Annotated in this window: 54 protein-coding genes and 1 pseudogene (1 of these 55 cut by a window edge); 13 read left to right on the top strand and 42 right to left on the bottom strand. The window is 64.8% G+C overall.

Going from position 1 to position 55929, the window contains the following annotated elements; genetic code table 11:
- Nucleotides 1-104: 104 nt before the first annotated feature.
- Nucleotides 105-659, bottom strand: a complete 555-nt coding sequence (locus ACCD07_RS18690) for a hypothetical protein (RefSeq protein ID WP_176652269.1) — start codon at nt 657-659, stop codon at nt 105-107.
- Between the two features lie 182 nt (nt 660-841).
- On the opposite strand from ACCD07_RS18690, the gene ACCD07_RS18685 reads away from it, so the two are divergent.
- The gene (locus tag ACCD07_RS18685) at nt 842-2197 is read left to right on the top strand and encodes a sigma 54-interacting transcriptional regulator (RefSeq protein WP_176652268.1); all 1356 of its coding nucleotides are present in this window, start codon (nt 842-844) and stop codon (nt 2195-2197) included.
- On the opposite strand, the gene ACCD07_RS18680 is transcribed toward ACCD07_RS18685, so the two are convergent.
- The 3 genes from ACCD07_RS18680 to purM all read right to left on the bottom strand — a co-directional run bounded on the left by ACCD07_RS18680 (nt 2194) and on the right by purM (nt 6189).
- On the bottom strand, nt 2194-2766 hold the full coding sequence (locus tag ACCD07_RS18680) for a hypothetical protein (protein WP_176652267.1): 573 nt from the start codon (nt 2764-2766) through the stop codon (nt 2194-2196). The genes ACCD07_RS18685 and ACCD07_RS18680 overlap by 4 nt on opposite strands.
- Nucleotides 2763-4916 carry a serine/threonine-protein kinase gene (locus ACCD07_RS18675; protein ID WP_176652266.1) on the bottom strand — a complete coding sequence of 718 codons (2154 nt, stop codon included), beginning with the start codon at nt 4914-4916 and terminating at the stop codon, nt 2763-2765. The genes ACCD07_RS18680 and ACCD07_RS18675 overlap by 4 nt, the downstream gene beginning before the upstream one ends.
- A gap of 229 nt (nt 4917-5145) precedes the next feature.
- Nucleotides 5146-6189 carry a phosphoribosylformylglycinamidine cyclo-ligase gene (gene purM, locus ACCD07_RS18670; protein ID WP_176652265.1) on the bottom strand — a complete coding sequence of 348 codons (1044 nt, stop codon included), beginning with the start codon at nt 6187-6189 and terminating at the stop codon, nt 5146-5148.
- A 172-nt stretch (nt 6190-6361) separates the two neighbouring features.
- Here purM and ACCD07_RS18665 point away from each other — a divergent pair, with 172 nt between their 5' ends.
- From ACCD07_RS18665 to panB, 6 genes are all read left to right on the top strand, one after another.
- Nucleotides 6362-7456 (top strand): AI-2E family transporter, encoded by a 1095-nt coding sequence (locus tag ACCD07_RS18665; protein ID WP_176652264.1) that lies wholly within the window; start codon nt 6362-6364, stop codon nt 7454-7456.
- 48 nt (nt 7457-7504) lie between these two features.
- A complete protein-coding gene (gene hda / locus ACCD07_RS18660; protein WP_176652263.1) occupies nt 7505-8191 on the top strand; it encodes a DnaA regulatory inactivator Hda in 687 nt (228 codons plus the stop codon).
- 6 nt (nt 8192-8197) lie between these two features.
- A complete protein-coding gene (locus ACCD07_RS18655; RefSeq protein WP_176652262.1) occupies nt 8198-8869 on the top strand; it encodes an HAD family hydrolase in 672 nt (223 codons plus the stop codon).
- Entirely contained in the window at nt 8862-10256 is a 1395-nt protein-coding gene (gene pcnB, locus ACCD07_RS18650; RefSeq protein WP_176652261.1) for a polynucleotide adenylyltransferase PcnB, read from the top strand. Before ACCD07_RS18655 ends, pcnB begins: the two co-directional genes overlap by 8 nt.
- A 27-nt stretch (nt 10257-10283) precedes the next feature.
- A complete protein-coding gene (gene folK, locus ACCD07_RS18645) occupies nt 10284-10799 on the top strand; it encodes a 2-amino-4-hydroxy-6-hydroxymethyldihydropteridine diphosphokinase (protein ID WP_176652260.1) in 516 nt (171 codons plus the stop codon).
- A gap of 95 nt (nt 10800-10894) precedes the next feature.
- On the top strand, nt 10895-11746 hold the full coding sequence (panB, locus tag ACCD07_RS18640) for a 3-methyl-2-oxobutanoate hydroxymethyltransferase (protein ID WP_413448212.1): 852 nt from the start codon (nt 10895-10897) through the stop codon (nt 11744-11746).
- Here panB and ACCD07_RS18635 read toward each other — a convergent pair.
- From ACCD07_RS18635 to hemH, 30 genes are all read right to left on the bottom strand, one after another.
- On the bottom strand, nt 11743-12234 hold the full coding sequence (locus ACCD07_RS18635) for a PIN domain-containing protein (RefSeq protein ID WP_413448211.1): 492 nt from the start codon (nt 12232-12234) through the stop codon (nt 11743-11745). The genes panB and ACCD07_RS18635 overlap by 4 nt on opposite strands.
- On the bottom strand, nt 12215-13282 hold the full coding sequence (locus tag ACCD07_RS18630) for a helix-turn-helix domain-containing protein (RefSeq protein WP_413448210.1): 1068 nt from the start codon (nt 13280-13282) through the stop codon (nt 12215-12217). Before ACCD07_RS18630 ends, ACCD07_RS18635 begins: the two co-directional genes overlap by 20 nt.
- 107 nt (nt 13283-13389) lie before the next feature.
- Complete coding sequence (locus tag ACCD07_RS18625) at nt 13390-14880, bottom strand: aldehyde dehydrogenase (protein WP_413448209.1); 1491 nt, start codon at nt 14878-14880, stop codon at nt 13390-13392.
- Between the two features lie 92 nt (nt 14881-14972).
- On the bottom strand, nt 14973-15812 hold the full coding sequence (locus ACCD07_RS18620) for an ABC transporter permease subunit (RefSeq protein ID WP_176652256.1): 840 nt from the start codon (nt 15810-15812) through the stop codon (nt 14973-14975).
- Entirely contained in the window at nt 15809-16705 is an 897-nt protein-coding gene (locus tag ACCD07_RS18615; RefSeq protein ID WP_176652255.1) for an ABC transporter permease, read from the bottom strand. The genes ACCD07_RS18620 and ACCD07_RS18615 overlap by 4 nt, the downstream gene beginning before the upstream one ends.
- A 7-nt stretch (nt 16706-16712) precedes the next feature.
- Complete coding sequence (locus ACCD07_RS18610) at nt 16713-17846, bottom strand: ABC transporter ATP-binding protein (RefSeq protein WP_353401249.1); 1134 nt, start codon at nt 17844-17846, stop codon at nt 16713-16715.
- Between the two features lie 108 nt (nt 17847-17954).
- Entirely contained in the window at nt 17955-19334 is a 1380-nt protein-coding gene (locus ACCD07_RS18605; protein WP_353401251.1) for an aspartate aminotransferase family protein, read from the bottom strand.
- Nucleotides 19335-19344: 10 nt separating this feature from the next.
- Nucleotides 19345-20715: a glutamine synthetase family protein gene (locus ACCD07_RS18600; RefSeq protein WP_176652252.1), complete on the bottom strand. Its 1371-nt coding sequence runs from the start codon at nt 20713-20715 to the stop codon at nt 19345-19347.
- A 122-nt stretch (nt 20716-20837) separates the two neighbouring features.
- Nucleotides 20838-21635 (bottom strand): gamma-glutamyl-gamma-aminobutyrate hydrolase family protein, encoded by a 798-nt coding sequence (locus ACCD07_RS18595; protein ID WP_413448208.1) that lies wholly within the window; start codon nt 21633-21635, stop codon nt 20838-20840.
- A gap of 126 nt (nt 21636-21761) precedes the next feature.
- Complete coding sequence (locus ACCD07_RS18590; protein ID WP_176652250.1) at nt 21762-24476, bottom strand: nitrate reductase; 2715 nt, start codon at nt 24474-24476, stop codon at nt 21762-21764.
- A 15-nt stretch (nt 24477-24491) separates the two neighbouring features.
- Nucleotides 24492-25706: an NAD(P)/FAD-dependent oxidoreductase gene (locus ACCD07_RS18585; RefSeq protein ID WP_176652249.1), complete on the bottom strand. Its 1215-nt coding sequence runs from the start codon at nt 25704-25706 to the stop codon at nt 24492-24494.
- On the bottom strand, nt 25703-26050 hold the full coding sequence (nirD, locus tag ACCD07_RS18580) for a nitrite reductase small subunit NirD (protein ID WP_176652248.1): 348 nt from the start codon (nt 26048-26050) through the stop codon (nt 25703-25705). The genes ACCD07_RS18585 and nirD overlap by 4 nt, the downstream gene beginning before the upstream one ends.
- 10 nt (nt 26051-26060) lie before the next feature.
- Nucleotides 26061-28592, bottom strand: coding sequence for a nitrite reductase large subunit NirB (nirB, locus tag ACCD07_RS18575; protein WP_176652247.1), 2532 nt, complete (start codon nt 28590-28592; stop codon nt 26061-26063).
- A gap of 13 nt (nt 28593-28605) precedes the next feature.
- The gene (locus tag ACCD07_RS18570; protein WP_176652246.1) at nt 28606-29910 is read right to left on the bottom strand and encodes an MFS transporter; all 1305 of its coding nucleotides are present in this window, start codon (nt 29908-29910) and stop codon (nt 28606-28608) included.
- A gap of 254 nt (nt 29911-30164) precedes the next feature.
- A complete protein-coding gene (gene cobA / locus ACCD07_RS18565; protein WP_176652245.1) occupies nt 30165-30941 on the bottom strand; it encodes a uroporphyrinogen-III C-methyltransferase in 777 nt (258 codons plus the stop codon).
- Between the two features lie 10 nt (nt 30942-30951).
- Nucleotides 30952-31623 (bottom strand): type IV pili methyl-accepting chemotaxis transducer N-terminal domain-containing protein, encoded by a 672-nt coding sequence (locus ACCD07_RS18560; protein WP_176652244.1) that lies wholly within the window; start codon nt 31621-31623, stop codon nt 30952-30954.
- A complete protein-coding gene (locus ACCD07_RS18555; RefSeq protein WP_413448207.1) occupies nt 31623-32429 on the bottom strand; it encodes an ABC transporter ATP-binding protein in 807 nt (268 codons plus the stop codon). The genes ACCD07_RS18560 and ACCD07_RS18555 overlap by 1 nt, the downstream gene beginning before the upstream one ends.
- 11 nt (nt 32430-32440) lie before the next feature.
- A complete protein-coding gene (ntrB, locus tag ACCD07_RS18550) occupies nt 32441-33349 on the bottom strand; it encodes a nitrate ABC transporter permease (protein WP_413448206.1) in 909 nt (302 codons plus the stop codon).
- Nucleotides 33350-33361: 12 nt separating this feature from the next.
- The gene (locus tag ACCD07_RS18545) at nt 33362-34534 is read right to left on the bottom strand and encodes a CmpA/NrtA family ABC transporter substrate-binding protein (RefSeq protein ID WP_176652241.1); all 1173 of its coding nucleotides are present in this window, start codon (nt 34532-34534) and stop codon (nt 33362-33364) included.
- A gap of 367 nt (nt 34535-34901) precedes the next feature.
- Entirely contained in the window at nt 34902-35525 is a 624-nt protein-coding gene (locus tag ACCD07_RS18540; protein WP_176652240.1) for an ANTAR domain-containing response regulator, read from the bottom strand.
- A 119-nt stretch (nt 35526-35644) separates the two neighbouring features.
- The gene (locus tag ACCD07_RS18535; protein ID WP_413448205.1) at nt 35645-36514 is read right to left on the bottom strand and encodes an ABC transporter permease; all 870 of its coding nucleotides are present in this window, start codon (nt 36512-36514) and stop codon (nt 35645-35647) included.
- Nucleotides 36511-37323, bottom strand: coding sequence for an ABC transporter ATP-binding protein (locus ACCD07_RS18530; protein ID WP_413448204.1), 813 nt, complete (start codon nt 37321-37323; stop codon nt 36511-36513). Before ACCD07_RS18530 ends, ACCD07_RS18535 begins: the two co-directional genes overlap by 4 nt.
- A 4-nt stretch (nt 37324-37327) precedes the next feature.
- A complete protein-coding gene (locus tag ACCD07_RS18525) occupies nt 37328-38341 on the bottom strand; it encodes an ABC transporter substrate-binding protein (RefSeq protein WP_353401272.1) in 1014 nt (337 codons plus the stop codon).
- Between the two features lie 14 nt (nt 38342-38355).
- A complete protein-coding gene (locus ACCD07_RS18520; protein ID WP_413448203.1) occupies nt 38356-39237 on the bottom strand; it encodes a TauD/TfdA dioxygenase family protein in 882 nt (293 codons plus the stop codon).
- Nucleotides 39238-39331: 94 nt separating this feature from the next.
- A complete protein-coding gene (gene can, locus ACCD07_RS18515; RefSeq protein ID WP_176652235.1) occupies nt 39332-40009 on the bottom strand; it encodes a carbonate dehydratase in 678 nt (225 codons plus the stop codon).
- 96 nt (nt 40010-40105) lie between these two features.
- On the bottom strand, nt 40106-41233 hold the full coding sequence (dnaJ, locus tag ACCD07_RS18510; RefSeq protein WP_176652234.1) for a molecular chaperone DnaJ: 1128 nt from the start codon (nt 41231-41233) through the stop codon (nt 40106-40108).
- Between the two features lie 125 nt (nt 41234-41358).
- Nucleotides 41359-43305, bottom strand: coding sequence for a molecular chaperone DnaK (dnaK, locus tag ACCD07_RS18505; RefSeq protein WP_176652233.1), 1947 nt, complete (start codon nt 43303-43305; stop codon nt 41359-41361).
- A 90-nt stretch (nt 43306-43395) separates the two neighbouring features.
- Nucleotides 43396-43938 (bottom strand): nucleotide exchange factor GrpE, encoded by a 543-nt coding sequence (grpE, locus tag ACCD07_RS18500; protein WP_176652232.1) that lies wholly within the window; start codon nt 43936-43938, stop codon nt 43396-43398.
- An 86-nt stretch (nt 43939-44024) separates the two neighbouring features.
- Nucleotides 44025-44171 (bottom strand): hypothetical protein, encoded by a 147-nt coding sequence (locus tag ACCD07_RS18495; RefSeq protein ID WP_176652231.1) that lies wholly within the window; start codon nt 44169-44171, stop codon nt 44025-44027.
- 168 nt (nt 44172-44339) lie between these two features.
- Nucleotides 44340-45449 (bottom strand): ferrochelatase, encoded by a 1110-nt coding sequence (gene hemH / locus ACCD07_RS18490; RefSeq protein WP_413448202.1) that lies wholly within the window; start codon nt 45447-45449, stop codon nt 44340-44342.
- A gap of 88 nt (nt 45450-45537) precedes the next feature.
- On the opposite strand from hemH, the gene ACCD07_RS18485 reads away from it, so the two are divergent.
- Both ACCD07_RS18485 and ACCD07_RS18480 read left to right on the top strand, forming a co-directional pair.
- A complete protein-coding gene (locus ACCD07_RS18485; protein ID WP_176652229.1) occupies nt 45538-45963 on the top strand; it encodes a winged helix-turn-helix transcriptional regulator in 426 nt (141 codons plus the stop codon).
- A gap of 111 nt (nt 45964-46074) precedes the next feature.
- Nucleotides 46075-46491: a DoxX family protein gene (locus ACCD07_RS18480; protein WP_176652228.1), complete on the top strand. Its 417-nt coding sequence runs from the start codon at nt 46075-46077 to the stop codon at nt 46489-46491.
- 8 nt (nt 46492-46499) lie between these two features.
- Here ACCD07_RS18480 and ACCD07_RS18475 read toward each other — a convergent pair.
- The 6 genes and pseudogenes from ACCD07_RS18475 to ACCD07_RS18450 form a co-directional block, all read right to left on the bottom strand.
- A pseudogene (locus ACCD07_RS18475) lies at nt 46500-46970 on the bottom strand (transcriptional regulator); the annotation flags it as partial.
- 204 nt (nt 46971-47174) lie between these two features.
- Complete coding sequence (locus ACCD07_RS18470) at nt 47175-47789, bottom strand: hypothetical protein (RefSeq protein WP_353401280.1); 615 nt, start codon at nt 47787-47789, stop codon at nt 47175-47177.
- 9 nt (nt 47790-47798) lie between these two features.
- Nucleotides 47799-48038 carry a DUF2188 domain-containing protein gene (locus tag ACCD07_RS18465; protein ID WP_413448201.1) on the bottom strand — a complete coding sequence of 80 codons (240 nt, stop codon included), beginning with the start codon at nt 48036-48038 and terminating at the stop codon, nt 47799-47801.
- Between the two features lie 54 nt (nt 48039-48092).
- Entirely contained in the window at nt 48093-49745 is a 1653-nt protein-coding gene (gene recN, locus ACCD07_RS18460) for a DNA repair protein RecN (protein WP_413448200.1), read from the bottom strand.
- 15 nt (nt 49746-49760) lie between these two features.
- A complete protein-coding gene (locus ACCD07_RS18455; protein ID WP_176652223.1) occupies nt 49761-50669 on the bottom strand; it encodes an NAD kinase in 909 nt (302 codons plus the stop codon).
- 147 nt (nt 50670-50816) lie between these two features.
- Nucleotides 50817-51863, bottom strand: a complete 1047-nt coding sequence (locus ACCD07_RS18450) for a DUF3667 domain-containing protein (RefSeq protein WP_176652222.1) — start codon at nt 51861-51863, stop codon at nt 50817-50819.
- A 131-nt stretch (nt 51864-51994) separates the two neighbouring features.
- Between ACCD07_RS18450 and ACCD07_RS18445 the strand changes: the two genes are divergently transcribed.
- Genes ACCD07_RS18445 through gloA form a run of 4 tightly spaced genes read left to right on the top strand, consistent with a single transcriptional unit; the run spans nt 51995 to nt 54508 of the window.
- Entirely contained in the window at nt 51995-52246 is a 252-nt protein-coding gene (locus ACCD07_RS18445) for a hypothetical protein (protein WP_176652221.1), read from the top strand.
- Nucleotides 52247-52259: 13 nt separating this feature from the next.
- Complete coding sequence (locus tag ACCD07_RS18440) at nt 52260-53597, top strand: PQQ-dependent sugar dehydrogenase (RefSeq protein ID WP_176652220.1); 1338 nt, start codon at nt 52260-52262, stop codon at nt 53595-53597.
- 12 nt (nt 53598-53609) lie between these two features.
- On the top strand, nt 53610-54041 hold the full coding sequence (locus ACCD07_RS18435; RefSeq protein WP_176652219.1) for an OsmC family protein: 432 nt from the start codon (nt 53610-53612) through the stop codon (nt 54039-54041).
- A 59-nt stretch (nt 54042-54100) separates the two neighbouring features.
- Nucleotides 54101-54508 carry a lactoylglutathione lyase gene (gene gloA, locus ACCD07_RS18430; RefSeq protein ID WP_413448199.1) on the top strand — a complete coding sequence of 136 codons (408 nt, stop codon included), beginning with the start codon at nt 54101-54103 and terminating at the stop codon, nt 54506-54508.
- On the opposite strand, the gene ACCD07_RS18425 is transcribed toward gloA, so the two are convergent.
- Nucleotides 54505-55413, bottom strand: coding sequence for an SDR family oxidoreductase (locus ACCD07_RS18425; protein ID WP_413448198.1), 909 nt, complete (start codon nt 55411-55413; stop codon nt 54505-54507). The two genes, gloA and ACCD07_RS18425, sit on opposite strands and share 4 nt — an antisense overlap.
- Nucleotides 55414-55437: 24 nt before the next feature.
- On the bottom strand, nt 55438-55929 hold the 3' portion of the coding sequence (locus ACCD07_RS18420; RefSeq protein ID WP_353401312.1) for an SDR family oxidoreductase. Its footprint extends 243 nt past the window's final position; 492 of the gene's 735 nt are visible here — the last part of the coding sequence; the start codon falls outside the window, past its right edge; its stop codon occupies nt 55438-55440.

The raw sequence follows: 55929 nt of genomic DNA, 5'->3' as shown, positions 1-55929 counted from the left end.
TTTTTTATCATTCCCCCCCCACCCCCCACATCTACCCCCTTCTCCGCCTGGGCCGGGGCTGTGGTTAATAACCCCCCGCCCCGGCCGCGCCGGTCCGCAGGCGCTCAGCTCAGCAGCAGCGTGTAGTAGCCGGCGCTGCGGCGGGTGGTGTCGTTGACCGCCGTGCAGGTCGCGTTCGGGTTGTCGGTCAGTTGCACGTCGGTGGTCACGCCGTTGACGATGGCCTGGAAACTGTAGGTGTCGCCCAGTTCGATGGTTTCCATGATGAACGGGTTCTGGCAGACGACGTTTTGCAGCGGCTTGCCGTCCTTGCTGATTTCAAAGTCGACGTCCTCGCGCCAGGTCGACTGGAATTGCAGCTCGCTGGACGAGGTGCTGCCGATTTCCTGCACGTCGAACACGTAGGTGCCCTGGGTCGAGTCCTGGATCACCTGCGCCAGGAAGCCGGTGGCGCCGGTCACCGTGGCCGGCGCCGAGTAGTAGGTATTGCCGTTGATGACGGTGCTGGCGATGACCTGGTAGGTGTCGGTGGTCGGGATGACCACGATTTGCTTGTGCTCCAGCGCGGGCAGGCTGGCAACCACCTGGCCGGCCTTTTTCACCAGGAATTGTGCGGGGAAGCCGGTCAGGTTGTTGAGCGTGATGGAAGAAGTAGCCATGAAAATCTCCTGTAAGGGTGGATGTGGGGTCGGCGCTGATAGGTGCATCCGACTGATGCCAATATATTCTCAGCATGTTTTTCAGCTAAGTATCTTTACCGTAACAATGACGTAACCGCCATTCGCCTATAATCGTCTTCCCACATCCCGCAAACGAGCCCGTGTCCGACAACGATCACACATTGACTACGCCCGTCTCGACGCTGCGGGCCCAAGATGGCCCATGGCTGGGGCTGACCATCCTGTGGCATCCGGAGCGCGAGCGGATCGGCCAGCAATGCCTGGCGCCGGACGGCAGCGCGCCGTTCGAGCTGCACCGCTACCTGCCGCTGTTCCGCCATCCGGGCCAGGAAGGCGCTGGCCTGGGCCATCGCTGCATCGCGCGCGCGCCGCTGCGGCTGCAACGCCATGCCGACCGCAGCGTCACGCTGGCCCTGCCGGACAGCCGCATGGCGGTCGGCGTCAACGGCGTGCTGCAGACCCGGCCCGTGCTGCAGCTGGACCAGGAGCAGATCACGCGCGGCGTGGTGCTCAGCCTGGGCGGCATGGTACTGCTGTGCCTGCACTGGATGCGCGGCCTGCCCCAGCGCAACCCTCTGCCCGGCATCCTGGGCGTCAGCGACGCCGCCGTCGCGCTGCGCGCGCAGATCCGCCAGGTGGCGCGTACCGAGTTGCCGGTACTGCTGCTCGGCGAGACCGGTACCGGCAAAGACCTGGCCGCGCGCGCCATCCACGCCGGCAGCGACCGCAAGACGCGACCGTTCGTGGCCGTCAACATGGCCGCGCTCAGCGAATCGCTGGCGGCGGCCGACCTGTTCGGCGCCGCCAAGGGCGCCTACACCGGCGCGCAACAGGCGCGCGGCGGCCTGTTCGCCGAAGCTGGCGACGGCACCTTGTTCCTCGACGAAATCGGCGACACGCCGGCGCCGGTGCAGCCGATGCTGCTGCGGGTGCTGGAAAACGGCGAGTACCGGCCGCTGGGCGCGCGCCAGACCCTGCTGTCGCAGGCGCGGCTGATCGCCGCCACCGACCGCGACCTCGGCGGCCAGGGATTCAACCAGGCGCTGCGGCGGCGCCTGGAGGCGTTTGTCATCGACCTGCCGCCGCTGCGGGCTCGGCGCGAGGATATTGGCGTGCTGCTGGCGGAGGCGCTGGCGCAGTGGTCGGCGCAATCGGGGCAGGCGGTCGACTTGCCGCCGGCCCTGGTCGGCCAGTTGTGCCTGGAAGACTGGCCGGGCAATATACGCCAGCTGGCCCATGTCGCCCGGCGCGCGGCGATGGCCGTCGCCGCCGGCGACACGCCGGTGCTGGCGGCCTTGTTGCCGCCGCCGGACGCGCCGCGCGAAGCCGGGCTGGCGTCGCCGGCGCGGCCGGCGCGCGCCAATCTGGCGGAGCTGACGGCGCCGCAGATCGCCGCCGCCATGGCGCGCAACGGCTGGCAGATCCAGGCCGCCGCCCGCGACTTGGGCATCTCGCGGCCCTCACTGTACAAGCTGTTGCAGCGCCATCCGGAAATCCGCCGGCCCGGCGCCGTCTAGTCGTGGCCGGGCAGGTCGTTGCCGCGTCCGGATCCGACCTCGCCTTCCGGATCGAAGGAAAACACGCGGATGTCGGGCATCAGCTCGGCGCCACGGAAAATCCGTACCGTCAGCACCAGCGACATCTTCCAGCGGCCGTAGGCATCGCCGACATTGAGCGTGTGCTTCCAGTGCTGCGTGATCAGGCGCAGCTGGTCCTGGTCCTCCACCTCCGAGCTGTAGTCCATGGCCAGGTGCTGCGTGGCGCCGGGGGCCTGCAGGAACGGCGACGGCGCCGCGTAGCGGGTGACCGGAGGCCGGCCGGTCTCGGTGCGCGCATACGCCACCTTGGGTATGGTGATCAGGCAGCAGTCGACGATCTGGAACGAGGTGAAGCTGTCGGTGCGGCCGCTGCCGATCACCGTCAGGTGGAACACTTCGCCGACGCCGAAATAGATTTCCGCCTCAAACAAGCCGGTCGGATGCACCGGCTGGGCGCCGTCGGTGGAGGTGTAGCGGTACACCAGCTGGTCGCTGATCTGGTCGGCGTCGAAGCCGACGGTGAGCATGACGTTCTTCGATGGTTTCATTGAGGTCTTTCCGGGTCAGGTTGGTGGTAGCGAAAATCTCGTCGCAGCGCCAATAAGTCGGGCTCCGTCTCGATCAGGGGTATCGGATAGCCGAGTGCGCCGGCGCGCCGCACGTGCGCCAACGCCGCGCCGCGGTCGCCGCCCAGCTCGTAGGCCACGGCGGCGCGGAAATGCACCTCGGCGCTGTCGGCGGCGGCGGCCAGCGCGCGGCCGGTCCACAGCCGGGCCGCTTCGTGCTGTTTGAGCTTGGCCAGGTACAGGCCCATGCGGGACTGATACACCACCACCTGCGGCAGGCGTTCCAGTAGCGGTTGCAGCAGACGCACCGCCTGGCGGTAGGCGTTCTCGGCAGCGTCCTGCTGACCCGGCAGCCAGCGCAGGGCGTCGGCCAGGTTGGCCCAGTACAGGTATTTGTTCGGACTGCCCTGGCCGGCCGAGATCGCGCGCTCGAAGTTGAGCCTGGCGCCGAGGTAGTCGCCGCGGGCGAACAGCGCGGTCCCCAGGTTGGTGTACAGGCGGCTGCTCGGCCGTACCTGCAAGCCCTGCTGCAACACCTGCAAGCCCTCTTCGGCGCGGTCCAGCCGCAGCAGCGCGGCCTGCAAATTGGCATAGGCGAAGACCGCGTCCGGTTCCAGTGCAATGCTGTGCCGAAACGCCCGTTCCGCGGCCGCATAGTCGCCGCGCTGGTAATCGAGACGCCCGTCCAGATCGTAGAAGATCCGCTCGGCCGGATAGAACGCCCGGCCCGCCGCGATCGCCTGGCGCGCCTCGCCGAAGCGGCGCGCGCTGATCAGCAGGTCGGCGCGTCCCCACAAGGCAAACAGATTGCGCGGATCGAGCGCCAGCGCGCGGGCGCCGGCAGCCAGCGCGGCGTCGTGCCGGCCCCGGTATTCGAGCGCCCAGGCCTGCGCCGCGTGCGCCAGCGCCAGCTGGTCGTCCAGCTTGAGCGCTTGCTGGGCGCCGGCCTCGGCGCGCTGCAGCCAGACCTCGTCGCGGCCGTCGCCGGCATAGCGCATGCTGTACGCCAGCGACAGGCCGGCGGCAGCCGCCGCATGCCGCGGTTCCCGGCGCAGCATGGCGTCGAACTGCGCGACCGCGGCGTCGATGCTGCCGTTGCGATCGGGCGCGCGCAACGCGGCCAGTCCGGCCTGCATCGCCGTGGCGGCGGAAAACGGTGCCGGCAACAGCGGCGGCGCATCGCCCCACCGCCACAGCACGATCCCCAGCAAGGCGGACGCCAACAGCGCCGCAGCCAGCGCGGCGTAACGCGGACGCCGGCGGACCGGCAGCGGTGCGGGCAGGGCGACCGGCTCGGCATCCACCAACAACCCGCGCAGCGCGGCGGCGACCGCCTGCATCGACGGCGGGCGCGCCCGTACGATGTGGGCGGTCATGGCACGCACCAGCGCGGCGGCCGCCGCCGGCACCTGCGGCGGGAACGGCCATTGTGCCGAGCTGGTCTGCAGTTGCGCGGCCGCCAGTGCCAGGCCGTGCAGATCGGCCAGCGGCCGGGCCCCGGTCAGCAGTTCATACAACACCACGCCCAGGGCGTAGATATCGCTGGACGGGGCGGCGCCGACGCCCTGCAGCCGCTCGGGCGCCAGGTAGGCAATGGTGCCGTTCAGCGCCGCCGGCAGGCCGCTGCCGGTCGCCAGCGGATCGATGTACCGGGCCAGGCCGAAGTCCAGCACGCGCACCCGGCCCGAGGCTTCCCGCATCAGGTTCGACGGCTTCAGGTCGCCATGCACCAGATTGGCGCAGTGCGCCTCCTGCATGGCCTCGGCCACCTCCAGCACGACGCGCAGCGCCTCCGCCGGCGCCAACGGGCCGTCCCACAGCAGCTGGCTCAGCGTACGGCCGTGGACCAGCTCCATGACGATGGCGGCGGCATCGGGTCGCTCGTCGAGCGCGTAAATCTTGACGAAGGCGGGGTGGTGCAACGACGCGGCGGCGCGTGCCTCGCCGAGCAGCAGCTCGCTGTGCTGCCATCCCGGGGCCGCCTTCAATTGTTTGAGCGCCACGCTGCGCTGCAGCCGGCTGTCCCACGCTTCGAATACCCGGCCGTAGCCGCCCTCGCCCAGCGCTCTGCGGACCTGGTACTGCGCTGGGGCAGCTAGTGTCTCGGTCGCTGGGGGGATGGTAGTTTCCATGTCGCGTCGCCTTGGGATGGAGCTGGCGAAACGCAATTCACCAAACGATCATTGCCAGCAGTCAGCGCTAGGATACCAGTGAGTATACGAAAAGCAATATTTTTCGAAAAGCAATTCCACTTCCGAATTGCAAGTCATCGGGCCGCCGCCGTGGTTGACCCATGCCGCGCCATGAAAAAAAGCGGACCACGCCGGGGCGTGGTCCGCTTTTTCAGCATGCAGAATGCGCTCAGACGACGATGGTCTGGTGCTCGTCGCCGACGCGGGCGCGGATCTTGCCGATGGTGTAGACGGTCTCGCCGGCCGCTTCCAGCTGGGCGATGGCCGCTGCCGCGTTTTCCTGCGACACGATCACGGTCATGCCGATGCCGCAGTTGAACACGCGGTGCATTTCAGCGTCGGCCACGCCGCCGTGCTGCTGCAGCCAGGTGAACAGCGGCGGCATGGTCCACGATTTGCCATCCAGCTCGGCCACCAGGCCAGGCTGCAGCACGCGGGGGATATTCTCGACCAGGCCGCCGCCGGTGATGTGCACCATGCCCTTGACCTCCATCGAGGCCATCAGCGCCAGCAGCGGCTTGACATAGATGCGGGTCGGCTGCATCAGCACGTCGGACAGCTTGCGGCCGTGGAAGTCGCCTTCCAGGTCCGGCTTGGCCACTTCGATGATCTTGCGCACCAGCGAGTAACCGTTCGAGTGCACGCCCGACGAAGCCAGGCCCAGGATCACGTCGCCCGGCACGATCTTGGTGCCGTCGATGATCTTCGATTTTTCCACCGCGCCGACCGCGAAACCGGCCAGGTCGTATTCACCGGCAGGATACATGGAAGGCATTTCCGCCGTTTCGCCGCCGATCAGCGCGCAGCCGGCCTGTTCGCAGCCCTGGGCGATGCCCTTGATCACGTCGGTCGCGGTGGCCACGTCCAGCTTGCCGCAGGCGAAGTAGTCGAGGAAGAACAGCGGCTCGGCGCCCTGCACCAGGATGTCATTGACGCTCATGGCGACCAGGTCGATGCCGACCGTGTCGTGGCGGTTCAGCTCGAACGCCAGTTTCAGCTTGGTACCCACGCCGTCGGTGCCGGAGACCAGGACCGGCTCCTTGTACTTCTTGCTGATCTCAAACATGGCGCCGAAACCGCCCAGGCCGCCCATCACGCCTTCGCGCATGGTGCGCTTGGCAAAGGGCTTGATCGCTTCGACTAAAGCGTCGCCCGCGTCGATATCGACGCCGGCGTCACGGTAGGACAGGGAAACATTAGAAGTTTGGCTCATGGTGTATTTCGCAGCGGAGGCGGTAAAATAGAAGGCGGAGACCTGTTTCGTAGCAAAAAACCACGAAAATGCGTAGAAATCGGCGCAAAATCGGTACGACAACCCGGTCAATCCGCTATTTTATCAAAATGCCCCGTCCAACAGCCGTTTTTAACCATCTAAATCACTTTCCATGCCATTTCCCCTCTCGCTAGAGCAAAAGCAAACGGTATTCTGGGTAGCGGTTTGGGCGGCATTCTTCCTCCTCCTGATCACTTTGGGTCCGGTGCTGACGCCCTTCCTGGCCGCCGCCATCATCGCCTATGCGCTCAATCCGGGGGTCGACTTCCTCGACCATCTGCACCTGCCGCTGGGCCGCGTGAAGATGCCGGTGCCGCGCGCGCTGGCCGTGGTCGTGGTCGTGGTGCTGTTTTTTGCCGCCATCGCCACCCTGGTGCTGATCGTGGTGCCGGTGCTGCAGAAGGAAATCCCGATGCTGCAGGCGCAGATCCCGGCCTTTTTGGCCAAGACCAACGACCTGCTGGGGCCCAAGCTGCTGGACATGGGCGTCAAGGTGCGCCTCGACAGCGCCGGCATCAAGAAGCTGGTGTCGCAGCAGATGGCCACCAGCGGCGACGAGATCTGGAGCGCCGTGCTCAATTCGGCCCGCGTCGGCGGCACCGCGGTGCTGGGCTGGATCGCCACGCTGGTGCTGATCCCCGTCGTGCTGTTCTACCTGCTGCTGGACTGGCACCCGATGCTGGCCCGTATCGGCGGCGCCGTGCCGCGCCGCTGGATAGTCGCCACCGAGGCGATGGCGCGCGAAGTCGACACCCTGCTGGCCCAGTACCTGCGCGGCCAGCTGCTGGTGATGTTCGTGCTGGCGGTCTACTACTCGGTGGCGCTGGCGATCGCCGGTTTCGACGTCGCGCTGCCGGTCGGCATCATCACCGGCCTGCTGGTGTTCATTCCCTACCTGGGCTTCGGCCTGGGCCTGGTGCTGGCGCTGATCTCGGCCGTGCTGCAGTTCTCCGACTGGAGCGGCGTCATCGCCGTGGCCATCATCTACGGCGCCGGCCAGGTCCTGGAAGGATTCTTCCTGACCCCGCGCCTGGTCGGCGAGCGCATCGGCCTCAATCCGCTGGCCGTGATCTTCGCCCTGCTGGCGTTCGGCCAGCTGTTCGGCTTTGTCGGCGTGCTGCTCGCATTGCCCGCGTCGGCGGTGCTGATGGTGGCATTTAAGCACTTGCGCCGCCACTACCTGAGCAGCAGCTTCTATAATGCGTGACGTGGAATACAGAATCGTTATGCAAAATACAAGACCAAGGCGAACGCCATGAAGCAGCTGGTGCTCGATTTAGGCGCGGACCAGGCGCACAGCCTCGCATCCTTCGAGGTCGGACAGAATGCCGAAGCGGCAGCGCTGATGGAGCAGTTCGCCGGTCGCACGTCGCGCGAGCACTTCGCCTACCTGTGGGGCGCCGGCGGCGTCGGCAAGACCCACCTGCTGAAAGCCCTGGCCAGCGCCGGCGGCGAGGCGGAACAGCTGCGCGCGCGCTACATCTCGCCGTTTTCGATCGAGTCCGAGTTCCTGTATTCGCCCGAGGTCGACCTGTATCTGCTCGACGACTGCGAAAAACTGTCGCCGGTGGCGCAGATCGACGCCTTCGCGCTGTTCAACGAAATCCGCGCCAACAACGCCTTCATGGTCTGCAGCGGCGCCGTCGCCCCGGCCGTGCTGCCGGTGCGCGAGGACCTGCGCACGCGCATGGGCTGGGGCCTGATCTACCAGATCCACGGCCTGACCGACGACGAAAAAGTGGCCGCCCTCTCCGCCGCCGCCACCGCCCGCGGCTTGACGCTGTCGCCGGGCGTGATACCCTACTTGCTGTCCCACTTCCAGCGCGACATGCGGTCGCTGTCGACGATGTTGGACTCGCTGGACCAATATTCCCTTGAAACCCAACGCCCGATCACCCTGCCGCTGCTGCGCGAGTGGTTGCAGGCGGAAGCCAAAGAATGATGAAGCATGAACCTGGCACTATTTGACCTCGACCACACGCTGCTGCCGATCGACTCCGACTACGAGTGGGGCCAGTTCCTGGTGCGCATCGGCGCCGTGGACGCCGCCGAATTCGCCCGCCGCAACGATGAATTCTTCGCCCAGTACCAGGCCGGCACGCTGGACCCGGTCGAATACCTCGAGTTCTCCCTCGGCACCTTGGCCGGCTTTCCGCGCGCCAGGCTCGAGGCGATGCAGGCGCAGTACATGGAGGAAGTCGTGCTGCCGGCGATCCGCCCGGCCGCCCGCGCGCTGCTGCAAAAGCACATCGACGCCGGCGACCTGGTGGCCATCGTCACCGCCACCAACCACTTCGTCACCGCGCCGATCGCCAAGGCCTTCGGCGTCGAGCACCTGATCGCGGCGATGCCGGAAACCGACGCCGAAGGCAACCTGACCGGCAAGCTGCTCGGCACCCCGACCCAGGGCGCCGGCAAGGTCACGCACACCAAGGCCTGGCTGGCGAAGATGGACAAGAAGCTGGAAGATTTCGGCACCGTCCACTTCTACAGCGATTCGCACAACGACCTGCCGCTGATGTCCATCGTCAGCCACCCGGTGGCGACCAACCCCAACGCCGCACTGAAAACGCATGCCACAGCCCAAGGCTGGCCATTAATTGACCTATTCAATGATTAAGAAACTGATCCGCAAAATCCTGGGCACCAAGAGCAAGGCGCGCGACACCAGCACGCCGGTGATACTCGGACCGGACGCCCACGGCATCGATCCCCGTCTGCTGTCGTCAAACGCGGTGCGCGTCACCAGCACCCTGCAGGAAGCCGGCTACGAAGCCTTCGTCGTCGGTGGCGCCGTGCGCGACCTGCTGCTGGGCGTGAAGCCGAAAGACTTCGACATCGCCACCAACGCCACGCCGGAGCAGGTGCGCAAATTATTCAGGCGCGCGTTCATCATCGGCAAGCGCTTCCAGATCGTGCACGTGATGTTCGGCCAGGACCTGCTGGAGGTGACCACCTTCCGCGGCACCACGCTGGACAACGCGCCCAAGGATGAACATGGCCGCGTCCTGCGCGACAACACCTTCGGCTCGCAGGCGGAAGACGCGGTGCGCCGCGACTTCACCATCAACGCCATGTACTACAACCCGGCCAACCAGCAGGTGCTGGACTACCACGGAGGCATCGAGGACATCCGCGCCAAGACGCTGCGCATCATCGGCCAGCCGGAAGCGCGCTACCGCGAAGACCCGGTACGCATGCTGCGCGTGGTGCGCTTCGCCGCCAAGCTCAAATTCTCCATCGAGCCGAACACCGGCGCGCCGATCCCGGTGATGGCGTCGCTGATCGACAACGTGCCGGCCGCGCGCGTGTTCGACGAAATGCTGAAACTGCTGATGAGCGGTCAGGCGCTGGCCTGTTTGCAGCAGCTGCGCAAGGAAGGCCTGCATCACGGCCTGCTGCCGCTGCTGGACGTGGTGCTGGAGCAGCCGCTGGGCGCCAAGTTCGTCACGCTGGCGCTGGATTCGACCGACGCCCGCATCCACGCCGGCAAGACCGTGTCGCCGGGCTTCCTGTTCGCGTCGCTGCTGTGGCACCAGGTGCTGGAGAAATGGACCGCCTACCGCGCGGCCGGCGAGCAGACCATCCCCGCGCTGCACCTGGCCGCCGACGACGTGCTCGATTCGCAAACCGAGAAGCTGGCCTTGCAGCGCAAGATCGGCTCCGACATGCGCGACATCTGGTCGATGCAGCCGCGCTTCGAGCGCCGCACCGGCAAGTCGCCGCACAAGCTGCTGGAACACCTGCGCTTCCGCGCCGGCTACGACTTCCTGCTGCTGCGCTGCGCCTCGGGCGAGATCGACGCCGAACTGGGTGAATGGTGGACCGCGTTCTATGAAGGCGACGAAGCCACCCGTGAAGACCTGATCGCCTCGGCCAACCAGCCAGCCGGCGGTGGCGGCGCCAAACGCAAGCGCGCTCCGCGCCGCGGAGGCCGCAGCAAGGGCGGCGCCGGCGGTGCCGAAGGCGGCGCCCCCGCCACCGGCGGCGGCGACGGCGCGGATTAAGCTGCGCGGACGCACTCACAGCGCATCATGAGCATCATCGGCAAAACAGGCGAAGACGGCTTCGCCTTCACCATCGCCTACATCGGCATCGGCGCCAATCTCGGCGACGCGCGCGGCAACGTGGCCGATGCGCTGGAGCGCCTGCAGCGCCTGCCCGGCTGCACGCTGATGGCCGCATCAAGCCTGTATCGCACCGCCCCCATCGATTCCAGCGGCGACGACTACATCAACGCCGTCGCCCGCATCGCCACCACGCTGGACGCCGAAGCGCTGCTGCAGGCGCTGCACGGCATCGAGCAGGCGCATGGCCGAGAGCGGCCCTACCGCAACGCCCCGCGCACCTTGGACCTGGACCTGCTGCTGTACGGCGACCGGCAGATCGCCAGCCCCACGCTGACCGTGCCGCACCCGCGCATGACCGAACGCGCCTTCGTGCTGGTGCCGCTGCTGGAGATCGCGCCGGCCATCCACATCCCCGGCAAGGGCGCGGCACAGCAATACGCCGCCGCAGTGGCCGGCCAGGGCATCGGCCCCATTATTTGACTCCCCTGCACGCGATAGCATTCAGGACTACACTATCGCGGTCTGACCTCATCTTTAAAGGATTTTCCATGTCTGGTTATTTGCAAGGAAACGAAATGGCCGCGGGCCAAAAGCCTGCCGTCGCCACCGCGCCCGCGCCGGCCAAAACGGTCGCCACCAAGGCGGTGACCATTCCGACGCTGAACACGCTGCGCGCCGCCGGCGAAAAGATCACCATGCTGACCTGCTACGACGCCAGCTTCGCCTCGCTGATGGACCGCTGCGGCGTGGAGATCCTGCTGATCGGCGATTCGCTGGGCATGGTCTGCAACGGCCACCAGTCGACGCTGCCGGTCACCGTGGCGGAGGTGGCCTACCACACGGCGGCGGTGGCGCGCGGCAGCAAGTCGGCGATGGTGCTGGCCGATATGCCGTTCGGCAGCTACGCCACGCCGCAAGCGGCGTTCGACAACGCCGTCAAGCTGATCCAGGCCGGCGCGCACATGGTCAAGCTCGAAGGCGGCGCCTGGCTGGCCGACACCGTGCGCTTCCTGACCGAACGCGCGGTCCCGGTCTGCGCCCACCTCGGCCTGACACCGCAATCGGTGCACCAGCTGGGCGGCTACAAGGTGCAGGGCAAGACCACCGAAAGCGCCGAGCTGCTGAAAGCCGACGCGCTGAAGCTGCAGGCGGCGGGCGCCTCGCTGCTGGTGCTCGAAGCGATACCGTCGAAGCTGGGCAAGGAAGTGACCGACCTGCTGGCGATACCGACCATCGGCATCGGCGCCGGCCCGGACTGCTCCGGCCAGGTGCTGGTGATGCACGACCTGCTGGGCGTCTTCCCGGGCCGCAAGGCGCGCTTCGTGAAAAACTTCATGGAAGGCCAGACCAGCATCGACGCCGCCGTCACCGCCTACGTCACCGCAGTCAAGGACGGCGGCTTCCCGGCGCTGGAGCACTGCTTCTAAGCGCCTCCATCGAGATCGGCCAACATTTGCCCGGCCTGATCCCAAGGTAGCCTGCGGCCGCTATCACGCATGCGTTGATATGCGGCCCGCGCTACCTGCGTGGAGATTTTCGCGCTGCGGACCATCTCCGTGACCAACCACAGCGTTCCACGCACCTCTACTGCTTCCGCTTCCGCAGCAGCCCGCAAATCCTTATCGCCGGTCAGCAATGGGCATTCCTGATGCGCAGCCAACGCCAACGCAAACAGATCGTTGCGCCCCGGCCGCCGATATCGTTGCGCCAATTGCCCGACCCTCGCTACCAGATCGCCATCCATCGTCATAGCCTCCAGCCCCATGTCCAGCAAGCCGGCATGCTGTTCCATCAGCTCATCGTGATAGAGCACATCGGGGACTGCAAAGCGGTATTTCATGTTGAACATCGGTGCCAGCAGGCCGCCGGTGTCCATATCGATCAGTATGTTGGCATCACTGATGAGAAGCAGCATTGCCGCCTTCCAGCGTCCGCATCTTACGGAAGGCGGTGAGCGGCATGCGCATCAACTCCGCGGCTTTGGATTCGCCGATGTAGTCCTCGGCAAGCGCGTGAAAAATCAGTTGCTCGAACACGTGCGGCTGCTCGACCGGGTAGGCATCGCCAGGCTCAGTCAGGTTCCACCCCTTGAGGCGGAACTGACGCACCGTTTCATCACGCCACGCCGGCGTGACTATGCCCAAGTCGCGGGCACGGTACAGCAAGCCTCCCATGCTGAGGCCAAACTCCTCCTTCAGCAATGCCAGCTCCTTGAGTTCGATGTAGCTGCGGCGCGCCCCCAATTCCTGCAAGGCCGACTGGCGCGGCACCAGGAATGCGCCGGCAAAGCGGTTGCAAGCCAGCTCCTCATCCATATCTTCCGCAAGCCGCCCAGTCAGCATCAAATGGCCCAATTCGTGCGCCATGGTAAAGCGCTGGCGGTCGCCCGGCCAATTGCTGCCCACGACTATCACCGGCATGCCGTTCACAGACGCAGCCAGCCCGTCAAACTTGGGATCGGCATGCGCGTCAATCATGAAGACGCGTATGCCGTGCGTTTCCAGCGCGTCGATCAATTCGGGAATCGGCGCATAACCCAAGGCCCAGGCATTGCGTACCTGCTCCGCCACATCTTCAATCTGTGACAGGTCGGATATTTTTTTCGGCAATCCGGCTACTGGCGCAAACGCCTTGAGCGGCGGCGCAGGGAACAGATTCTCCAGTTCGATGCGCCGTTCGATCTGGTCGATTACCTCATGCTCTATAGCCTCCAGCCGCTTCTTCGGCAGCGTCCCACGCTTGCGGTATTCAATGCCTTCCAGCGCGACCGTCTCGGGCCGGAAAAAATACTCGGTCCGCACCTGCAGTGCCTGCGCCAGCTTGATCAACGTCGCGGAATTCGGCGTTGCCGCCTCATCCTCATACTTTTTGATGGCGGCATGGGACAGGTCGACCTTGGCCGCCAGATCGCGTAGCGAAAGGCCGGCCGCCTTGCGCGCCCGGAAGAGCCGTTGTCCTATCATGATTTTCTCCAGCACCGTACGATTGCGGTTTACATTTAATAATATAATACATCAATTTGTAAACCATCGTTTAATCCGCATCAGGTACGGTGCGGGAGCGTTGCGTTTTAGCCGACCCTGATCCAGGTGGTCTTCAGCTCCGTGTATTTGTCGAACGCGTGCAGGGATTTGTCGCGGCCGTTGCCGGATTGTTTGTAGCCGCCGAACGGCACCGTGATGTCGTCGCCGTCGTACTGGTTGACGTGCACGGTACCGGCGCGCAGCGTGCGGGCGGTCTGGATGGCTTTGCTCAGGTTGGCGCTCCATACCGCTGCCTGCAGGCCGTACGGCGTGGCGTTGGCCTGCCTGACGGCGTCGCGCACGTCGGTAAAGCTCAGCACCGACAGCACCGGGCCGAAGATCTCTTCGCGCGCGATGCGCATGTCGCTGTTGACGCCGTCGAACAGGGTCGGCGCGACGTAGTAGCCGCCGCTGTCCTTGCGCACCTGCTCGCCGCCGGCCAGCAGTTTCGCGCCGTCCGCATTGCCCGCTTCGATATAGCCCATCACCGTCTTCAACTGCGTCTCGTCGACGATGGCGCCCATGATGGTGGCTTCGTCCAGCGGATCGCCGGGCGCGAAGCGCGGTATCATCGCCAGCGCTTTTTCGATGAAGCGCTCCTTGATCGACTCTTCCACGAACAGCCGCGATGGCGCGTTGCAGCTCTCGCCCTGGTTGAAATAGATCGATCCCACCGCCGCCGACACGGCCGCATCCAGGTCAGGGCAATCGGCGCACACGATGTTGGCCGACTTGCCGCCCAGCTCAGTCCAGGCCCGCTTCAGGTTGGACTGGCCCGCCATCTGCATGATCTGCTTGCCCACGCGCGTGGAGCCGGTGAAGCCGATGCAGTCCACGTCCATGTGCAGCGCCAGCGCGCTGCCGGCTTCCTGGCCGTAGCCCGGCACCACGTTGAACACGCCGGCCGGGATGCCCGCCTCCAGCGCCAGTTCGCCCAGCCGCAGCGCCGTCAGCGGCGACTTCTCGGACGGCTTGAGCACCACGCTATTGCCGGCGGCGAGCGCCGGTGCGATCTTCCACGCGGCCATGATCATCGGGTAATTCCACGGCACGATGGCGGCCACCACCCCGACCGGCTCACGCGTGATCAGCGCCAGGCTGTCGGCGGCGGTGGGGGCGATTTCGTCGTAGACCTTGTCGATCGCCTCGCCATACCAGCGGATGCAGTTGGCGGCGGCGGGCACGTCGACGCTCTGGCTGTACTTGATCGGCTTGCCCATGTCCAGCGTTTCGAGCAGCGCCAGCTCGACGGCGTTCTTCTGTATCAGGTCGGCGAAGCGCAGCATGGTGCGCTTGCGTTTGGCCGGCGCCATGCCGGCCCAGCGGCTGTCGTCGAAGGCGGTGCGGGCGGCGGCAACCGCGCGGTCGACGTCGTTGCCGTCGCAGCGCGCGACAGGGCCGAGCAGGCGGCCGTCTATCGGTGAATGGTTATCGAACTGCTGGCCGCTGCGGGCCCAGACCCGCTCGCCGTTGATGAAGGCGCGGCCGTCGATCTGCTGAACCAGCGCGCGTTGATGCCAAAGAGGATTGTCCGCCATGTCGACTCCAGATGAATGAACCGCAACACCCTGATTCTAATCCGGAATGACGTGCTCCGACGCACGTCATTCCCGCGCAGGCGGGAACGACGTCAGCCGGCCTTGAAGGCGGCGGACACCTGACGCTGGCGCAGGCGCTCGGCGCGCGCCAGGTACAGGCTCGATGCGATCACGCCGATCGACACCACCAGGATGGTCAGCGCCGCCACCGCGTTCACGCGCGGATCCAAGCCCAGGCGCGCGCGCGAGAAGATCACGATAGGCATCGTCGACGAACCGGGGCCGGACAGGAAGGCCGACAGCACCACGTCGTCCAGCGACAGCGTGAACGTCAGCAGCCAGGCCGAGGCCAGCGCCTGCGTGATGTTGGGCAGCGTCACCAGGAAGAACACCTGGTGCGGCCTGCATCCGAGGTCCATCGCCGCCTCTTCCAGCGACTTGCTCATCTCCTGCAGACGCGATTGCACCACCACCGCGGCGTAGGCCATCCCCAGCAGGGTATGGCCCAGCCAGATGGTGCCCATGCCGCGCTCGGGGAAGCCGAACATCTTCTGCACCGACACCATCATCAGCAGCAGCGACAGGCCGATGATCACCTCCGGCATCACCAGCGGCGCGCTGGCCATGCCGGCGAACAGCGTGCGGCCGGCGAAGCGGCGGTAGCGGTTCAGCACAAAGGCCGTGAAGGTGCCCAGTATCACCGACGAGCAGGCCGTCAGCACGGCGATCTTCAGCGACAGCCCGAAGCCGGAAATGATCTCGCCGTCGTTCATCAACTCGCTGTACCAGCGCGTCGAGAAGCCGCTCCACACCATGTCCTGGCGCGAGCTGTTAAACGAGAACACCACCAGCACCACGATGGGCAGGTAGAGGAACAGATAACCGAGCGACAGCCAGCCGCGCCCGAACCAGCGTTGTACGAAAGACGTCATGCCCGCCCTCCTTCGCGTTGCTCCGCCTGGTATTTGTTCAGGATCGCCATCGGCACCAGGATCAGCAGGATCACCACCACGGTGACGGACGACGCCATCGGCCAGTCGTTATTGGTGAAGAACTCGTCCCACAACACGTGGCCGATCATCAGCGTTTCCGGGCCGCCCAGCAGTTCCGGAATCACGTATTCGCCGACGGCGGGAATGAACACCAGCATGGTCCCGGCGATGATGCCGGACTTCGACAGCGGCACGGTGATGCGCCAGAACGCCTGCAGCGGCGTCGCGCCCAGGTCGGACGCCGCCTCCAGGAAGCGCATGTCCATCTTCACCAGGTTGGCGTACAGCGGCAATATCATGAACGGCAGATAGGCGTAGACCATGCCGATCACCAGCGAGAACGGCGTGTTCATCATGTGCAGCGGCTCGCTGATCCAGCCCAGCGACAGCAGCAGGTGGTTGACGATGCCCTGGTTGGCCAGGATGCCCTTCCACGCGTAGATGCGCAGCAGGAAGGAGGTCCAGAACGGCAGCATCACCATCATCAGCAGCACCGGCCGCACCGTGGCCCTGGCGCGCGCCATGAAGTAGGCGAACGGGTAGCCGATCAGCAGGCAAAGCACGGCCGTGATGGCCGCATACTTCAGCGAGCTGAGATAGGTCAGCGCATACAGGTCGTCGGTGACGATGAACAGGTAGTTGGCGACCTTGGCCTGCAGGTTGATGGTGCCGTTGGTGTAGCTGAGCAGCGTGCCGAGCGGATGGTCGGCGTCGATGTCGCTCAGGCTGATGCGCGCCACCAGCAGGAACGGCAGCAGGAAGGTGACCACCAGCCAGACAAACGGCACGCCGATCACGAAGCGGCGGCCGGAGTTTTTAAAGAACTTGCCCATGGCCGCCTCAGTTGGTCAGCACGACGACGTCGGCGCCGTCCCACCAGACGTAGACCTGCTGCTCGCGGCTCAGGCCCGCGTCGTGGCGGGCGGCGTTGGTGCGCGAGACTTTCAGCTCCATGCCGCTGGCCAGGCGCACCACATAGTGCGTCTCGTTGCCGAAGTAGGCGACGGAGGAGATCTTGCCCTGCACGCAGTTGTGGCCATGCTCGGCGGCGCTGGCGCGCTGTTCGACGGTCGGCGCCTCGACCTGCAGCACCATCTTCTCCGGCCGGATCGCCACCTGCACTTCCATGCCCTCGACGCCGGTGATGCCGTGCGGGACATAGCATTTGCCCTCGGCGCCCTCGACCACCACGTGGTCCGGCTCGTCGATGGTGACGCGGCCCGGGAACAGGTTGACGCTGCCGATAAAGTCGGCGACGAAGCGGCAGTTCGGCGTTTCGTAGATTTCGCCGGGCGCGCCCACCTGCAGGATGCGGCCCTGGCTCATGACGGCGATACGGGTCGCCATGCTCATCGCCTCGTCCTGGTCGTGCGTCACCATCACGCAGGTCACGCCAACCTGCTCGATGATGTTCACCAGTTCGATCTGCGTCTGTTCGCGCAGCTTCTTGTCCAGCGCGCCCAGCGGCTCGTCCAGCAGCAGCAATTGCGGACGCTTGGCCAGGCTGCGCGCCAGCGCCACGCGCTGCTGCTGGCCGCCGGACAGCTGGTGCGGCTTGCGCTTGCCGTAGGCGGTCAGCTGCACCAGCGCCAGCATCTGCTCGACGCGGCTGGCGATTTCGTCTTTCGGCAAGCCGTCGCGGCGCAGGCCGAAGGCGATGTTGTCCCACACCGTCAGGTGCGGGAACAGCGCGTACGACTGGAACATCATGTTGATCGGCCGCTCATACGGCGGCACCGCGATGATGTCCTTGCCGTCCAATTCGATATGGCCCGAGGTCGGCGTCTCGAAGCCGGCCAGCATGCGCAACAGCGTCGACTTGCCGCAGCCGGAGCTGCCCAGCAGCGCGAAGATTTCGCCTTTCTCGATCGCGACCGACACATCGTTTACGGCGCGCAGGCCGTCAAACTCCTTGACCAGATTACGTATCGACAGGAAGGGCTGGCCGGGGGCCGATGCGGCGGGTATCGTCATGGTGGCGAAAATATCAAGCTTAATAAAAATGTACAGCGAAAAAATAAAGCGGGCTGCACCCGCTTTTTCAAAACCGTGATTATAAATGCAGCGCTTTTCGGCTGACTACTAAATCCAGCCTCTTTGCTGCAAATCGGCCAAGGTTTTGTCCAGGCAGGAGCGGATCAGCGCCACCATCTCGTCGATTTGCGCCTCGGTCATGATCAGCGGCGGCGCGATGATCATGCGGTCGCCGACGGCGCGCATGATCATGCCGTTGTCGAACATGTGGGCGCGGCAGACCATGCCGACCGCCAGGTTCTCGTCGAAGCGCTCGCTGTCGTGGATGGTCACGCCCTTGCGCCTGACCAGATTGAGGCCGGCGACGAAGCCGCAGCTTTCTGCCACACCGACCAGCGGGTGGTCGCCCAAGGTCGCGAACCGGCGCTTCAGGTAGGGGCCGGTCTGCTCGGCCACGCGCCGCACCAGCCCTTCCTCTTCGATGATGCGGATATTCTCCAGCGCCGCCGCGCAGGCGACCGGATGGCCGGAGTAGGTGAAGCCGTGATTGAACTCGCCGCCCTCGCCGATCAAGACATCGGCCACGCGGTCGCCCACCAGCACGCCGCCCAGCGGCACGTAGCCGGAGGTGACGCCCTTGGCGAAGGTGATCAGGTCCGGCTTCATGCCGAACAGCTCGGAGGCGAACCAGCGGCCCAGCCGCCCGAAGCCGCAGATCACTTCATCGGCGATCAGCAGCACGCCGTACTTGTCGCAGATGCGCTGGATCTCCGGCCAGTAGCTGGCCGGCGGTATCACCACGCCGCCGGCGCCCTGTATCGGTTCGCCGATGAAGGCGGCGACCTTGTCGGCGCCTACTTCATGGATTTGCTCCTCCAGCCAGGACGCCGCCTTCAGGCCGAAGTCATGCTCGCTCATGCCGGCGCCGTCGTCCAGATAGTTGGGCTGGCCGATATGGACAATGCCCGGTATCGGCAGGCCGCCCTGCTCGTGCATGCCGCTCATGCCGCCCAGCGAAGCGCCGGCCATGGTGCTGCCATGGTAGGCGTTGTGGCGGCTGATGATGACGTGGCGCTGCGGCTGCCCCTTCAGATCCCAATAACGGCGCACCATGCGCACGTTGGTGTCGTTGGCTTCCGAACCGGAGTTGGTATAGAACACGTGGTTGAAGCCTGCCGGCGCGATCTCCACCAGCTTGGCGGCCAGTTGCACCGCCGGCACGTTGGTGGTGTTGAAGAAGCTGTTATAGAACGGCAGCGTCGTCATCTGCTTGTGCACCGCGTCCGCGATGCTGCTGCGGCCATAGCCGACGTTGACGCACCACAGGCCGGACATGCCGTCCAGGATCTTGTTGCCCTCCGAATCCCACAGGTAGATGCCTTCGCCGCGCACCATCACGCGCGCGCCCTTCTCGCCCAGCGCCTTGGTGTCGGTGAAGGGGTGCATGTAGTGCGCCGCATCGAGTTCGCGTACTTTGGCGGTGTCCATGGCGGCCTCCTTAAACGTGCAGCAGCAGGTGCTCGCGCTCCCACGGGCTGATGACGGTCATGAACTCCTGGTGCTCCAGGTCCTTGATCGCGGCGTAGACGTCGATGAAACGTTCACCCAGCACGGTGCGCAGCTTGTCCTCGGCGCGCAGCAGGGCCAGCGACTCCGGCAAGCCTTGCGGCAGCTGCACCGGCAGGTCGTAGGCGCTGCCGACGGTCATCGGCGTCGGTTCCAGCGCTTCCGTCATGCCCAGGTAGCCGCAGGCCAGCGTGACCGCCAGCGCCAGGTAGGGATTGGCGTCCGCGCCGATGATGCGGTTCTCGACCCGGCGGTCCTGCACGCCCGATTCGGGGATGCGGAAGCCCACGGTGCGGTTGTCCACGCCCCACTGGATGTTGATCGGCGCGGCCGTGTGGCGCACCAGCCGGCGGTAGGAATTGACGTACGGCGCGACGATCGCCATCGCCGACGGCATGTAGCGCTGCAGGCCGCCGATGTAGTGCTTGAAGATCGGCGCCGGCGAACCGTCGGCGTTGCTGAAGATATTCAGGCCGGTCTTGGCGTCCACCACGCTCTGGTGCACATGCATCGCCGATCCCGGCTCGCCCGCCATCGGCTTGGCCATGAAGGTGGCGTACATCGAATGCTTGAGCGCCGCCTCGCGCAAGGTGCGCTTGAAGAAGAACACCTTGTCGGCCAGGCCGAGCGGATCGCCGTGCAGGAAGTTGATCTCCATCTGGCCGGCGCCGATCTCGTGGATCAGCGTGTCGACGTCGAGGTTCATCAACTCGCAGTAGTCGTAGATGTCCTCGAACAGCGGATCGAACTCGTTGACCGCGTCGATGCTGTAGACCTGGCGGCTGGTCTCGGCGCGGCCGCTGCGGCCGATCGGCGCCTTCAGCGGCAGGTCGGGGTCGATGTTCTTGTCGGTCAGGTAGAACTCCAGCTCCGGCGCCACCACCGGGCTCCAGCCCTTGTCCGCATACAGCTTGAGCACGCGCCGCAGCACGGTGCGCGGCGCGAAGTCGACCATCGCGCCATCGGAGAAATAGCAATCGTGGATCACCTGCGCGGTCGGGTCGGTGGCCCACGGCACCATGGTGATGGTGGTCGGATCAGCCTTCAGGATCATGTCGCGGTCGATCGAGGAAATGGCGCGGTAGTAGGCCGCGTCGTCGGTCGGGTAGTTGCCGGTCACGGTCATGCCCAGCACCGCCTCGGGGATGCGCATGCCGCGCTCCTGTGTGAATTTTGTCCGGGGGAGAATTTTCCCGCGGGCGACGCCGGTCAGGTCGGGCACCAGGCATTCGATTTCGGTGACTCGTTTGTCGTTGAGCCACAAGTCCATATCGGTGTAAGTGAAGTTTTCGCGGATAGCCATGAATTACTCTCAAAAGTCTTGATCAAGCGCGGCCGACTGCGGGCCGCGCGCGTGGGGACGGGTTTTCGGAGAGCCCAGCTAAGGAACGCGGCGCGCCCAGCGCTCGTAGGTACGGGTGAATTTCATGCCGGCTCCCTGTGTTGTGGATGCTGGCTGGCCTGATAGGCACGACATGCGTCGCCGAACGCGCGGAACAGCTTCATGGCATCCGGATTGGCGGCGACATTCCATTCCGGATGCCACTGCACCCCCAGCGCGAATGCGCGCGCGGCGGTCACGGAAACGGCTTCGATCAAGCCGTCGTCGGCGACGGCTTCCACCGCCAGGCCATCGGCCAGCTTGTGGATGCCCTGGCCGTGCAGCGAATTGACCATGATGTGGGTGGGGCCTGGCCCCAGGCCCTGGCCTGGGTCCAGCAGATGCGCCAGCTTGCCGCCCGGCGTGACGGCCACGCGGTGCGCGGGACCGTACTGTTTTTCCAGCGGATCGCCCTTGTTCTCGCGGTGGTCCATCATGCCCGGCAGGTTCTGCACCGCCTGATGCAGCGTGCCGCCCAGCGCCACGTTCAGTTCCTGGAATCCCCGGCAGATGGCCAGCAGCGGTATGCCGCGCTTGAGCACCGCGCGTATCAGCGGCAAGGTGGTGGCGTCGCGCGCGTCATCCAGCGGCAGCGAGGGATCGAGCTGCGCCTGGCCGTAGTGCGCGGAATGAATGTTGGATGCGGAGCCGGTCAGCATGACGCCGTCGGCCACGGCCAGCAGCGCCTCGAGGTCGGCCTGCCCGGCCAGCGCGGGCAATACCAGAGGCATGCAACGCGCGCCGGCGACGACGGCGTTGAGGTACTTGTCCTGGACTGCGTGATTAGCGTGGTCGCCTATCTGCCTGGTACAAGCTGGGACTATGACGATTGGGCGGCGCATGTGGGTCTCTATCTCAGTGAAAGCAATTCCTGCGATCGATGTGATCAATTTATCACATTTTGCATTTACCATCACCGCGCACAGCGCTGTTTCGTACTTTTAGTAGCGTTTTGCCCGCTTTTAAGGCTATGCCACCTCTTCCGCGCGGGTTTCGGCCAGCAGTTTCTTCAGCTCGGGAACGCAGGACCCGCAATTGCCGCCCGCTTTCAGGCAGCTGGTGATCTGCGGCACCGTCTCCAGCTTCTGGATGCGGATCGTGTCGCAAATGGTGTTGCGGCCCACGCCGAAGCACGAGCACACGGTGGGACCGGCGTCGGCGCCCTTCTCCACCGGCATGCCCACCAGCAGGCCGACCCGGTCGATCTCGCTCAGCTCATCCTTGACGAACAGGCTCGCCAGCCATGCGCGCGACGGCATGTCCTGGCGCGGCGACAGGAAGATGCACTGGTCGATGCGGTCGTTCACCACGTGCACGGCGCGGTACACGCCGGCGGTGCGGTCTTCGTATTCGAGCCAGTCGGCGTCCAGATCCTGTACGCCCAGCAGTTCGCGCGCCCAGCCGCTGAAATCCTTGATGGTATTGCGGCCGGCCAGCTCATACCGCGCAAATTCGCGGCCCTGGATGCGGGTCCAGTGGGCCACGCTGTCGAGGTTCAATTCCGTGCGGCTCAGGATGAAGCCATTCCAGTTCACGCGGAACTGCTCGATACGCACCGGCGTATGCTTGAACTCAGGCTCGCCGGAAACCGGATCGACCACCGGGTTGACCAGCGCGCCGACGCGCGCGTCGGACGAGGTCTGGCCGGACCAGTGGATCGGAATGAACACGCTGCCGCGCGCGATGCCGCCGCCGTGCTGCACCCGCGCCACCATCGCGCCCCACTGCGAGGTCACGCGCGCCAGTTCGCCCTCGCGCACGCCATGCAACAGCGCATCCTGGGGATGGATGTCGACAAAGGATTCGGCGATGTGGTCGGCCAGCGTGGCGGACTTGCCGGTGCGCGTCATCGTGTGCCACTGGTCGCGCACGCGGCCGGTGTTGAGGGACAGCGGAAAATCTTCGCAGACGGCGTTGGCCGGCGCGCGCGTGGCGGTGGCGATGAAACGCGCCTTGCCGTCCGCATGGGCGTAGACGTTGTCCTTGAACAGGCGCGCCTCGATCTGCAGCTCCCCGGATGCGGCGCGGCGCACCGGCCACTGGGTCGGTTCCAGATCGTCGTATTCGCGCTGCTTGAGTCCTCCCAGGCCGGACATGTCGAACGCGCGCGGCACGTCGCCGACGGCGTTGCGGAAGCCGCTCAGGCGCGCATGCTCGTCGAAGACGTCCTGCGCACCGCCGAAATCGAAGCCGCCGAAGCCCATGCGCTGCGCGAACAGCGACAGGATTTTCCAGTCCGCCAGCGCCTCGCCCGGCGCCGGCAGGAAGGCGCGCTGGCGCGAGATGCGGCGCTCGGAGTTGGTGACGGTGCCGTCCTTCTCGCCCCAGCCCAGCGCCGGCAGCAGCACGTCGGCGTAGGCGTTGGTGTCGGTGTTCTGGATGATATCGGTGGCGACCACCAGTTCGCACTTCTCCAGCGCGCGCCGCACCTGGTCGGCGTCCGGCAGGCTGACGATGGGATTGGTGGCGATCACCCACACCGCCTTGACCTTGCCCGCCTCGATCGCCTGGAACAGGTCGACCGCCTTCAAGCCCGGCTTGTCGGCCATGGCGGGCGATTCCCAGAAGGTCTGCACCACGTCGCGATGGTCGGCGCGGTCCAGGTCCATGTGCGCGGCCAGCATGTTGGCCAGGCCGCCGACTTCGCGCCCGCCCATCGCGTTCGGCTGTCCGGTGATCGAGAACGGTCCCATGCCGGGCTTGCCGATGCGGCCGCCGATCAGGTGGCAATTGATGATGGCGTTGACCTTGTCGGTACCGGCCGAGGACTGGTTCACGCCCATCGAGAAAGCGGTGATGGTCTTGCGCGTGGAGGCGAACGATTCGTAGAACTCCATCAGCACCGGCAACTCGATGCGGCAGATCCTGGCGACGGCGGCGGGATCGCTGCAATCGACGTTGGCGGTTTCCAGCGCCGCCTCGAAGCCGTTGGTGTTGTTGCGGATGAACGCCGGATCGACCGCGCCGATGCGTTCCAGGTAGCTGAGCAAGCCGTTGAACAGCCACACGTCGGTGCCGGCCTTCACCGGCAGGTGCAGGTCGGCCAGCTCGCAGGTGGCGGTGCGGCGCGGATCGATCACCACCAGCTTCATCCCGGGGCGCGCCTCCTTGGCCTTCAGGATGCGCTGGAACAGGATCGGATGGCACCACGCCGTGTTGGAGCCGACCAGCACCACCATGTCGGCCAGTTCCAGGTCGTCGTAGCACAGCGGCACCAGGTCTTCGCCGAAGGCGCGCTTGTAGCCGGCCACCGCCGACGACATGCACAGCCGCGAATTGGTGTCGATGTTGGCGCTGCCGATGTAACCCTTCATCAGCTTGTTGGCGACGTAGTAGTCCTCGGTCAGCAGCTGGCCGGAGACGTACAGCGCCACGGCGTCCGGGCCGTGTTCGTCGATGATGGCGCGCCAGCCTGCTGCCACCTTGTCCAGCGCCTCGTCCCACGATACGCGGCGCAGGCCGTCCGCCTCGCGCACCTGCGGATACAGCAGGCGGCCGTCCAGGCCCAGGGTCTCGCCCAGCGCCGAACCCTTGACGCACAGGCGTCCCTTGTTTGCCGGATGAAGCTTGTCGCCGGCGATGGCGATCGTGCCATCGGCCTTGGAAGTGGCCTGCACGCCGCAACCCACGCCGCAATATGCGCAGGTGGTGCGTACAGCCAGATGGTCGGTGGACAGGTTCACGATATGCTCTCTAAATCAGGCGGCGCGCGCGCTGAGCGCCTCGCCGAACAAAAGGTTTTGCCGGATCGGCGTGATGTCGGTGCGGTTCTGGATCAGGTTGAAATACCACGGCCCGTCCTTGACGTCGCCGTACAGCACGGCGCCGGTGACGCGGCCGTCCTTCAATACCAGGCGCTTGTAGACGCCGCGGCGCGCATCGCGCAACACCAGGTCCTCGCTGCCTTCGCCGCCGATGAAATCGCCGACCGAATACAAATCCACGCCGGTGACCTTGAGCCGCGTCGGCGAGGTCGACTGCACGTAGCGGCGCACGCCGGCGCCGGCCAGGTGGGCGCCGCATACGCGCGCCTGGTCCCAGATCGGCGCGACCAGGCCGAAAGTTGCGCTGCGGTGCTGCACGCACTCGCCAACCGCATACACGCGCGGATCGTAGGTTTGCAGCGTATCGTCGACGACGATGGCGCGTTCGCAATGCAGGCCGGCCGACTTGGCCAGGTCGATGTTGGGGCGCACGCCCGCGGTCATCACGACCAGGTCAGCAGGGATCACGGTGCCGTCCTTGAAGCGCACGGCGGTCACGCGGTCCGGTCCGACGATTTCCTCGGTCTGCGCGCTCATCATGAACGTCAGGCCCTTGGCTTCCAGCGCCTTCTGCAGCAGCAGCGCCGCCGGCTTGTCGAGCTGCTGGTTCATCAGCGCGTCGGTCACATGGACGACGGTGACGGACATGCCCTGGCGCTGCAGGCCGTTGGCGGCCTCCAGACCCAGCAGGCCGCCGCCGATGACCACCGCGTGACGGTGGTTGCGCGCCATCGCCAGCATGGTCTCGACATCCTGGATGTCGCGGAAGGCCAGCACGCCGCGCAGCTGATGGCCCGGCACCGGAATGATGAAAGGCTTGGAGCCGGTGGCGATCAGCAAACGGTCGTAGCGCACTTCCAGGCCGGAGCGCGCGCGCACGATGCGCTTGCGGCGGTCGATGTGCTCGACCGGGTCGCCGGCGTGCAGCGTGATGCCATGCTGGACGTACCACTCGCGCGTGTTGAGCATGATGTCTTCCATGCTCTTCTCGCCCGCCAGCACCGGCGACAGCAGGATGCGGTTGTAGTTACCGTGCGGCTCGGCGCCGAACACGGTGATGTCGTACATATCCGGCGCCAGCTTGTACAGTTCTTCAACCGTACGCATGCCGGCCATGCCGTTGCCAATGACGACCAGCGACGGTTTCATAGACCTACCCAGACCTTGCCGTCCGCGATGCGGGCGGGATAGGTGCCCACCGAGTGCTCCGGCGCTTCCAGGCACTCGCCGGTCTGCAGGTCGAAGTGCTGCTTGTAGATCGGCGAGGCGACCACGATGCGTTCGCCCAGGCTGCCCACCAGGCCGCGCGACAGCACGGCCGCTTCCGAATTCGCATCGTAGTTATCGATGGCGAACACGCGCGCGCTGCCGTCGTCCACATGGAACACGGCGACCTGCGCGTCGTTCAGCAAGGCGCATACGCCGGTGTTAGGAACGATGTCGTCCAGGTTGCAGACGGCGATCCAGTTATCGGTTTGAATATCACGATGCATAATCTTCTCCTCAAGCTGCCTTGACTGCGATAGGAATCACGCGCTTGCGCTCTTCCACGGTGGCCGGACGAATCTGGCCGCGCTCTTCCATGAACAATACGTTTTCGTCGGCCTTGTCACTGTTGACGAAGGTGCGGAAGCGCTTGCGGGTTTCCGGATTCTCGACCGCTTCCTTCCACTCGCAGGCATAGGTGTTCACCACGTGCTGCATGTCCGCTTCCAGCTCGGCGGCGATGCCCAGCTTGTCGCCGACGACGACCTGCTTCAGGTAATCGAGGCCGCCTTCCAGGTTCTCGCGCCAGGTGCTGGTGCGCTGCAGGCGGTCGCCGGTGCGGGTGTAGAACATCAGGAAGCGGTCGATGTACTTGACCAGCGTGGCCTTGTCCAGGTCCGTCGCCAGCAGTTCCGCGTGGCGCGGCTTCATGCCGCCGTTGCCGCACACGTAGAGGTTCCAGCCCTTCTCGGTGGCGATGACGCCGACGTCCTTGCCCTGCGCTTCCGCGCACTCGCGGGTGCAGCCGGAGACGCCGAACTTGATCTTGTGCGGTGTGCGCAGGCCCTTGTAGCGGTTTTCCAGCTCGATGGCCAGGCCGATGGAATCGTCGACGCCGTAGCGGCACCAGGTCGAGCCGACGCAGGACTTCACCGTGCGCAGCGACTTGCCGTAGGCGTGGCCGGATTCGAAGCCGGCCGCGATCAGCTCTTCCCAGATCAGCGGCAGCTGCTCGACGCGGGCGCCGAACATGTCGACGCGGGCGCCGCCGGTGATCTTGGTGTACAGGCCGTACTTCTTGGCCACCGTGCCGACCGCGATCAGGCCATCGGCCGTCACCTCGCCGCCCGGCATGCGCGGCACCACCGAGTAGGTGCCGTCCTTCTGGATATTGCCGAGGAAGTAGTCGTTGGTGTCCTGCAGGCTGGCGTGTTCCTTCTTCAGCACGAAGTCGTTCCATACCGACGCCAGGATGCTGGCCGAGAGAGGCTTGCAGATGTCGCAACCGAGACCCTTGCCGTGCTTGTGCAGCAGGTCGCCGAAGGTCTTGATCTTGCCGACTTTGACGAGATGGAAAATCTCCTGGCGCGAGTAGGCGAAGTGTTCGCAGACATGGTTGTTGACCTCCATGCCCTGCTTCTTCATCTCGGCCTTCATCACCTGCGTCACCAGCGGCACGCAGCCGCCGCAGGAAGTGCCGGCGCCGGTACAGCTTTTCAGTTCGCCGATGGTGGTCACGCCGCCGGCTACCGCCGCGCACAGCGCGCCTTTGGAGACGTCGTTGCAGGAGCAGATCTGCGCCGAATCCGGCAGCGCGTCCACGCCCAGCGCCGGCTTCGCGGCGCCGTCGGACTGCGGCAGGATCAGGAATTCAGGCGATTCCGGCAACTCGATCTTGTTCAGCATCATTTGCAGCAGCGTGCCGTACTCGCTGGCGTCGCCGACCATCACGCCGCCCAGCAGGTATTTGCCGCAATCGGACACCACGATCTTCTTGTAGATCTGCTTGCGCTCGTCGGTGAACTGGTAGGAGCGGCTGCCTTCGACCTTGCCGTGCGGGTCGCCGATGCTGGCCACGTCCACGCCCATCAGTTTCAGCTTGGTGCTCATGTCGGCGCCGGCGAATTCCGCCGCCTCGCCCAGTATGTGCTTGGCCGCGACGCGCGCCATTTCATAGCCGGGCGCCACCAGGCCGAAGATCAGGCCGCCCCACAGCGCGCATTCGCCGATGGCGTAGACGTCCGGGTCCGAGGTGACGCAGTTGTTGTTGATCTCGATGCCGCCGCGCGGGCCGATCGCCAGGCCGCTCTCGCGCGCCAGCATGTCGCGCGGGCGGATGCCGGCCGAGAACACGATCATGTCCGCATCCAGGTGGCCGCCGTCGGCGAACTCCATGCGGTGCGTGCCGTCGACACCGTCGACGATGGCGGTGGTGTTCTTGCCCGTGTGGACGGTCACGCCCAGGTCTTCGATCTTCCGGCGCAGCACGCGCGCGCCGCCGTCGTCGACCTGCACCGCCATCAGGCGCGGCGAGAACTCGACCACGTGGGTTTCCAGGTTCATGTCGCGCAGTGCCTTGGCGCATTCGAGGCCCAGCAGGCCGCCGCCGATGACGACGCCGGTCTTGGAGCGCTTGCCGCATTCGAGCATCGCTTCCAGGTCCTCGATGGTGCGGTAGACGAAGCAGTCCTTGCGCTCCTTGCCCGGCAGCGGCGGCACGAACGGGAACGAACCGGTGGCGATCACCAGCTTGTCGTAGTCCAGCACATTGCCGTCGGCGGTGGTGACCGTCTTGCCGGCGGTGTCGATCTGCGTGGCGCGCGTGTTCAGGCGCAGCACCATGTCGTCGCGGTCGAAGAAGCCCGGTTTGACCAGCGTCAGGTCTTCTGCCGCTTTGCCGGAGAAGAATTCGGACAGGTGCACGCGGTCGTAGGCGGGGCGCGGCTCTTCGCACAGCACCGTCACCTGCAGATGGGAAGCGCCGCTGTTGGCCAGGCTTTCCAGGAATTTGTGGCCCACCATGCCGTGGCCGATAACGATAATTTTCATAGTCCTAGTTCCTTCAGGCTGCCAGCTTGCTGGCGATTTCGGTTTCTTCGACGGCGCTGTTGCTGAACCGTGCGGCCAGTGCGCACAGCGCCGATGCCGCGACGACCACGCCAAGGATGCTCAGCGTCCGCTGGGTGTCGCCCAGGCCCTTCATCAGGAAGCCCGCGGCGACCGCGCCGACGTTGCCACCCGCGCCGATGATGCCGGCCACGCCGCCCAGGGCGCGCTTGTCGACGAAAGGCACCACGGCGTAGGTCGCTCCGCAAGCCATGTGGGTGAACAGGCCGAAGACCAGCATGGCGCCGATCGCCAGCGCGGCGCTGCCGGCGTTGGCGAACATCAGCAGGCCGGCGCCTTCGCCCAGCATCAGCACGAACAGCAGCGTGACGCGGTTATTCAGGTTGCCGGCCGCGGCGAACTTGTCCGACACCCAGCCGCCCAGGGCGCGGGCAAACAGCGCCAGCAAGCCGAAGCTGCCCGCCGCCATGCCGGCCTGCGCCAGCGTCAACTTGAAGTGGTCGACATAATAGACAGCGGCGATGTTGTGGATGAAGATCTCGATGCCGAAGCAGGCGCCGTAGGTGATGAACAGTAGCCATACGCGGTAGTTGGCGGCGGCCAGCTTGAACGAGTCCCAACCGCCTTTTTTTCCGCCTTCGATGGCGATGCCGGCGGCGCGCAGTTCGCTGAAGTTCCCTTGCGGGCAATCCTGGGTAAAGCGGTAGTAGACGCCGGCCATGACGATCATCAGCACGCCCGGCACGATCAGCGCGGCGCGCCAGCCGAAGCCCTCGCTCACGCCCAGCATGATCATGGCGGTCATCAGCAGCGGCATCACCGCTTGCGCCACGCCGCCGCCGGCGTTGCCCCAGCCCGCGGCGGCCGCGTTGGCGGTGCCGACCACTTTAGGCGCGAACATCACCGAGGTGTGGTACTGCGTGATGACGAAGCTGGCGCCGGCCGCGCCGATACCGAGGCGGAAGAACAGGAAGCTCTCGTAGCTCTGCGCGAAGGCGACGCCGATCACCGGGATGGAACCCAGCAGCAGCAAGGCGCTATAGGTCTTGCGCGGGCCGAAGTGGTCGCACAGCGGGCCGACCACCAGCCGCACGAGGATGGTGATGGCCACGGCGGCGATGTTGATGTTGGCGATCTGTGCGACGCTCAAGCCGAATTCGCCTTTGATCACCGGCATCAGCGGTGCGCAGGCGAACCATGCGAAGAAGCAGACGAAGAACGCCATCCAGGTCAAGTGGAACGCCCGCATCTGAGGCGTTGAAATTGAGAAGAGCTTGATGCTGGTAGCTTTGCTGGCCATTTTTTTATCCCGTTCAGAAAACAAAAAGGCGCCCGCGCAACCAAGGTCACCTAAGACCGGGTTGGGCGGACGCCGTTGTCCTGCCAACCCGTCTTTGGGTCAGCGTGTGTATTCGGGGGGATCGCCGTTGATCCCTTATCCTCTGTATTGCAAGAGGCGTGCCAGATGGTTTACAACGGGTCTACAGAGGGAAAAGCGGGAAATGCGGTTCGGCCGGCGCGGTGCGCTGCCATGTTGCGGTGCACGATTGCACGCTATCGGTGCGCATTCGCGGTGCGCGGCGCCTGATCCGCCTGATCCGCCAGCTCCTGCCAGTCGTCGGCGCAGCGCACCACGTCGCCCACCACAATGATGCTCGGGCTGCCCAAGCCGCTGTCACGCAGCGCCTGCGGCAGCTGGCCCAGGGTCGTCAGCAATTGCCGCTGGTTGTCGCGTGTTGCCGATTGCACCACGGCGACCGGCGTCGATGCCGCCGCGCCGCCCGCCATCAGGCCGGCCTGGATCGCGTCGACACGGGCCACGCCCATGTAGATCACCAGCGTCAGGCCGCTTTGCGCCAATGCCGGCCAATTCGGCTCGGATGCCGCATCCTTGCCGTGGCCGGTGACGAAGGTCGCGCCCTGGCTCCAGGCGCGGTGGGTCAGCGGCACGCCGATGCTGGTGGGAGCGGCCAGGCCGCTGCTGATGCCGGGGATGACGTCTACCTCGATGCCGTGGGCGCGCAGCGAGGCGCGTTCCTCGCCGCCGCGGCCGAACAGATAGGGGTCGCCGCCCTTGAGCCGCACCACGCGGTGGCCGGCGCGGGCTTCGGCGATCATCAGCCGCTCGATGAATTCCTGTGGCGTCGAAGCGCAGCCGCCACGCTTGCCGACCTGGATCACGCGCGCGCCCGACGGTGCGAAGCCCAGGATTTCCGGGTTGACCAGGTCGTCGATCAGTATCACGTCGGCGCGCTCGATGGCGCGCACGGCCTTCAACGTCAACAGTTCAGGGTCGCCGGGACCGGCGCCTACCAGGGTTACGCTGCTCATGATGTTTTCCTTATCCGGCCGCAGCCAGTGCGGTGTTGACCATCTCGTCGATTTCGCCGGTGATGTTGGACAGCACGCCCGCCACCACCGCGAACTCCTTGCCGGCCTGCCCGGCGCGCGCCGCGACGATGCGCGCGTTAAACGCCACCATGCGCGCCTGGCGGTTGATGGTTTCAATATCGGTGATGATGCCGCGCAGCTGCTTGCGCACCGTGCGGGCGTTCTGCTTGGCCTGTTCCTCGTAGATGCTGGTGATCGTGTTCAGGATCGCCAGCGTCGGCGTGGTGATGTGCACCAGCTCCGCCAGCAGCTCGGCGCTTTGCGCCGAACCTTGGGCGATGGCCTTCAGCGTGCGTTCGCCCAGGTCGGCAAAGGCGGCGATCTGCCGGTCGCCATCGAGCTTGCCGAAGTAAGCCTCGTGCAACTCCGGACAGAACACGCCCGGCAAGCCATCCTTCTCCGCCAGCAGCGCCTTGTGGGCGTTACGGAACAGCGCCAGCGCTTCCTGTGCGATGGCGGCTCCGCTTTCCTGCCCCTGCGACGCCAGCAGCGCGTACAACACGATGCGCTGCGACGTGAAACGGCGACGGCCGGAAAGATTAATCAAGGCGCCGAACACTTCGCCGGTCAGCCCCTTCCCGGCGGCGCCCTCCTTCGCCAGTGGCGGCATGGTCATATCCATCAAGCCGCCTCCTTGGCCGGGTGCGCCTGTTTGCGGTACAGGAACTCCAGCACCGCCGTGCGGTACTCGGTGTAGCGCGCGTCCTGCGCCAGCGCCACGCGGTCGCGAGGGCGATCCAGCCGCACGTCGACGATCTCGCCGATGGTGGCGGCCGGGCCGTTGGTCATCATGACGATGCGGTCCGACAGCAGCACCGCCTCGTCAACGTCGTGCGTGACCATCACCACGGTGGACTTGGTGGCGGCGACGATCTTCAGCAGCTCATCCTGCAGGTGGGCGCGGGTCAGCGCGTCGAGCGCGCCGAACGGTTCGTCCATCAGCAGCACTTTCGGCTCCATCGCCAGCGCGCGGGCGATGCCGACGCGCTGCTTCATGCCGCCCGAGATTTCATGCGGACGCTTGGCCTCGGCCGCCGTCAGGCCGACCAGCGCCAGCGCCTGCATGGTGCGCTCGCGCAGCTGCTGGCGGGTTTCGGTCTTGCCGAACACGCGCTCCACGCCGAGGTAGATGTTTTCGTAGCAGGTCAGCCACGGCAGCAGCGAATGGTTCTGGAACACCACCGAGCGCTCCGGCGACGGTCCGGCGATTTCCCGGTTGGCGCACAACAGCACGCCGTCGGTCGGTTTCAGCAGGCCGGCGATCAGGTTGAGCAGCGTCGACTTGCCGCAGCCCGAATGGCCGATCAGCGTGATGAATTCGCCCTTGCGCACCGCCAGGTCGATTTCACGCAGCGCGTGGAACACGCCTTTTTTGGTATGGAAGACCATTTCCACGCCTTCGATATCGATGAATTTTGGCTCGTCCATGATGGTGCTCCTTAGTTCGATACTTGTTCGTAGGTGAAGGCACGGGCCAAGGCCATCAGCGCCTGTTCCAGCATCAGCCCGACCACGCCGATGGCGACGATGGCGATGATGATGTGCGGGACATTCAGGTTGTTCCACTCGTCCCACACCCAGAAGCCGATACCCACGCCGCCGGTCAGCATTTCCGCCGCGACGATCACCAGCCATGCGGTGCCGATCGACAGCCGCACGCCGGTCAGGATGTAGGGCAGCGCGGACGGCAGCAGGATCTTGGTCAGCACCTTCCACTCCGACAGGTTCAGCACACGCGCCACGTTCATGTAGTCCTGCGGCACGCGCTGCACGCCGACGGCGGTGTTGATGATCATTGGCCAGATCGAGCAGATGAAGATCGACCATATGGCCGCCGGGTTGGCGGACTTGAACACCAGCAGCCCGATAGGCAGCCAGGCCAGCGGCGACACCGGCTTGAGCAAGCTGATGATCGGGCCGAACATGTTGCCGACGAACTGCACGCGACCGATCAAAAAGCCCAGCGGAATGCCGACCATGGCGGCCAGTCCGAAGCCCACCGCCACGCGCTGCAGCGACGCCAGCACGTTCCAGCCTATGCCCTGGTCGTTCGGGCTGGTGCGGTAGAACGGATCGGAGAACAACTTGACCGCTTCCTGCAGCGTGGCCAGCGGCGTCGGGAAGGCGGAGTTGTTGGTGGTGATGATCTGCCAGACCAGCACCAGCAAGGCCGCGCCCAGCAGCGGCGCGACGATCTTCATCGCCGTGGCGGACACCTGCTGCCGCACGCGGGTCGCGGAATTGGCCGCCAGCGGACGGCGCGGGCGGCGCGCCGGTGCGGCCGCGGTAGGAGCTTCGATGACCGCCGCGACGGGCGCGGCGCTTTCCGGCTGGAGCATGGCGTTCATGGCATTCTCCTATCAGGCTTTGATCTTGAACGAGGCGGCGAACGCTTTCGGGTTCTTGCCGTCCCAAACGGAACCGTCCATCAACTTCGAGCTGCGCAGAGGACTCTTGGGCACCGGCGTCTTGGTCATCGCCGCGGCATCCTTGTACAGGTCGATCTGGTTGACCGCCGTGGCGACGGCCAGGTAGTCCGGATCCTCCTTCATCAGCCCCCAGCGGCGATGCTGCGTCATGAACCACATGCCGTCCGACAGGTAAGGGAAGTTGACCGCGCCGTCGTTGTAGAACTTCATGTGGTTCGGGTCGTCCCAGGTCTTGCCCAGGCCATTCTGGTAGCGGCCCATGATGCGCTGGTCGATCGCGTCCTTGCTGGTGTTGACGTAGGACTTGTCGGCAATGACCTCGGCCATCTTGTTCTTGTTGGCCAGCGACGAATCGATCCACTTGCCCGCTTCGAGGATGGCGGCCATCATCGCGCGGCAGGTGTTGGGATACTTCTTGGCGAATTCCAGCGTCGAGCCCAGCACCTTCTCCGGGTGATCCTTCCAGATGTCCTGGGTGGTGGTGGCGGTGATGCCGATGCCGTCCATGATGGCCCGGTGGCCCCATGGTTCGCCCACGCAGAAGCCGTCCATGTTCCCGACGCGCATATTGGCCACCATCTGCGGCGGCGGCACGGTGATGACCTTGGCGTCCTTCATCGGATTGATGCCGTTGGCGGCCAGCCAGTAGTACAGCCACATCGCGTGGGTGCCGGTCGGGAAGGTCTGGGCGAAGGTGTATTCGCGCTTGTCGGTCTGCATCAGCTTGGCCAGCGATGCGCCATCGACCGCGCCCTTGTCCGACAGTTTTTTGGACAGCGTGATGGCCTGGCCGTTGTTGTTCAGGCTCATGAGCACCGCCATGTCCTTCTTCTGGCCGCCGATGCCCATCTGTACGCCGTAAAGCAGGCCATACAGCACATGGGCCGCGTCGAGATCGCCGTTGGCCAGCTTGTCGCGCACGCCGGCCCATGAGGCCTCCTTGCTGAGCACGAACTTGACGCCGTATTTTTTATCCAGCCCCAGCACCGACGCCATCACCACGGAGGCGCAGTCGGTCAGCGGAATGAAGCCGATCTTGATTTCTTCCTTTTCCGGCTTGTCCGAACCAGCCGCCCATACCCCACCCGTTGACAATCCCAACATGCTCCCCCCAGCTACTAGACTTGCGCCTTGGATGATTTGCCGGCGTTTGATATTGACGCCAGTGTCGGCGTTGCCGCCGGATGGCAGGTCGCTGCCCGCTTGTAGCTTTTTATATTCCATCGCAAATCCCCAAAAAAAAAGTCTACCCACATGAACGAATTCATGAGTGTAGACATCGTTGTCTGGTGGTCCCCGCCGCCGTTGGCGGGAATCATCGTGCGCGACATTGCGCATACTTGAGCTACTGCAAGGTCCGTGCCAGCAGGGTTTACAGAGGGGAATGGGCAAAAAACGGGGAGAGGCGCGCCGCGCCGTGGCGCAAAAAAATGCACCGCTATTGCGCAGTGCATCATTTTGGACGGGGGATTTAGCCGAGCAAGTCTTCGACGTCGATGATGCGCTGGGCCACTTCGGACAGCTTGAGGTTCTTGCTCATCGCCATGCTGCGCAGCTTTTGAAAGGCCTGCTCTTCGGTGAAACGTTGGCGTTCCATTAACAGGCCCTTGGCGCGTTCGATGATCTTGCGCTCGGCCAGCTTGCTCTTGGTGTCGGACAGCTCGTCCAGCAGCTTCTGCTCGCGCTTGAAGCGGGCCAGCGCCACCTGCAGCACCGGCTTGATGCGCTCGCTCTGCAGGCCGGCCACGATGTAGGCCGACACGCCGGCCGCCATGGCCGCCTCCATGCTCTCGGTATCCTCGCTCTCGGTGAACATGACGATGGGCCGGCGCTCGTCGCGCGTGGCGATGACGATGTGCTCCAGCACGTCGCGCGCGTCGGACTCGGCATCGACGATGATCATGTCCGGCTGCAGCTGGGCGATGCGCTCGGGCAGGTACATGTCCGGCGGCAGCGAGGCGACGATGTCGTAGCCCGCCTCCAGCAGGCCGATACGCAGCGCGCGGGCCCGCTCGGCCTGGGCGCGCAGCGACTCGTCATCCTCGTCGCCGGCGTGGATGATGGTGTTGACGACCACGATACGTAAATGTTTCATGGTCATACTAGGGACGGAGTGTGGTTCATGACTCTTAAGCAAGCAAGAATCAAACCAGTAATTTTGATGTGCATTTGCAGATTCTACGGCACAAAGCCGAAATCCTGCCAGCCCATCCTTCAGCGCTGCATGCCCCAGCGGCGGATGGTGAACGTTTCCAGTGGACGGAATACGACGTTCTCCACCAGCAACCCGATCAGGATGACGGCGGCCAGGCCAGCGAAAACCTTGTCGGTGTAGAGCTCGTTGCGGTTCTGGAAAATGTACCAGCCGAGGCCGCCCTGGCCGCCGGTGGTGCCGAACACCAGCTCGGCCGCGATCAGCGTGCGCCAGGCGAAGGCCCAGCCGATTTTCAGGCCGGACAATATCGACGGCAGCGCGGCCGGCACCAGGATCTGCAGCACGAAGCGCAGCCCGCGCAGGCCGTAATTGCGGCCGGCCATGCGCAGCGTTTCGGGCACGCCCTGGAATCCGGCGTAGGCGCCCAGCGCCAGCGGCCACAGCACCGCATGCACGATGACGAAGATCAGGCTGGCGCGGCCGAGGCCGAACCACAGCAGGGCCAGGGGCAGCAGCGCGATGGCCGGCAGCGGGTTGAACATCGAGGTCAGCGTCTCCAGCAGGTCGCGGCCGATCCTGGTCGACGCGGCCAGTGCGGTCAGCGCGAAGGCGGCCAGCACGCCGACGACATAGCCCTGCAACAGCACGGACAGCGAGGCGCCGATGCGGCCCGTCAGCTCGCCGCTGGCGATGCCGCCGATGAAGGCTTGCGCGGTTTGCAGGAAGCCGGGCAGCAGCAGGTCGTTGTCGGTCCAGCGGGCGGCCGCCTGCCACAGGCCGGCCAGCAGCATGAGGATGAACGTCTTGCGCAGCCAGGCCTGGCGCCATGCGCGCTGCAGCGGCGGCGTGGTGTCGGCTTCGCGCCGCGGCGGAGCGGCGGTGATGTATTCGCATTCCTGGCGGATCGGCGGATCGAGAAGCAGGCTCATAGCGCGACACTCCGCTCGGCCGGCGCGGCGGCTGGCGCATCGAACAGCAGGCTGTGGATACGCCGCGTGGCGGCCTGGAACTCGGCGCTGCCGGCGCTGTCGAGGCTAAACTGGTGGCTGTTCAACTCCGCCCTCACCTGCCCCGGATGCGGCGACAGCAGCAGGATGCGGTTGCCCACCACCAGCGCCTCCTCGATCGAGTGGGTGACGAACAGCAGCGTGAAGCGCAGCTCTTCCCACAAGCGCCCCAGCTCCTCCTGCATATTGCGCCGCGTGAGCGCGTCGAGCGCGGCGAAGGGTTCGTCCATCAGCAGCATTTCCGGCTGCATCGCCAGCGCGCGCGCAATCGCCACGCGCTGCTTCATCCCGCCGGACAAGGTGTGCGGATGCGCGTTCTCGAAGCCGGCCAGGCCCACCTTGGCGATCCAGTGCAGCGCCCGCTCCTCCGCCTCGCGGCGGCGCAGGCGCTTCGTCGCCAGCAAGGGGAACATGACGTTCTCCTTCACCGTCTTCCACGGCGGCAGCTGGTCGAACTCCTGGAACACGACGATGCGGTCCGGTCCTGGCCCGGTGACGATGGCACCGTCGATGCTGATGCCGCCGCCGCTTGGCTTGATGAAGCCCGCTGCGGCCTTCAGCAGCGATGACTTGCCGCAGCCGGAAGGCCCCAGCAGCACAAAGCGGTCGCCGCGATACACATCGAAGCTGACGTCGTGCGTGGCCCGCACGGCGCCGTACTCCAGGCTCACCCTCTCCGCTTTCAGCAAAGGCGCGATGCCGCTGGTTGGACGTACCACCTGGAAGCTCATGATCTCATCCACCCTGCGTGATCACGGGATCGTCGAAGAAGTAGTCGCGCCAGCTGGCGGGCTGCTTCTTGATCGCGCCAACGCGGTACAGGAACTGCGACAGGCCGTAGGTATTCTGCGGCTCCACGCTGAACTGCACTTGCGGGTTCTTGATGATCTTCAGCAACAGGTTGCGATCAACCTTGCTCTTGCTGACGCGGATGTACGCGTCGGCCGCGCCTTCCGGATTGCCGGAGGCGTACCTGGCCGCCTCCGCCAGCGCGGCGGTGAAGGCGCGATAGGTCTTCGGATTCTCGTTGCGGAACTTCTCGGTCGCATACAGCACCGTGGCCGAGCTCGGGCCGCCCAGCACGTCGTACGAATTGAGCACGATGTGCGCGTTCGGATTGCCGGCCAGCTCCTGTTCCTGGAACGGCGGATTGCCGAAGTGGCCGTTGATCTCCGTGCCGCCGGCAATGACGGCCGCCGTCGCATCCGGGTGCGGCAAGGTCTGGGTAAATTTGTCGAGGCGCGCGAATTCCTTGTCGCCCCACTGCTTCGCCGCCGCGTACTGCAGGATGCGCGACTGCACCGACACCTGCACCGCCGGCAGGCCGATGCGGTCCTTCCCGGTCAGGTCGGCGATCGACTTCACCTTGGGATTGGTGCTGACCAGGTAGTAGGGAAAACTGCCCAGCGACGCCACACCCTTGACGTTCTGCTTGCCCGACGTGCGGTCCCAGATCGTCAGCAGCGGACCGACACCGGCGCCGGCGATATCGATGGCGCCGGACAGCAGCGCGTCGTTCACGGCCGGGCCGCCGGACAGTTGCAGCCATTCCACCTTGATGTCGATGCCGTTCTTCCTGCCCTGTTTTTCAATCAGCTGCTGGTCCTGCGCCACGTTCAGCAACATGTAGACGACGCCGAATTGTTCGGCGATGCGGATGCGTCCCTCGGCCTGGGCCGCGGTGGCGAAGCTCAACGCGAGGGTGAGAGCAGACCCGGCGGCGATCAGGCGGGAAGTCAATCTGTACATGGGTTTCCTTGAAATTAGAAAGGCGTGTCGCCTTCGATGGTGGTGCGGTACAGCTTGCGGCGCAAGTGATCCGGCGTGCCTCCCGCCAGATGCATCAGCGAGCGGTTGTCCCAGAACACCATGTCGTGCGGCGCCCAGCGGTGGCGGTAGATATGCTCCGGCTTCACGCTGTGCGCAAACAATTCGTCCAGCAGCGCGCGGCTCTCGCCTTCGGGTATGCCGATGATGCGCGTGGTGAAATGCTCGCTGACGAACAGCGCGCGGCGGCCCGTCTCGGGATGCGTGCGCACCACGGGGTGCAGCACCGGCCGCACTTCGTCGATCTGCGCCTGCGTCAACGGCGGGCGGTAAGGATTGCGGCGGCGCAGTTCTTCATACTGCGCCAGATAGCTGTGCTCCGCGCGCAAGCCTTGCACGGCGTTGCGCAAGGCTGCCGGCAAGGTGTCCCACGCCAGGTGCATGTTGGCGAACAGCGTGTCGCCGCCTTCGGCCGGCAGCTCCTGCGCGTGCAGCATCGAGCCCAGGCTCGGCGTTTCCTTGTACGACAGGTCGGAATGCCAGAAGTGGCCGGCGTCGCCCAGCCCGATCGGCTTGCCGTCCTCGATGATGTTGGAGATGATCAGCACCTCCGGGTTCGAAGGCAGCTGGAAATTGCGCAGCACGTGGATCTGCAGCGCGCCGAAACGGCGGCTGAAATCCACTTGCTGCTGCGGCGTGATGCGCTGGTCGCGGAACACCAGCAGGTGGTGCTCCAGGTGGGCGGTATGGATGCGCTGGAAATCGCGCTGGGACAGCGGACGGTTCAGGTCCAGGCCGAGTATCTCCGCGCCCAGCGGCGCATCGAAGATTTCAACCTCGAATGAAGGCTGGAGGGAAGATTGGAGAACGGCAGACATGGCACACGCCCGATGAGTGAGTATGCGCCCAGTCTATGCCGCTTCCTTTAGTTAGAAAACGAAGCTTATCCGATATCGATATGCGGTTTTCTAATCAGCCCTCATCCGCGTTGTATTCGGCCAGGCGCTTGGTCACGCGCGGCGCCAGTTCATGGGCGGCGGCGACGGTGATCTCCAGGTCGTGCAGCTTGCCGTCCTTCAGGCCATACACCCAGCCGTGCACGGTGACGTCCTGGCCGCGGTCCCACGCGTCCTGCACGATGGTGGTCTGGCAGACGTTGGACACCTGCTCCACCACGTTCAGCTCGCACAGGCGCTCCGAACGCTTCTTGCTCGGCAGGGTATCGCCGAGGTAGCGCTCATGCTTCTGGTGCACGTCCTGCACGTGGCGCAGCCAGTTGTCGGCCAGACCGACGCGGGTGCCGGTCATCGCCGCGTGCACGCCCTTGCAGCCGTAGTGGCCGACGATGATGACGTGCTTCACCTTCAGCACGTCGATCGCGAACTGCAGCACCGACAGCGCGTTCAGGTCCGAGTGCACCACCACGTTGGCGATGTTGCGGTGGACGAAAACGTCGCCTGGAGCAAGGCCCAGCAGCTCATTTGCCGGCACCCGGCTGTCGGAGCAGCCTATCCACAGGTACTCAGGCGAGGCTTGCTGCGCCAGGCGGTTGAAGAAATCGGGATCGCGTTCGACTTCCGATTCGGCCCAGCGGCGGTTGTTCTCCAACAGGTCGCGCAGGGGGGAATTGCTGTTATCCAGATCACTCATGATGCTCCTCTCGTTCTCGTACATAAGAAGACCGCCGGTCCGCCCGGAAAGGGCGGCGCGGCGGTCCGATATTACCAAGACTGCGTGACGTCGCAGTTACTCAAAGAAGTCCTTCACCTTGTCACGCCACGTTTTGCTTTGCGGGCTGTGCTTCGAGCCGCCCTCGGTGGTCAGCTTCTCGAAATCGCGCAGCATGTCCTTCTGCTTCTCGGTCAGCTTGACCGGGGTCTCGACGGCCACGTGGCAGAACAGGTCGCCCGCGAAGCCGGAACGCACGCCCTTGATGCCCTTGCCCTTGAGGCGGAAGGTCTTGCCCGACTGGGTGCCTTCGGGGATCGTAAACGATACTTTACCAGACAACGTCGGTACCTCGATGTCGCCGCCCAAGGCCGCCTTGGCGAACGAGATCGGCATTTCGCAATGCAGGTCGTCGCCTTCGCGCTGGAACACGCTGTGCGGCTTGATGTGGATCTCCACATACAAATCGCCCGACGGTCCGCCATTGGTACCCGGTTCGCCGTTGCCGGACGAACGGATGCGCATGCCGTTGTCGATGCCGACAGGGATCTTCACTTCCAGCGTCTTGTTGCGCTTGATGCGGCCCTGGCCCGAGCATGCGGCGCATGGCTCGGGAATGATCTTGCCGGTGCCGTGGCACTTGGGGCAGGTCTGCTGGATGCTGAAGAAGCCCTGCTGCATGCGCACCTGGCCGTGGCCGGCGCAAGTGGAACAGGTGACCGGCGAGGTGCCCGGCTTGGCGCCGGAACCGTGGCAGGTGTCGCACTTGTCCCACGACGGAACGCGGATCGTGGTGTCGAAACCGTGCGCGGCCTGCTCCAGCGTGATCTCCAGGTTGTAGCGCAGGTCGGCGCCGCGATAGACCTGCGGGCCCTGGCTGCGGCCGCGGCCACCGCCGAAGATGTCGCCGAAAATGTCGCCGAAGGCATCGCCGAAACCGCCGGCGCCGCCGCCAAAGCCGCCACCGCCGCCCATGTTCGGATCGACGCCGGCGTGACCGTAACGGTCATATGCCTCGCGCTTTTCCGGATTGGTCAGCATCTCGTATGCTTCTTTGACTTCCTTGAATTTTTCTTCCGACTCTTTGCTATCCGGATTGCGGTCCGGATGGTACTTCATCGCCAGTTTGCGATAAGACTTCTTGATCTCGTCTTCAGACGCGTTTTTTGCGACACCAAGTGTCTCGTAGAAATCACGCTTTGCCATATTGTCGGGACCTTGCTGTATTTATACCGATGTGCTGATTATGCTAAAAAGCCGAGCCGGCACCGCTTGAGCGGACACGCGGCTCGGCTCGTCGTTCCCGCGCGAGCGGGAATGACGCCGGGTGCTTACTTGCTGTCTTTGACTTCTTTGAAGTCGGCGTCGACGACGTCGTCCTGCGGCTTGGCCTGCTCGGCGCCGGCACCTGCCTGCGCGCCTTCGGCGCCACCGCCGGCTGCGGCTTGCTGCGCCTGCATGTCAGCGTACATCTTCTCGCCCAGCTTCTGCGAAGCGGTCGACAGGGCGGCTACCTTGGCGTCGATTTCCGCCTTGTCGCCGGCCTTGATCGAACCTTCCACCTCGGTGATCGCAGCTTCGATCTTTTCCTTCTCGCCGGCGTCCAGCTTGTCGCCGTATTCGGTCAGCGACTTGCGGGTCGAGTGCACCAGCGCGTCGGCCTGGTTGCGCGATTCGGCCAGCTCTTTCACTTTCTTGTCTTCTTCGGCGTTGACTTCGGCATCCTTCACCATCTTCTGGATCTCAGCTTCGGTCAGGCCGGAGTTGGCCTTGATCGTGATCTTGTTCTCTTTGCCGGTGGCCTTGTCTTTCGCGCCGACGTGCAGAATGCCGTTGGCGTCGATGTCGAAGGTCACTTCGATCTGTGGCGTGCCGCGTGCCGCCGGCGGGATGCCTTCCAGATTGAATTCGCCCAGGCCCTTGTTGCCGGCCGCGATTTCACGCTCGCCCTGGTAGACCTTGATGGTCACCGCAGGCTGGTTGTCGTCGGCGGTCGAGAACACTTGCGAGAACTTGGTAGGAATCGTGGTGTTCTTGTGGATCATCTTGGTCATCACGCCGCCCAGGGTTTCGATACCCAGCGACAGAGGCGTCACGTCCAGCAGCAGCAGGTCCTTGCGTTCGCCCGACAGCACCGAACCCTGGATCGCGGCGCCGACAGCGACCGCTTCGTCCGGATTCACGTCCTTGCGCGGATCCTTGCCGAAAAACTCCTTAACTTTTTCCTGCACCTTCGGCATGCGGGTCATACCGCCGACCAGGATGATGTCGTCGATGTCGGTGACCTTGACGCCGGCGTCCTTGATCGCGATGCGGCATGGCTCCATGGTCGCGTTGATCAGTTCTTCCACCAGCGATTCCAGCTTGGCGCGGGTCATCTTCAGCGTCAGGTGGACCGGCGCGCCGTTCGCCATGGCGATGTACGGCTCGTTGATCTCGGTCTGCTGCGACGACGACAGCTCGATCTTCGCGCGCTCGGCCGAAGCCTTGATGCGCTGCAGGGCGATCGGGTCCTTCTTCAGATCCAGGCCGTTGATCTTCTTGAACTCGTCGATGATGTAATCGATGATGCGCTGGTCGAAGTCTTCGCCGCCGAGGAAGGTGTCGCCGTTGGTCGACAGCACTTCGAACTGCTTTTCACCGTCCACGTCGGCGATCTCGATGATCGACACGTCGAAGGTACCGCCGCCCAGGTCATACACGGCGATCTTGCGGTCGCCCTTGTCGGTCTTGTCCAGGCCGAAGGCCAGCGCGGCCGCGGTTGGCTCGTTGATGATGCGCTTGACGTCCAGGCCGGCGATGCGGCCGGCGTCCTTGGTTGCCTGGCGCTGCGAGTCGTTGAAGTACGCAGGCACGGTGATGACGGCTTCGGTGACTTCTTCACCGAGGTAGTCTTCCGCCGTTTTCTTCATCTTGCGCAGCACTTCAGCCGAGATTTGCGGCGGCGCCAGTTTCTTGTCGCGTACGCCGATCCATGCGTCGCCGTTGTCGGCTTTCATGATCGAGTAAGGCATCAGGCCGATGTCCTTCTGCACTTCTTTTTCGTCGAACTTACGGCCGATCAGGCGTTTGACCGCAAACAGCGTGTTCTTCGGATTGGTGACAGCCTGGCGTTTTGCCGGGGAGCCGACGAGAATTTCACCATCTTCTTGGTAAGCAATGATCGATGGCGTCGTGCGTGCACCTTCGGCGTTTTCGATTACCTTTGGCTGACCATTTTCCATGATGGAAACGCAGGAATTTGTGGTTCCCAGATCGATACCGATAATTCTACCCATGATTTTCTTCCTTATTTGCTAGAGTTCAGATGGTACTAATATGTGGAAAAGCTATATGTTTTCAAGTGCTTAGTTCGGCGCTACGGCAAATTACTTTGCCTGCGCAGCGGTCACGATGGCGGGACGCAGCAGGCGGTCCGCGATCATATAGCCTTTTTGCAGTACGGAAACTACCGTATTGGCTTCCTGGTCGGCAGGCACCACGGCAACGGCCTGGTGCTTGTTCGGGTCCAGCTTCTCGCCCTGTGCCGGCAGGATCTCCAGCAGGCGGTTTTTCTCGAACGCCGACGACAGCTGCTTGAGCGTCATTTCCACGCCTTCCTTCAGCGATTCGATCGACGGGGTTTCGACTTTGAGGGCCATTTCCAGGCTGTCCTTGACCGGCACCATGGCTTCGGCGAAGCTTTCCACCGCGAACTTATGGGCCTTGGCCACGTCTTCCTGGGCGCGGCGGCGGATGTTTTCGCCGTCAGCCTTGGCACGCATGAAGGCGTCGTGCATCTCGGCCAGTTTCGCTTCGGTGGCCGACAGCTGCTCTTCCAGGGAAGGCTGGTCCGGGGTCGATGGCGGGGCCGACGCAGCGGCCGCTGCCGCCTCTGGATTAGGTGCTGCTTGGTTTTCCTGATCTTGCATCTAGAGACTCCTACAATCGTATTTGTTTGACATTACTTTTCTACCGCACTGGCTGCAAATGGGGCGATAACCTATATTTTCAAGGGTTATTCCGCCAGCCATTTCAGTACGGCACGGTCCGGTACAAAGCGATACAAAACTTCGCCCTTGCGACCTCTACTTTTTTGCGCCGCAGCGTCTAAGATGAGCTTAAGACACCCTTCGCGGCGGTTTTTCAGGGAGCGCATCATCATGAAGTTGCCACTGATAGCAGCATCCATCCTGGTGTACATCGTCCTCGCGACGGCATGGATATGCTATGCCGCCGATCCCGTCAGCCGGCTATTTTAACAGGCTGGCACTCGTCACCCGCAAGTGCTGATTATGGTGCGGGGGCGCGGTTGTGGTCAGTTTGTCTCTTTTCAGTCAGCCGCGCCCAGGCCGAGGGCGCTTGCGCGGCCCGATTCCGCATCTTTCTTGATTGCATCATGCTGGGCGGGCGACAGCTGCGTCGGCCAGCCGATGATGTGCTGTTCGGCAATTTCCGCCAGCGCGGCGATCCAGGCTGGCGATTCGTTCAGGCAGGGGATGTAGCGGAAGTCTTTACCGCCGGCCTGCTCGAACTCGTGCCGCACCTCCATGGCGATTTCTTCCAGCGTTTCCAGGCAGTCACTGATGAAGCCGGGGCAGAGCACGTCGACCCGCTTGACGCCGTCGCGCGCCAGCTGAACGATGGTCGGCGCCGTGTACGGCTGCAGCCACTCGGCCTTGCCAAAGCGGGACTGGAAGGTGACGACATACTGGTCCGGCGTCAGTTTCAGCGCGGCGGCCAGCAGGCGCGCGGTTTTCAGGCATTCGCAATGGTAGGGGTCGCCCAGCATCAGCGTGCGCTTGGGCACGCCGTGGAAGCTCATCACCAGCTTGTCGGGACGGCCGTGGGCTTCCCAGTGCGCCTGCACCGACAGCTTCAGTGCGCGGATGTAGGCCTCGTGGTCGTGGTAGTTGCGCACGAAGCGCAGCTCGGGGATGTTGCGCACCGAGCCGTAGTGGTCGAACACGGCGTCGTAGATCGAGCCGGTGGTGGTGCCGGAATACTGCGGATAGGCCGGCAGCACGGCGATGCGGTCGGCGCCGTCGGCCTTCAGCCGGGCCAGCACCTCCGGCAGCGACGGTGAGCCGTAGCGCATGGCCATGGCCACCGTCAGGTTCTCGTGGCCGCGTTCGCCCAGCGCGCCGCGCAGCAGCTGGGCCTGGGCGTCGGTGTGCACCTTCAGCGGCGAGCCTTCGCGGGTCCAGATCGATGCATATTTTTTGGCCGACTGTCCCGAGCGGAACGGCAGGATGATCAGGTTCAGGATGAACCACCACACGGCGCGCGGAATCTCGACCACGCGCGGATCGGACAGAAACTCCTTCAAATAGCGGCGCACGGCCGAGCGGGTCGGCGCGTCGGGCGTGCCCAGGTTGACCAGCACGATGGCGCTGCGGCCGACGGTGCCGTGCTTGTAGGGAGGTTCTTTTAAAAAGGTCATGGACGCCTGGGTTTGCGGGAGCTGGAGAGGCTGCAATTATATGGTCTAAAATAAAAGCACAGCCATTTGATCCGCAAGGGGGAAGATTTTGCTCGACGATAGCGAACATGGGCGCGAAGACTGCCGCGCGCTGACCGAGGTCCTGAAACGCATCGGCGACCGCTGGACGATCCTGGTCGTCGGACTGCTGGGCAGGGGACCGCTGCGCTTCAACGAGCTTCGCCGCACCATCACCGGCATCACGCAGCGCATGCTGACGCTGACGCTGCGGGGGCTGGAACGCGACGGCCTGGTGTCGCGCACGCAGTTTGCCACCAATCCGCCGACGGTCGAATACGCGCTCACCGATCGCGGCCGGTCGCTGCTGGTGCCGCTGATGGCGCTGGCCCAGTGGGGCAACGAGCACCGCGACCAGATAGGACAGTCCCGCGAACGCTACGACCAGGCGCAGGCCCGGGCTGATAACACTGCGGAACCTGCGGGCGTGCACCGCATCGCCGCGCGCGGCCGCTGACGCCGCCCATCGCCGCCGGTATCACGCATGTGCCTTCTTGTGGGCCTGCGGCAGATCTCTACAATGCCACGCATCGCCGCTGTCGCGGCATCAACCGGCCTGGAGGAATTTATGTCCGCATCGATCTGCTTTTTTTCCACACCTGAGCACCGGCGCCAACGCCGTATCGCCTTGTGGCTTGCGCAGTGGTTCGTCGCCGTCTCGTTCGGCGCTGGTGCGGCGATGAAGCTGGCCATGCCGATTCCGGAGCTGGCCGCAATCTGGCCTTGGGCAGGCGACCTGCCCGTCTTCAGCGTGCGGCTGCTGGGCCTCATCGACCTGGCCGGCGCCGTCGGCATCGTGCTGCCGGCGTTGCTGCGCTGGCCCGGCAAGCTCACCGCCTCGGCGGCGCTGGGTTGCTCGGCGCTGCAGGCATGCGCGATGGTCTTCCATGCGACGCGGGCGGAATTCAGTGCCCTACCGGTCAACGTCGCGCTGTTGGCCGCCAGTGTCGCGACCTGCATCGCCTACGCCAGAAAACCCGCCTGATTCGGCTCTCAGTTGCCCGGATGATGCAGTTCGGTGGCGTTGTCGGCCGGAAACAGATATTCGATGCGCAGTTCCTGGGCGGCCACCGTTTGCGGCGTGCCGACCGTGGTCACCATGGAAAAATAACTGAGCTCGCGGCCGTCCAGCAGGAAGCGGATCGGCACGAACGGCAGCTCCGGCGCCACGCCGGGATAGGCCATCAGCGCGGCCAGCAACTAGCACAACGGCTCGTCGACCGCGCCGACCGATTCGCGGTAGACGCGCTGGATCAGGCTTTTCGCCACCTCGTCCCAATTGACGATGAACGGGCGCATGGCGGCCGGGTCGAACATCAGATGCAGCATGTTGCGCGGCCCCTGGCGCGCGGCCATGTCGATGAAGCGGTTGAAGAAGCGCGGCGCCGCGTCGTTCGCCTGCAGCACGTTCCAGTGGCGGTCCATGACGAGGGCGGGATACGGCTCGTGCTGGCGCAGCAGGCGATATCGACCGGCGTGACGTTGCCGCGCTTTTCGATCAGCGCCTTGGCGATGCCGGACAAGGCCGCGTATTACGGATGCCGCGGCAGGCGGCCGGCGCGGATCGCCTGCGCGTCGTGGGCGTCGACGCCGTCCTCGATGGCGAACGTCGAATGAGCCGCCAATTCCTTCGCAGGTAATGAGAACATCGCAGCGTTCGGCAGATTTTTATACGTTGCCGGTAATCCAGTTTTCCATACCAGTGAGAAGCTCTGAAATCGGAAGGTCTTCAATATTTTTGTCCGAAAAGCCTCGCAGCTTCAGTGCATCGTAGTTCGCTGCCATGAAATCGGTAAATGCGCCCCAGATCCTGGCGGGACCGGCGGCATTCGGCCGGTACTGCGGGGCTAACCAATTTCGGACTACAACAACGGCCTCTTCTGGTTCATTACCATGCACGGCGATATCGGACCCTGACAAGTCAGAAAGTGCAGCTTGATATCTGTATCGTTCCGCTTCGAGTATCAGGCATCGCTTGGTGGCAAGCTGGGCGCCACCGAAATTTCGGCAACCTACATCAAGTCCGAGCTCAAACGGCATGTTGAGGCGATATAACTCGTTTGCTTTCCTGGACTTGATCCTGGAAAGGTCATGAATGGCGTATCTGGATTCCTGGATCAGTTCAAGAATTTTTTCGATTCTGGCTTCGCCCGAATCGGACCGCTCTAACGCAATCCTCGGTTGCAGCCCCAGATAGATAACAGTAAAGAGTATGGGGCGAAGCAACCCATAATATTCTCGGTCGAATGGACAGTTAATGAAGACGTTGTCGTCGAAAGCCATCTTGATGGCTCAGTTCTTGTCTTTGGGAGGGGATGGATCATTGCCATAGCTATCCCGGGCCCGGATAGTTCCATCTTTTTTATGGACATACAGCTCAGACCTTTCCTTCTTCGCTATCGTGCGTGCATGCCGGACAGCTTCCTGCTGGGTCTCAAAGACTTTCGAAGCACGTTCAGCTCCTGTGCGGCGAACCGCCCACCCTCCACTTGAGCTCGGGACAACGTGCTGATCTCTCTTCTTGGTTGCCATGGCTGGTAACCTCCATCGGAATAATTAGCCACTATGATAGCTCTCGAAACCGATTCAAGAGGCCAGCAGCTCCCGGGCGTGCTTGCGGGTGGTGGCGGTGATTTCCAGGCCGCCCAGCATGCGCGCCACTTCCTCGACGCGGGCCTTGGCGTCCAGCACGTCGATGCGGGACGCGGTCTTGCCGCTGGCCAGCGTGCTCTTGGCCACCTGGAAGTGCTGGCCGGCCTGGCTGGCCACCTGCGGCAGGTGGGTCACGCACAGCACCTGGCGTTCCTGCCCCAGCCGGCGCAGCAGCCGCCCCACCACCTCGGCCACGCCGCCGCCGATGCCGCTGTCGACTTCGTCGAAGATCAGGGTCGGCGTGGTGGTGGCGTTGGAGGTGATCACCGAAATCGCCAGCGAGATGCGCGCCAGTTCGCCGCCCGAGGCCACCTTGGCCAATGGTCGCGGCGCCACGCCCGCATGGCCGGCCACCAGGAACTCGACTTGCTCCAGCCCATGCGCGCTGGGCTCGCCAGCATTCAGCGCGACTTCGAAACAGCCGCCCGTCATATTCAATTCCTGCATCGCCTTGGTGACGGCGTCGCCCAGCAGGCGTGCGGCCTTGGCGCGCGTGCCGGACAGGCGTTTGGCCTGCTCCATGTAGGCGGCCTTGAGCTTCTCTTCCTGCTTGCGCAGGCCTTCGATGTCGCTGGCGTCGGCGATCTGCGCCAGCCGCTCCGCCAGCTTCGCCGTCTCTTCCGGCAACTGCTCCTCGGTGATGCGGAACTTGCGCGCGGCCGAGTGGATCGCATCCATGCGCGCCTCGACCTTGCGCAGTCGCTCGGGGTCCAGGTCCACGCGGTCGAGATAATCGTTGAGCGCATACACGGCTTCCTGCAGCTGGATGCGCGCCGGCTCGATCAGGTCGACGATCGCCTGCAGCCCCGTATCGATGCCGGCCAGCTTGCCCAGCTTCTGGTTCAGCGACGACAGCTGCGACAGCACCGGATGCTCCTCCGCTTCCGAAATCACCGTCAGCGCTTCCTGCGCGCCCTCCAGCAGGCTGGCGGCGTGCGACAGGCGGCTCTGCTCATTGGTCACCTCGGCCCACTCGCCGGGCTTGACGGCCAGTTTTTCCAGCTCGTTGACCTGCCACTCCAGGCGCTCGCGCTCATACAGCACGTTGGCCGCGTTGGTCTCGAATTCCTCCAGCTGCTTCGACAGCGCGCGCCAGGCCTTGTACGCCAGCGTCACCGCTTTCACATCGCCCACCGCGCCGGCCTGGCCGTCGAGCAGCACGCGCTGCGCCTCGGTCTTCATCAGCGACTGGTGCGCGTGCTGACCGTGGATGTCGACCAGCATGTCGCCGATCTCGCGCAGCTGCGCCGCCGTCGCCGCGATGCCGTTGATGTAGGCCTTGCTGCGGCCGGCGTTGTCGATCACGCGGCGCAGCAGCGCGCCGCCCTCCTCCACCGCGAACTCGTTGGCCGCCAGCCAGTCGCGCGCCTGCTCGCTGAGCGCGAAATCGGCCGTGATGTCGGCCTTGGCAGCGCCCTCGCGCACCACGCTGGCGTCGCCGCGTCCGCCCAGCGCCAAGGTCAGCGCATCGATCAGGATCGATTTGCCGGCCCCGGTCTCGCCGGTGAAGACGGAGAAGCCGGCGGAGAATTCCAGTTCGATGGAGTCGACGATGACGAAATCGCGGATGGACAGGGTACGGAGCATGGATGCCTGGTGAGGTTAATTGAGTTTGCCTTCGCCGGAAGGATATTCATTCCAGTGCAGCTTTTCGCGCAGCGTGTTGTAGTAGCTCCAGTCTTCCGGATGCAGGAAGGTGATCGCATGCGGCGAGCGCTGGATCACGATCCGGTCCTGCCCCTGCAGGCTGGCGAAGGTCTGCATGTCGAAGTTGACGCTGATGTCGCGCCCGCGCACGATCTCGATGACGATCTCGCTCGACTCGGGCAGCACGATGGGCCGGTTCGACAGCGCATGCGGCGCGATCGGCACCAGCACGATGCCGCCCAGGCTGGGGTGCAGCAGCGGCCCGCCGGCCGACAGCGCGTACGCGGTGGAGCCGGTCGGCGTCGAGATGATCAGGCCGTCGGAGCGCTGGTTGTACATGAAGTGGCCGTCGACGTCGACCCGCAGCTCGGCCATGCCGGCGCCGGCGCCGCGCGCCACCACGACGTCATTGACGGCCAGGCCGACGTGCATGATTTCGCCATCGCGCAGCACCCGCCCTTCGAGCAGGGTGCGGCGCTCGGCCTTATAGCTGCCGCCGAGGATCTTGGCCAGCACGTCGAGCATGCCTTCGAGCGGAATGTCGGTCATGAAGCCGAGACGGCCCTGGTTGATGCCGATCAGCGGCACGTCGAACGGCGCCAGCTGGCGCGCAATGCCCAGCATGGTGCCGTCGCCGCCCATGACGATGGCGGCGTCGCAGTGGGCGCCGATTTCGGAGGCGCCCATCACCCGCACGCCGGCCGGCACCCGCTCCAGGTGGGTGGCGGTCTGCTCTTCGAACACCACGTCGTAGCCTTCCCGCTGCAGGAACCCGACCACGCTGCCCACCGCCTCGGCGATGCCGTCGGTATTCGGGCGCACGACCAGTGCGATGGTTTGATAAACGGCGTGCGTGGCGGTCATAAAAATCTCGGCAAAAAGGTGAGGTCGGCAACACGCAGCAGGGTAACCCATAAAGCGGGCTTTCGCCATTCCTCACAACTGTACATTTAAACAGTATTTTGCGCAGTATAGTGCGCGCCGGGCCAGACCGCAAGGATCCCGGCGGCTTTAGTGGCCGATCGTCATGATTCCGCCCAACATGGACAGCGTCACGGCCAGGATGATGCAGATCGAGTAGATCAGCATCAGCGTGCTCCAGCGCAGAAACACGCCCCAGCGGCTGCTTAGGTACACGCGCCGCATCGCCCACGGCAGGTAGCCGAGCAGCCAGCACCACAGCAGCAGCCGGATCGGCGTGATGGGCACCAGCAGGAACACCGAGAAGATGAAATAGGCGAAGGCGTTGGTGTGCAGCGCGAACAGCAGGTGCTCGCCGAAGCGCCGGCCCGAGCCCAGGTACAACACCTTGAGGATCATCGCGAACACCGGCATCAGGCAGAAGATCGCGTACGGCGCGTAGTGATAGAAACCGTCCTTGAACACCTTGGTCTGCTCGCTGCCCGGCAGCTTCTCAAACGCGCGGTACTGGTGCTGCAGCGTGGGCCAGTTGTCGAGGAATCTGGCGTCCTTGTCGAACAGGTTGATGATGGAGTTGTCGTCGTCGTCCGTTTCCGCCTTGTCCTTGCCGGCGGCCCTGCGAGCATCGGGCTTGAAATCCTTCTGCATGTCGGCGGCGGCCGCTTCGGCGGCGGCCTTGCCGCTCGCCTGCTCCGGCGTCAGCGGCTTGAGCGTCTCCGCCACCGCGGCCTGCGCCTTGGCCGCCTGGCCGGCAGTCGCCGCCGTCACCTTGCCCGCCTCCGCTTCCCGCCTGGCGTCGTCTCCGACAGTGACGGGAACGAAGGACCCGGTGAACTTCAGCAGCGCGAAGAAAATCAGGCTCAAGGTCAGGTACAGCCGCAGCGGCTGCACGAAGCGCACGCGGCGGCCCTTGATGTATTCCAGCGTCAGCGCGCCGGGACGGAACAGCAGCCGCATCACCGTGCCCCACAGCTTGCCCTCCAGCGCCACGTAATGGCCGACGAACTCATGCAGGAACTCGCGCGTGCTGGCGTGGTGCAGGAAGGCTTCCTGGCCGCAGTTCGAGCAGAAATGGCCGCTGACGACCGCCTCGCAATTAGGACAGTTTTCCGACGGCGCGTGGACGGCAGTGCTCATGCAAAATCCCGGTGAATAAAAAGTGTCTAAATGATAAACGAGATCGCCTGGTAGTTGTCAGAATTCAATGTGGCGACTGTGATAACAGCGACCCGCTAAGATGACTTTACAACGATGCGAGGAGCGCAGACATGAAAGATACCAAGGTCAATACCGACGCCAAGGTCAAGAACGACGGCGTCGAGCGCATGCCGCACGAACGCGACGAATCGCCCGACGCGCAAGATCCCAGGCCGCGCAGCGTCATCAAACAGGCCGCCGCCGACGTCGACAGCGGCATGGTGGACACCGACCTGCACAACCAGCCCGGCGTCGAACACGTGAAGACGCCCGTCCCGCGCGAAGCCACGGCGCGGCCGCAGGCCGGCACAAAAAAAGACTAACCGGAGATACCGCATGCAATTGAAGACGATGAGCGCGGCGGCGATGAGCGCCGCCCTGCTGGCGCTGATGCCGGCTCTGGTGCTGGCGCAAAGCTACCCCGCCGGCTTCGGCCCCAATCCGGCGCTGCCGGAGCCGGAGCGCTCGCTGATCCCGACCGTCAACGTGGCGCCGGTCGATCCATGGAAAGGCCAGGAGCAGCCGCGCGCGCCGGCCGGCTTCGGCGTGACGGCCTATGCGCGGGGCCTCGATCACCCGCGCTGGATCTACACGCTGCCGAACGGCGACGTGCTGGTGGCCGAGACCAACGCCCCGCCCAAGCCGGACGACGGCAAGGGCATCAAGGGCGCGATCATGAAACATGAAATGAAGAAGGCCGGCGCGGTGACCGAGACGGCCAACCGCATCACGCTGCTGCGCGGGATCGACGCCAACGGCGCGGCGCAAAGCCGCACCGTGTTCATCAAGGGCCTGAACTCGCCGTTCGGCATGGCGCTGGTCGGTAACAACCTGTACGTGGCCGACACCGACGCCATCCTGCGCTTCCCGTACCAGGAAGGCGCGACCTCGATCAACGCCAGCGGCGTCAAGGTGATGGACCTGCCGGCCGGCACCATCAACCACCACTGGACCAAGAACGTCATCGCCAGCCCGGACGGCAAATACCTGTACGTGACGGTGGGTTCCAACAGCAACGTCGGCGAGAACGGCATCGACCAGGAGGCCGGCCGCGCCGCCATCTGGCAGCTGGAACTGGCCACCAGCAAATCGCGCCTGTACGCCACCGGCCTGCGCAACGCCAACGGCATGGGCTGGGAGCCGAAGACCAAAATGCTGTGGACCACCGTCAACGAGCGCGACGAACTGGGCAACGACCTGGTGCCGGACTACATGACGTCGGTGAAGGAAGGCGGCTTTTACGGCTGGCCGTACAGCTATTTCGGCCAGCACGTGGACAGCCGCGTCTCGCCGCAGAAGCCGGAGCTGGTGGCCAAGGCCATCGCCCCCGACTACGCGCTGGGCGGCCACACCGCCTCGCTGGGCCTGGCCTTCTATGACGCCAAGCTGTTCCCGGCCAGCTACCAGGGCGGCGTGTTCATCGGCCAGCATGGCTCGTGGAACCGCAAGCCGGCCAGCGGCTACAAGGTGGTGTTCATCCCGTTCAGCAACGGCATGCCTTCCGGGCCGCCGCAGGATTTCCTGGCCGGCTTCCTTGCCGGCGACGGCAAGGCGCACGGACGACCGGTCGGCGTGGCGCTCGACAAGCAGGGCGCGCTGCTGGTCGCGGACGATGTCGGCAATATCATTTGGCGCGTAGCGCCCTCGGCTTCGGCCACCACTGCAAGTAAATAAGGATAGACCATCATGAGCACTAAACATACAGGTTCAGCAGTCTGGAGCGGCGGCCTGAAAGACGGCGGCGGCAAGATATCCACACAGAGCGGCGTGCTCGATAACGTCGAGTACGGCTTCCACAGCCGCTTCGAAGACGGCCCCGGCACCAACCCGGAAGAGCTGATCGGCGCCGCCCATGCCGGCTGCTTCACGATGGCGCTGTCGGGCGTCCTGGCCGAGGCGGGCATGACGGCCAAACAGCTGTCCACCAGCGCCACCGTGACGCTGGACAAGATCGACGGCGGCTTTGCCATCACCGACGTGCACCTGTCGCTGGTGGCCACCATTCCCGGCGCCGACCAGAAAGCGTTCGAGGAAGCGGCGCTGAAGGCGAAGCTGAATTGCCCCGTGTCGAAACTGCTGAACGCCAACATCACGCTGGACGCGCGGCTGGAGGCCTGAGCAGGATTGCCGCAAAACGCATAGAATCCCGGTTTATCCGTCCATCACGAAAGACCACTATGCGTATCTTGCACACCATGCTGCGGGTCGGCGACCTGCAGCGCTCGATCGATTTCTACACCAAGGTGCTCGGCATGAAACTGCTGCGCACCAGCGACAACCCGGAGTACAAATATACGCTGGCCTTCCTCGGCTACGGCGCCAATCCGGACCACGCGGAGCTGGAGCTGACCTATAACTACGGCACCACCAGCTACGACATGGGCACCGCCTACGGCCACATCGCCATCTCGGCCGACAACATCGTCAGCGCCTGCGAGGCCGTCAAGGCCAACGGCGGCGCCGTCACGCGCGAGCCGGGCCCGGTCAAGGGCGGCACCACGGTGATCGCCTTCGTCACGGACCCGGACGGCTACAAGATCGAGCTGATCGAACGCAGCTTCGACGGCCAGGGCGCCGGCCTTTAATCCGATACAGCTTTGACCAGGCCTGGCTTGAGCAAGTCGGCGATGCCGATGCGCTCGGCGAACTCCACGCGCACGCGCTCGGCCACTTCGGTCACCGCCGTGGCGCCGTCGTCGATGAAGTCGGTGATCGAGCGGAACGGACGCGTGCCGTGCGGCAGGCCGACGATGCGGGCGATGTCGGCCGCCACCGCCGCCGGATCGGCTTCCGGCGGCATCAGTTCGCTCAGCCGCGCGCCGACCTGGTCCATCAAGCCGTCGTAACGGGCATACGCCGCGCTGGTCGCCGCGTCGGCCGGCTTGCCGGCGTTGGCGAAATGGTCGGTGCCGGCGGTGAAGGCGCCCGGCACCACGATCGAGGTCTCGATATTGAAGCGTGACAGCTCGTAGGCCATCGTCACGGCGATCGAATCCATCGCGGCCTTGGCCGCGGCGTACGGCCCCAGGAACGGCGGAAAGCCGCCGCGCGCCGTCGTGCTGCTGACCCACAGCACCAGCCCCTGCTGCTGGCCCCGCATCACCGGCAGCACCGCCTTGTTGACGCGCTGGGTGCCGAGGAAGTTGGTGTCGAACACGCGGCTGATTTCTTCCGGCGTGAACGCTTCCGTCGGGCCGATCACCAGGTGGCCGGCGTTGTGGACCACCGCGTCCAGCCGGCCGCGCTCGGCGACGATGGTGGCCACGGCCGCATCGGCGGACGCCTGCGACAGCACATCGAGTTCGACGGCGCGCACGTCGGCGCCGTGGGCGAAGGCCCAGTCGCGCAGTTCGCGCACCTTGGCGGCGTTGCGGCCGGCGATGTCGCGCATCGACGCGTAGACCGAGTGGCCGGCCAGCGCCAGCGCCTTCACCGACAGATGGCCAATGCCGGTGCCCGCACCGGTAACGAGGACTATGGATTTGTTCATGATGTTCTCCTGGATCCGTACGGGTTAAACCAGGCCGCCGTTGGCGCGCAGCGTCTGGCCGTTGATCCAGCCGCCATCCTGGCCGGCCAGGAAGGACACGGCGGCGGCGATGTCTTCCGGCTGGCCCAGGCGTTCCAGCGGCGCCATTTTCGACATGCGCTCTATCGTTTCCGGGGTTTTACCGTCCAGGAACAGCGCGGTGGCGGTCGGCCCCGGCGCGACGGCGTTGACCGAGATGTTCTTGCCGCGCAGCTCCTTGGCCAGGATGTTGGTCATGACCTCGATCGCGCCTTTGGTGGCGGCGTAGATCGCGTAGCCGGGCAGCGCCAGGCCGATCATGCTGGTGGAGAAATTGATGATGCGACCGCCGTGTTGCAGCTTGGCGGCAGCTGCACGCATCGTGTTGAAACTGCCTTTGACGTTGACCGAGAACAGGCGGTCGAAGGTCTGGTCGTCGGTGTCGGCCAAGTGCGGCAGCGCCGGCGGCATGATGCCGGCGTTGTTGACCAGCACATC

Origin of the sequence: Duganella sp. Dugasp56 (assembly GCF_047304105.1) — a bacterium.
Taxonomy (GTDB): Bacteria; Pseudomonadota; Gammaproteobacteria; order Burkholderiales; family Burkholderiaceae_D; genus Rugamonas; species Rugamonas hordei.
Note: the sequence above shows the minus strand (reverse complement) of the source record. Positions and strands in the feature narration are given on the sequence as shown.

What these genes read in the sequence shown, in the direction of transcription:
- ACCD07_RS18655 (WP_176652262.1), top strand. Translation starts at nt 8,198, where the DNA reads ATGAACCTGGCACTATTTGACCTCGACCACACGCTGCTGCCGATCGAC.
- ACCD07_RS18450 (WP_176652222.1), bottom strand. Translation starts at nt 51,863, where the DNA reads ATGAGCACTGCCGTCCACGCGCCGTCGGAAAACTGTCCTAATTGCGAG.
- ACCD07_RS18560 (WP_176652244.1), bottom strand. Translation starts at nt 31,623, where the DNA reads ATGGATATGACCATGCCGCCACTGGCGAAGGAGGGCGCCGCCGGGAAG.
- ACCD07_RS18530 (WP_413448204.1), bottom strand. Translation starts at nt 37,323, where the DNA reads ATGAGCTTCCAGGTGGTACGTCCAACCAGCGGCATCGCGCCTTTGCTG.
- ACCD07_RS18555 (WP_413448207.1), bottom strand. Translation starts at nt 32,429, where the DNA reads ATGGACGAGCCAAAATTCATCGATATCGAAGGCGTGGAAATGGTCTTC.
- ACCD07_RS18690 (WP_176652269.1), bottom strand. Translation starts at nt 659, where the DNA reads ATGGCTACTTCTTCCATCACGCTCAACAACCTGACCGGCTTCCCCGCA.
- ACCD07_RS18585 (WP_176652249.1), bottom strand. Translation starts at nt 25,706, where the DNA reads ATGAAACCGTCGCTGGTCGTCATTGGCAACGGCATGGCCGGCATGCGT.
- gloA (WP_413448199.1), top strand. Translation starts at nt 54,101, where the DNA reads ATGCGTATCTTGCACACCATGCTGCGGGTCGGCGACCTGCAGCGCTCG.
- ACCD07_RS18635 (WP_413448211.1), bottom strand. Translation starts at nt 12,234, where the DNA reads ATGCTGCTTCTCATCAGTGATGCCAACATACTGATCGATATGGACACC.
- ACCD07_RS18525 (WP_353401272.1), bottom strand. Translation starts at nt 38,341, where the DNA reads ATGTACAGATTGACTTCCCGCCTGATCGCCGCCGGGTCTGCTCTCACC.
- grpE (WP_176652232.1), bottom strand. Translation starts at nt 43,938, where the DNA reads ATGCAAGATCAGGAAAACCAAGCAGCACCTAATCCAGAGGCGGCAGCG.
- ntrB (WP_413448206.1), bottom strand. Translation starts at nt 33,349, where the DNA reads ATGAACGCCATGCTCCAGCCGGAAAGCGCCGCGCCCGTCGCGGCGGTC.
- ACCD07_RS18455 (WP_176652223.1), bottom strand. Translation starts at nt 50,669, where the DNA reads ATGACCGCCACGCACGCCGTTTATCAAACCATCGCACTGGTCGTGCGC.
- pcnB (WP_176652261.1), top strand. Translation starts at nt 8,862, where the DNA reads ATGATTAAGAAACTGATCCGCAAAATCCTGGGCACCAAGAGCAAGGCG.
- ACCD07_RS18520 (WP_413448203.1), bottom strand. Translation starts at nt 39,237, where the DNA reads ATGTCTGCCGTTCTCCAATCTTCCCTCCAGCCTTCATTCGAGGTTGAA.
- hemH (WP_413448202.1), bottom strand. Translation starts at nt 45,449, where the DNA reads ATGACCTTTTTAAAAGAACCTCCCTACAAGCACGGCACCGTCGGCCGC.
- ACCD07_RS18615 (WP_176652255.1), bottom strand. Translation starts at nt 16,705, where the DNA reads ATGGGCAAGTTCTTTAAAAACTCCGGCCGCCGCTTCGTGATCGGCGTG.
- ACCD07_RS18605 (WP_353401251.1), bottom strand. Translation starts at nt 19,334, where the DNA reads ATGGACACCGCCAAAGTACGCGAACTCGATGCGGCGCACTACATGCAC.
- ACCD07_RS18680 (WP_176652267.1), bottom strand. Translation starts at nt 2,766, where the DNA reads ATGAAACCATCGAAGAACGTCATGCTCACCGTCGGCTTCGACGCCGAC.
- ACCD07_RS18480 (WP_176652228.1), top strand. Translation starts at nt 46,075, where the DNA reads ATGTCCGCATCGATCTGCTTTTTTTCCACACCTGAGCACCGGCGCCAA.
- ACCD07_RS18620 (WP_176652256.1), bottom strand. Translation starts at nt 15,812, where the DNA reads ATGACGTCTTTCGTACAACGCTGGTTCGGGCGCGGCTGGCTGTCGCTC.
- ACCD07_RS18665 (WP_176652264.1), top strand. Translation starts at nt 6,362, where the DNA reads ATGCCATTTCCCCTCTCGCTAGAGCAAAAGCAAACGGTATTCTGGGTA.
- nirB (WP_176652247.1), bottom strand. Translation starts at nt 28,592, where the DNA reads ATGAAAATTATCGTTATCGGCCACGGCATGGTGGGCCACAAATTCCTG.
- ACCD07_RS18435 (WP_176652219.1), top strand. Translation starts at nt 53,610, where the DNA reads ATGAGCACTAAACATACAGGTTCAGCAGTCTGGAGCGGCGGCCTGAAA.
- ACCD07_RS18440 (WP_176652220.1), top strand. Translation starts at nt 52,260, where the DNA reads ATGCAATTGAAGACGATGAGCGCGGCGGCGATGAGCGCCGCCCTGCTG.
- ACCD07_RS18625 (WP_413448209.1), bottom strand. Translation starts at nt 14,880, where the DNA reads ATGGCGGACAATCCTCTTTGGCATCAACGCGCGCTGGTTCAGCAGATC.
- ACCD07_RS18535 (WP_413448205.1), bottom strand. Translation starts at nt 36,514, where the DNA reads ATGAGCCTGCTTCTCGATCCGCCGATCCGCCAGGAATGCGAATACATC.
- ACCD07_RS18630 (WP_413448210.1), bottom strand. Translation starts at nt 13,282, where the DNA reads ATGATAGGACAACGGCTCTTCCGGGCGCGCAAGGCGGCCGGCCTTTCG.
- folK (WP_176652260.1), top strand. Translation starts at nt 10,284, where the DNA reads ATGAGCATCATCGGCAAAACAGGCGAAGACGGCTTCGCCTTCACCATC.
- dnaK (WP_176652233.1), bottom strand. Translation starts at nt 43,305, where the DNA reads ATGGGTAGAATTATCGGTATCGATCTGGGAACCACAAATTCCTGCGTT.
- purM (WP_176652265.1), bottom strand. Translation starts at nt 6,189, where the DNA reads ATGAGCCAAACTTCTAATGTTTCCCTGTCCTACCGTGACGCCGGCGTC.
- ACCD07_RS18610 (WP_353401249.1), bottom strand. Translation starts at nt 17,846, where the DNA reads ATGACGATACCCGCCGCATCGGCCCCCGGCCAGCCCTTCCTGTCGATA.
- cobA (WP_176652245.1), bottom strand. Translation starts at nt 30,941, where the DNA reads ATGAGCAGCGTAACCCTGGTAGGCGCCGGTCCCGGCGACCCTGAACTG.
- ACCD07_RS18465 (WP_413448201.1), bottom strand. Translation starts at nt 48,038, where the DNA reads ATGGCAACCAAGAAGAGAGATCAGCACGTTGTCCCGAGCTCAAGTGGA.
- can (WP_176652235.1), bottom strand. Translation starts at nt 40,009, where the DNA reads ATGAGTGATCTGGATAACAGCAATTCCCCCCTGCGCGACCTGTTGGAG.
- hda (WP_176652263.1), top strand. Translation starts at nt 7,505, where the DNA reads ATGAAGCAGCTGGTGCTCGATTTAGGCGCGGACCAGGCGCACAGCCTC.
- panB (WP_413448212.1), top strand. Translation starts at nt 10,895, where the DNA reads ATGGCCGCGGGCCAAAAGCCTGCCGTCGCCACCGCGCCCGCGCCGGCC.
- ACCD07_RS18570 (WP_176652246.1), bottom strand. Translation starts at nt 29,910, where the DNA reads ATGGCCAGCAAAGCTACCAGCATCAAGCTCTTCTCAATTTCAACGCCT.
- ACCD07_RS18595 (WP_413448208.1), bottom strand. Translation starts at nt 21,635, where the DNA reads ATGCGCCGCCCAATCGTCATAGTCCCAGCTTGTACCAGGCAGATAGGC.
- ACCD07_RS18545 (WP_176652241.1), bottom strand. Translation starts at nt 34,534, where the DNA reads ATGTTGGGATTGTCAACGGGTGGGGTATGGGCGGCTGGTTCGGACAAG.
- nirD (WP_176652248.1), bottom strand. Translation starts at nt 26,050, where the DNA reads ATGCATCGTGATATTCAAACCGATAACTGGATCGCCGTCTGCAACCTG.
- recN (WP_413448200.1), bottom strand. Translation starts at nt 49,745, where the DNA reads ATGCTCCGTACCCTGTCCATCCGCGATTTCGTCATCGTCGACTCCATC.
- ACCD07_RS18540 (WP_176652240.1), bottom strand. Translation starts at nt 35,525, where the DNA reads ATGAAACATTTACGTATCGTGGTCGTCAACACCATCATCCACGCCGGC.
- ACCD07_RS18600 (WP_176652252.1), bottom strand. Translation starts at nt 20,715, where the DNA reads ATGGCTATCCGCGAAAACTTCACTTACACCGATATGGACTTGTGGCTC.
- ACCD07_RS18470 (WP_353401280.1), bottom strand. Translation starts at nt 47,789, where the DNA reads ATGGCTTTCGACGACAACGTCTTCATTAACTGTCCATTCGACCGAGAA.
- ACCD07_RS18675 (WP_176652266.1), bottom strand. Translation starts at nt 4,916, where the DNA reads ATGGAAACTACCATCCCCCCAGCGACCGAGACACTAGCTGCCCCAGCG.
- ACCD07_RS18495 (WP_176652231.1), bottom strand. Translation starts at nt 44,171, where the DNA reads ATGATGATGCGCTCCCTGAAAAACCGCCGCGAAGGGTGTCTTAAGCTC.
- ACCD07_RS18445 (WP_176652221.1), top strand. Translation starts at nt 51,995, where the DNA reads ATGAAAGATACCAAGGTCAATACCGACGCCAAGGTCAAGAACGACGGC.
- ACCD07_RS18425 (WP_413448198.1), bottom strand. Translation starts at nt 55,413, where the DNA reads ATGAACAAATCCATAGTCCTCGTTACCGGTGCGGGCACCGGCATTGGC.
- dnaJ (WP_176652234.1), bottom strand. Translation starts at nt 41,233, where the DNA reads ATGGCAAAGCGTGATTTCTACGAGACACTTGGTGTCGCAAAAAACGCG.